Annotated in this window: 29 protein-coding genes, 1 tRNA gene and 2 pseudogenes (1 of these 32 running past the window's edge); 23 read left to right on the top strand and 9 right to left on the bottom strand. The window is 36.6% G+C overall.

The window, feature by feature from the left end; genetic code table 11:
- The 3 genes and pseudogenes from EJF25_RS20825 to EJF25_RS20835 all read left to right on the top strand — a co-directional run.
- Nucleotides 1-2,123 (top strand): annotated as a pseudogene (locus EJF25_RS20825) (GH92 family glycosyl hydrolase); the annotation flags it as partial.
- A gap of 17 nt (nt 2,124-2,140) precedes the next feature.
- Nucleotides 2,141-4,417 carry a GH92 family glycosyl hydrolase gene (locus tag EJF25_RS20830; protein ID WP_125042569.1) on the top strand — a complete coding sequence of 759 codons (2,277 nt, stop codon included), beginning with the start codon at nt 2,141-2,143 and terminating at the stop codon, nt 4,415-4,417.
- A gap of 168 nt (nt 4,418-4,585) precedes the next feature.
- A complete protein-coding gene (locus EJF25_RS20835) occupies nt 4,586-6,247 on the top strand; it encodes an IS1182 family transposase (protein ID WP_125040504.1) in 1,662 nt (553 codons plus the stop codon).
- A gap of 362 nt (nt 6,248-6,609) precedes the next feature.
- On the opposite strand, the gene EJF25_RS20840 is transcribed toward EJF25_RS20835, so the two are convergent.
- Nucleotides 6,610-9,882, bottom strand: a complete 3,273-nt coding sequence (locus EJF25_RS20840; RefSeq protein WP_200832962.1) for a glycosyl hydrolase — start codon at nt 9,880-9,882, stop codon at nt 6,610-6,612.
- 1,089 nt (nt 9,883-10,971) lie between these two features.
- On the opposite strand from EJF25_RS20840, the gene EJF25_RS20845 reads away from it, so the two are divergent.
- Together EJF25_RS20845 and EJF25_RS20850 are read left to right on the top strand one after the other, a co-directional pair.
- Nucleotides 10,972-14,391: a SusC/RagA family TonB-linked outer membrane protein gene (locus EJF25_RS20845; RefSeq protein ID WP_125042571.1), complete on the top strand. Its 3,420-nt coding sequence runs from the start codon at nt 10,972-10,974 to the stop codon at nt 14,389-14,391.
- 21 nt (nt 14,392-14,412) lie between these two features.
- Entirely contained in the window at nt 14,413-16,137 is a 1,725-nt protein-coding gene (locus EJF25_RS20850) for a SusD/RagB family nutrient-binding outer membrane lipoprotein (protein ID WP_125042572.1), read from the top strand.
- Nucleotides 16,138-16,261: 124 nt separating this feature from the next.
- Here the strand turns inward: EJF25_RS20850 and EJF25_RS20855 are convergent, their stop codons facing one another.
- Nucleotides 16,262-17,680: an ATP-dependent DNA helicase gene (locus tag EJF25_RS20855; protein WP_125042573.1), complete on the bottom strand. Its 1,419-nt coding sequence runs from the start codon at nt 17,678-17,680 to the stop codon at nt 16,262-16,264.
- A gap of 96 nt (nt 17,681-17,776) precedes the next feature.
- Here EJF25_RS20855 and EJF25_RS20860 point away from each other — a divergent pair, with 96 nt between their 5' ends.
- Genes EJF25_RS20860 through EJF25_RS20870 form a run of 3 tightly spaced genes read left to right on the top strand, consistent with a single transcriptional unit; the run spans nt 17,777 to nt 19,757 of the window.
- Nucleotides 17,777-18,463 carry a hypothetical protein gene (locus EJF25_RS20860; RefSeq protein WP_125042574.1) on the top strand — a complete coding sequence of 229 codons (687 nt, stop codon included), beginning with the start codon at nt 17,777-17,779 and terminating at the stop codon, nt 18,461-18,463.
- Nucleotides 18,463-19,233, top strand: a complete 771-nt coding sequence (locus EJF25_RS20865; protein WP_125042575.1) for a DUF3822 family protein — start codon at nt 18,463-18,465, stop codon at nt 19,231-19,233. The genes EJF25_RS20860 and EJF25_RS20865 overlap by 1 nt, the downstream gene beginning before the upstream one ends.
- Complete coding sequence (locus tag EJF25_RS20870; protein WP_125042576.1) at nt 19,224-19,757, top strand: RsmD family RNA methyltransferase; 534 nt, start codon at nt 19,224-19,226, stop codon at nt 19,755-19,757. The genes EJF25_RS20865 and EJF25_RS20870 overlap by 10 nt, the downstream gene beginning before the upstream one ends.
- 16 nt (nt 19,758-19,773) lie before the next feature.
- On the opposite strand, the gene cls is transcribed toward EJF25_RS20870, so the two are convergent.
- The 3 genes from cls to EJF25_RS20885 all read right to left on the bottom strand — a co-directional run bounded on the left by cls (nt 19,774) and on the right by EJF25_RS20885 (nt 24,666).
- Nucleotides 19,774-21,213, bottom strand: coding sequence for a cardiolipin synthase (cls, locus tag EJF25_RS20875; protein ID WP_125042577.1), 1,440 nt, complete (start codon nt 21,211-21,213; stop codon nt 19,774-19,776).
- A 133-nt stretch (nt 21,214-21,346) separates the two neighbouring features.
- A complete protein-coding gene (locus EJF25_RS20880) occupies nt 21,347-24,181 on the bottom strand; it encodes a TonB-dependent receptor (protein ID WP_125042578.1) in 2,835 nt (944 codons plus the stop codon).
- A gap of 80 nt (nt 24,182-24,261) precedes the next feature.
- Complete coding sequence (locus tag EJF25_RS20885; protein ID WP_125042579.1) at nt 24,262-24,666, bottom strand: hypothetical protein; 405 nt, start codon at nt 24,664-24,666, stop codon at nt 24,262-24,264.
- Nucleotides 24,667-24,746: 80 nt separating this feature from the next.
- Between EJF25_RS20885 and aroB the strand changes: the two genes are divergently transcribed.
- Complete coding sequence (gene aroB / locus EJF25_RS20890) at nt 24,747-25,808, top strand: 3-dehydroquinate synthase (RefSeq protein WP_125042580.1); 1,062 nt, start codon at nt 24,747-24,749, stop codon at nt 25,806-25,808.
- A 123-nt stretch (nt 25,809-25,931) separates the two neighbouring features.
- Here aroB and EJF25_RS20895 read toward each other — a convergent pair whose 3' ends face one another.
- Nucleotides 25,932-26,822 (bottom strand): helix-turn-helix domain-containing protein, encoded by an 891-nt coding sequence (locus EJF25_RS20895; protein WP_125042581.1) that lies wholly within the window; start codon nt 26,820-26,822, stop codon nt 25,932-25,934.
- A 453-nt stretch (nt 26,823-27,275) separates the two neighbouring features.
- Between EJF25_RS20895 and EJF25_RS20900 the strand changes: the two genes are divergently transcribed.
- From EJF25_RS20900 to EJF25_RS20925, 6 genes are all read left to right on the top strand, one after another.
- Nucleotides 27,276-29,924 carry a glycoside hydrolase family 78 protein gene (locus tag EJF25_RS20900; RefSeq protein WP_125042582.1) on the top strand — a complete coding sequence of 883 codons (2,649 nt, stop codon included), beginning with the start codon at nt 27,276-27,278 and terminating at the stop codon, nt 29,922-29,924.
- A 429-nt stretch (nt 29,925-30,353) separates the two neighbouring features.
- The gene (locus EJF25_RS20905; RefSeq protein ID WP_200832963.1) at nt 30,354-33,896 is read left to right on the top strand and encodes a glycosyl hydrolase; all 3,543 of its coding nucleotides are present in this window, start codon (nt 30,354-30,356) and stop codon (nt 33,894-33,896) included.
- Nucleotides 33,897-34,560: 664 nt separating this feature from the next.
- Complete coding sequence (locus tag EJF25_RS20910) at nt 34,561-37,479, top strand: two-component regulator propeller domain-containing protein (protein WP_125042583.1); 2,919 nt, start codon at nt 34,561-34,563, stop codon at nt 37,477-37,479.
- A gap of 110 nt (nt 37,480-37,589) precedes the next feature.
- Nucleotides 37,590-38,774 (top strand): hypothetical protein, encoded by a 1,185-nt coding sequence (locus EJF25_RS20915; RefSeq protein WP_125042584.1) that lies wholly within the window; start codon nt 37,590-37,592, stop codon nt 38,772-38,774.
- 63 nt (nt 38,775-38,837) lie between these two features.
- A complete protein-coding gene (locus EJF25_RS20920) occupies nt 38,838-39,497 on the top strand; it encodes a hypothetical protein (RefSeq protein WP_125042585.1) in 660 nt (219 codons plus the stop codon).
- Nucleotides 39,498-39,821: 324 nt separating this feature from the next.
- Nucleotides 39,822-41,474 (top strand): hypothetical protein, encoded by a 1,653-nt coding sequence (locus EJF25_RS20925; protein ID WP_125042586.1) that lies wholly within the window; start codon nt 39,822-39,824, stop codon nt 41,472-41,474.
- Nucleotides 41,475-42,154: 680 nt separating this feature from the next.
- Here the strand turns inward: EJF25_RS20925 and EJF25_RS20930 are convergent.
- Nucleotides 42,155-44,089 carry a hypothetical protein gene (locus EJF25_RS20930; protein WP_125042587.1) on the bottom strand — a complete coding sequence of 645 codons (1,935 nt, stop codon included), beginning with the start codon at nt 44,087-44,089 and terminating at the stop codon, nt 42,155-42,157.
- 1,468 nt (nt 44,090-45,557) lie between these two features.
- Between EJF25_RS20930 and EJF25_RS20935 the strand changes: the two genes are divergently transcribed.
- The 4 genes from EJF25_RS20935 to EJF25_RS20950 are packed head-to-tail and all read left to right on the top strand — an operon-like array spanning nt 45,558 to nt 53,034.
- Nucleotides 45,558-48,656, top strand: coding sequence for a SusC/RagA family TonB-linked outer membrane protein (locus EJF25_RS20935; RefSeq protein ID WP_125042588.1), 3,099 nt, complete (start codon nt 45,558-45,560; stop codon nt 48,654-48,656).
- Nucleotides 48,657-48,668: 12 nt separating this feature from the next.
- Complete coding sequence (locus tag EJF25_RS20940; RefSeq protein ID WP_125042589.1) at nt 48,669-50,627, top strand: RagB/SusD family nutrient uptake outer membrane protein; 1,959 nt, start codon at nt 48,669-48,671, stop codon at nt 50,625-50,627.
- 44 nt (nt 50,628-50,671) lie between these two features.
- A complete protein-coding gene (locus EJF25_RS20945; protein WP_160119435.1) occupies nt 50,672-51,892 on the top strand; it encodes a DUF5000 domain-containing lipoprotein in 1,221 nt (406 codons plus the stop codon).
- 8 nt (nt 51,893-51,900) lie between these two features.
- Entirely contained in the window at nt 51,901-53,034 is a 1,134-nt protein-coding gene (locus EJF25_RS20950; protein ID WP_125042591.1) for a DUF4998 domain-containing protein, read from the top strand.
- Between the two features lie 191 nt (nt 53,035-53,225).
- On the opposite strand, the gene EJF25_RS20955 is transcribed toward EJF25_RS20950, so the two are convergent.
- Nucleotides 53,226-54,137, bottom strand: a complete 912-nt coding sequence (locus EJF25_RS20955; RefSeq protein ID WP_125042592.1) for an AraC family transcriptional regulator — start codon at nt 54,135-54,137, stop codon at nt 53,226-53,228.
- 495 nt (nt 54,138-54,632) lie between these two features.
- On the opposite strand from EJF25_RS20955, the gene EJF25_RS20960 reads away from it, so the two are divergent.
- From EJF25_RS20960 to EJF25_RS20970, 3 genes are all read left to right on the top strand, one after another.
- A tRNA-Pro gene (locus EJF25_RS20960) sits at nt 54,633-54,707 on the top strand.
- 146 nt (nt 54,708-54,853) lie between these two features.
- Complete coding sequence (locus tag EJF25_RS20965) at nt 54,854-56,074, top strand: S-adenosylmethionine:tRNA ribosyltransferase-isomerase (protein WP_125042593.1); 1,221 nt, start codon at nt 54,854-54,856, stop codon at nt 56,072-56,074.
- Nucleotides 56,075-56,085: 11 nt separating this feature from the next.
- Nucleotides 56,086-56,604: an NUDIX hydrolase gene (locus EJF25_RS20970; RefSeq protein WP_125042594.1), complete on the top strand. Its 519-nt coding sequence runs from the start codon at nt 56,086-56,088 to the stop codon at nt 56,602-56,604.
- Here the strand turns inward: EJF25_RS20970 and EJF25_RS20975 are convergent.
- Complete coding sequence (locus tag EJF25_RS20975) at nt 56,582-57,124, bottom strand: glutathione peroxidase (RefSeq protein ID WP_125042595.1); 543 nt, start codon at nt 57,122-57,124, stop codon at nt 56,582-56,584. The genes EJF25_RS20970 and EJF25_RS20975 overlap by 23 nt on opposite strands.
- Nucleotides 57,125-57,637: 513 nt before the next feature.
- Between EJF25_RS20975 and EJF25_RS20980 the strand changes: the two are divergent.
- Nucleotides 57,638-57,671 (top strand): annotated as a pseudogene (locus EJF25_RS20980) (efflux RND transporter permease subunit) (its annotated part continues 1,516 nt past the right edge of the window); the annotation flags it as partial.

Here is a 57,671-nt window from a genome sequence, read left to right on the forward strand (position 1 = left end):
TTCCACACGGCATGATTCAACCCAGTCCAGATACTCGTATTGACGGTTGGGACGCTTTTCCGGATATTACTATGCCGATTCAACAATCAATGGTTTTTCACACACACATATCAGCGGCACAGGATGTTGCGATTATGGAGATGTACTGCTTATGCCTACTGTTGGCAAACAGCAATATATAACTACTGATCCGGAAAGCCAACGTCTGGCTTATGCTTCCTCTTTTTCTCATCAAAATGAGACAGCGGAACCTGGATATTATTCAGTCTTTCTGGATACTTATCAAGTAAAAGCAGAACTTACCTCTACCAAACGTGGAGCACTTCATCGTTATACTTTCCCGGAAAGCAAAGAAGCCGGATTCATTTTAGATCTCGATTACAGCCTACAACGACAGATTAATTCCGAAATGGAGATTGAAGTCATTAGTGACACAGAAATATGCGGGCACAAAAAACAATGTATTGGGCTTTTGACCAATATATTAATTTCTATGCCAAGTTCTCAAAGCCTTTCACCTACACTTTAATTACAGACTCTGTTACAATGGATAACGGAAAACGTCTGCCTACCTGCAAAGCGTTATTACACTTCGAAACAACTAACAATGAAGAGATATTGGTAAAAGTCGGAATTTCTGCAGTAGATATAGATGGTACGCGCAAGAATGTGGAAAGCGAAATAACAGACTGGGACTTTGATAAAGTACGCCAAAATGCGCGGAATGCCTGGAACAAATATTTGTCAAAAATAGACATTACAACTCAAGACAAGAATGACAAAACAATTTTTTATACTGCTTTATACCATAGTGCTATTAGTCCTAATCTATTTACAGACACTGACGGACGTTACTTAGGTATGGATCTGCAAGTTCATCAGGGAGATACAATCAATCCGATTTACACCGTCTTCTCTTTATGGGATACTTTTCGTGCATTGCATCCATTGATGACAATTATCGATCCTGATCTGAATAATCAGTTTATCAACTCATTAATTAAGAAACACCAAGAAGGTGGGATTTTTCCGATGTGGGATTTAGCTTCTAATTATACCGGCACCATGATTGGTTATCATGCCGCTCCTGTCATTGTAGATGCTTATATGAAAGGATACCGGAATTTTGATGTTAAAGAAGCCTATAATGCTTGTCTGCGTGCCGCCGAATATGATACGACCGGAATAAAATGTCCACCATTAGTACTCCCCCACCTGATGCCTAAAGCTAAGTTTTACAAAAACTCTATCGGTTATATACCATGTGACCGCGAGAATGAATCCGTTGCCAAAGCCTTAGAGTATGCTTATGATGATTGGTGTATTTCTGTATTTGCAGACGCTATGGGCGATTTTGAAAACAAAGCCAAATATGAACGTTTTGCAAAAGCATATGAATTCTATTTTGATAAATTAACCCGGTTTATGCGCGGACTCGATTCCGAAGGAGAATGGCGTACTCCGTTCAATCCACGTTCCTCCACTCATCGTAATGACGATTATTGTGAAGGTACGGCTTGGCAATGGACATGGTTCGTACCTCATGATGTTGAAGGGTTAGTTAATCTGATGGGAGGAGAAGAAGCTTTTGTTAGCAAATTGGATTCCTTGTTTACTGTCGATTCAACACTAGAAGGAGAAATGACTTCTTCTGATATCAGCGGACTGATTGACAATACGCGCATGGTAACGAACCAAGCCATCATGTTATCCATCTTTATAATTATGTAAACCGGCCTTGGAGAACTCAAGAATTAGTAGATAGCGTCTATCGCAGTCAATATGCAAACAGTATTGATGGATTGTCCGGAAACGAAGATTGTGGACAAATGTCTGCCTGGTATATTCTCAATTCAATGGGATTTTATCAACCATGTCCTGGCAAACCGATTTACTCAATTGGACGTCCTGCTTTCGATAAAGTGGAAATTCGCTTGCCAGAAAGAAAAACTTTCACTATAATTGCAAAAAATAATACGAAAACAAATAAATACATTAAAAATGTTACTCTAAATGGACAACCACTTACTACTCCGTTCTTTGAGCATACAGATATTGCAACCGGAGGAATAATGGAAATCACAATGAGTGACAAACCGACAAAATGGGGTAAAAACAACTAACTACCAATAAATATAACATGAAAAAATTTTTATTATCAGTCTATGTATTTAGCATAGCACTTTTTTCGCATGCCGATGACTGGACACAGTACGTCAATCCATTGATGGGTACACAATCTACTTTCGAATTATCAACAGGTAACACCTATCCAGCCATTGCCCGACCTTGGGGAATGAATTTTTGGACTCCCCAAACCGGAAAGATGGGTGACGGATGGCAATACGTCTATACAGCCAATAAAATCCGTGGATTCAAACAAACACACCAACCTAGTCCATGGATTAATGACTACGGTCAGTTCTCTATCATGCCTGTAGTAGGCAAGCCTGAGTTTAACGAAGAAAAACGTGCAAGCTGGTTCTCTCACAAAGGTGAAGAAGCGACTCCTTATTACTATAAGGTATATCTTGCAGAGCACGACGTTGTAACCGAAATGGCACCTACAGACCGTGCGGCTATCTTCCGTTTTACCTTCCCTGATAGCAAAGATTCATATGTTGTAATCGATGCTTTCAACAAAGGATCTTACATCAAGGTAATTCCCGAAGAAAATAAAATAATAGGTTACACTACCCGCAATAGTGGAGGGGTACCTGAAAATTTCAAGAATTACTTTATCATCGAGTTTGATAAGCCTTTCACTTACAAAGCTACTGTTAATAACGGAGCAGTGCAAGAGAATGTTGCAGAACAGACTACAGACCATGCAGGTGCTATCATCGGTTTCCAGACTCACAAAGGTGAGCAGGTGAATGCCCGCGTAGCTTCTTCTTTCATCAGTTTTGAGCAAGCTGCTCTTAACATGAAGGAACTTGGAAACGACCAATTGGAGCAAGTGGCAGAAAAAGGAAAAGAAGCTTGGAATCAAGTATTAGGTAAAATTGAAGTAGAGGGTGGAAATCTCGATCAATATCGTACATTCTATTCTTGTTTATATCGTTCTCTGCTCTTCCCACGTAAATTCTATGAATTTGATGCTGTCGGCAAACCGATTCATTACAGTCCATACAACGGTAAAGTTTTACCAGGATATATGTTCACTGATACAGGTTTCTGGGATACATTCCGTTGCTTATTCCCATTGTTAAACCTGATGTATCCTTCTATGAACAAAGAAATGCAGGAAGGACTGATCAACACTTACAAAGAAAGCGGCTTCTTCCCGGAATGGGCAAGCCCGGGACATCGTGGCTGTATGATCGGAAACAACTCCGCTTCTGTATTGGTAGATGCTTATATGAAAGGAGTCAAAGTGGATGATGCCCAGACACTATATGAAGGACTAGTTCACGGAGCAGAAAATGTTCATCCGCATGTATCATCTACAGGACGTTTGGGACATGAGTATTATAATAAATTGGGTTATGTTCCTTATGATGTGAAGATCAATGAGAATGCTGCACGTACATTGGAATATGCTTACGATGACTGGTGTATCTACAAAATGGCTAAAGAACTGAAACGCCCGAAGAAGGAAATCGAACTCTTTGCCAAACGTGCTATGAATTATAAGAATGTATATGATAAAGAATCCAAATTGATGCGTGGACGCAATGAGGACGGACAGTTCCAATCTCCATTCTCTCCATTAAAATGGGGTGATGCCTTTACTGAAGGTAATAGCTGGCACTATTCTTGGTCTGTATTCCATGATCCTCAAGGATTGATCGACTTAATGGGTGGAAAACAAGATTTCGTTCAGATGCTGGATTCTGTATTCTCTGTACCTCCTATTTTCGATGAGAGTTATTATGGTGGTGTTATTCATGAGATTCGTGAAATGACTGTAATGAATATGGGTAACTATGCACATGGCAACCAACCTATTCAGCATATGATCTATATGTACAATTATGCAGGTGAACCTTGGAAAGCTCAATATTGGTTGCGCCAGGTTATGAATCGGATGTACACTCCGGGACCGGACGGTTACTGTGGTGACGAAGATAATGGACAAACTTCTGCTTGGTATGTATTCTCTGCATTAGGTTTCTATCCAGTATGTCCGGGAAGTAATGAGTACGTTACAGGAGCTCCACTCTTTAAGAAAGCTACTCTTCACTTCGAAAACGGTAATAACCTAGTGATTGATGCACCTAACAATAATAAGAAGAATCTCTATATCGAATCTTTAGATTTCAACGGCAGTAACTATACAAAGAATTATTTCTGCCATGAAGATCTACTAAAAGGAGGATTAATGAAAGTTCAAATGGGTGATCAGCCAAACCATAACCGAGGAACAAAAGACGATGATGCTCCTTATTCATTTTCTAAAGAATTGAAGAAGTAAGTTTTTGTCTATCTATAATTAAAGAGCGCCAAAAGCCTCTATTCACAAGATGAGGTTGTGTCAAAATGCTGGCACAACCTTTTTTTATGCGCAAAGCCCAGACTTTCGCAAGCCCGGGCTTTGTTATTACCCAAAATTTTTGTAACTTTAGGCATAAAGTTTTTCGTTATGGCAAAGTTACATTTTCGTCCTTACATTCCCAACCAAACAGTTCTTTTTCCCGGAAGAATTGATGAGAACATAGCATCGAACGATCCGGTTCGCATCGTTAATACAGTTGTTGATAATCTCAATCTTGACAATTTCAAGAAGCTTTATAAAGCAACCGGTCGTTGTCCTTATCATCCTAAAATGATGCTCAAGGTAATTATCTACGCCTACATGAACAATATCTATTCGTGCCGCAAAATAGAGAAGCTTCTCCTACGTGACATCCATTATATCTGGCTTTCCGGTAATGAACATCCGGATTTTATTACCATCAACCGTTTTCGAAACCGTGTAAAAGAAGAAATAAATACCGTATTTACGCAGTTGGTTCTTGTCCTTGCCGACAAAGGTTTTATCAGCCTTGACGTAGAGTATATCGACGGTACCAAGATTGAGTCCATGGCCAACAAATATACTTTTGTCTGGCGCAAGACAGTCGAAAAGAACCGTACAAAGCTGATGGATAAGATCCGCATTCTCCTGGAGCAGGTAGATGAAGCCATAGCCCAAGAGAACTCCTCCAAAGACACATCCGTAGAGTTCACTCCTGCCATGCTCTCAGATATAGTGAATGAACTTAAAGAGGTGCTGGAACACCAGCCTGTAACAAAGGACAAGGAACAAAAGAAAGTCATCCGGGAAAAGAAGAAACAGGTCCGGGAACTTGAGGAGTACCGTGACAAGCTGATGGAATACGACAATCACCTTGAAGTCCTTGGAGAACGTAATTCCTATTCTAAGACCGATCCTGATGCTACATTCATGCGTATGAAAGAAGACGCCATGAAGAACGGGCAGACCAAGCCCGGGTATAATTTACAAACAGGTACTGAAAACCAGTTCATCATAGACTTCCGGCTGTTTCCCAACCCCACCGATACGCTGACCCTGATCCCTTTCTTCCACTCCTTCCAGCACCGCTATAACCGCTTACCGGGTATCGGTGTGGCAGACTCCGGTTACGGCTCGGAAGAAAATTACCGGTTCATGCAAGATAATGGGATAGAAGCCTTTGTCAAGTACAACTACTTCCATAAAGAACAGCGTCCCCGTTATACCCCCAACCCATTCCATGCGGAGAGTCTCCATTACAATGCGGGGGAGGATTACTACGTTTGTCCTATGGGGCAGCACATGAACCGTATAGGAACCAGACGTGACAAAACAGCGAGCGGATACATCTCCGAAAGTGCCCGGTATAAAGCACAAAGATGCGAAGGCTGTCCTTTGCGTGGCAGTTGCTTTAAAGCCCGGGGGAACCGTATTATAGAAGTCAACCACCGGTTAAACCAATACAAAAGGCAGGCACGGGAAAGGTTGCTCTCAGAAGAAGGAATCAGGCATAGGGGCAGGCGGTGTATAGAACCGGAAGCCGTTTTTGGACAAATGAAATACAACATGGCATACAGAAGGTTCCGGCATATGGGAGAAGACAAGGTGACAATGGACTTTGCCTTCTTTGCCATAGCTTTTAATATCAAAAAGATGTGTGCAAAACTGAGAAAGGCAGGAAAGGAGTTCATTACACTTGCTAAATCTATATTTATTGGGCTATTTATAACTCGATACAACGGGAATATAGTAACTTGTTACCAAATGAATGAGAAAAAAGCGGCATAGCCAAAAGAAAAGATAACAGGACTATAAATTTTAGAAAAAGGTTGTGCCAACGTTTTGACACAACCTCATTTCATTATCTATAGCTGTATAACAATTCCTTTTAATTGTAAACACATCACATCCACTGCTTTTATAGCTTACTAACCTAATGACCTAACAAGTATATAGTTAGGGTGATTTTACAATTCTTTCCCCCTTACTCCTCTCACTAAACAAGAACTACCCGACTGATGACAAAAAAGAGAAACTATTGTTCAGTAATAAGTTATACAATGAAGAAGAAAAGAAAAAGCCCACTCTTTTCACTGGAAACCATAGATAATATTCCAGTGAAAAGAGTGGATACTAAATTCAATATTTAACTATTGTTCAACAAGAACAGCAACCGGTCCCATCAATCCGCTTTCCTTTAATGCAGCATTTTTATCAGGCCATCTTAATACCCAAGTCTTTCTTTCATTTTCAGGTTGGGCAGCATCAAAAACAAGACGGTTAAACCATGTACTCGTCACTTTTACAGTTAGTTGATTTTTTCCTGATCGAAGAGCCTTTGTAATATCAACCTGATATGGGAATGTCCACAGAGTCCGTATCCGCTTATCATTGAGAAATACCTCGGCAATCATATCCACTTTTCCTAAATCAAGAATATAGTTTGTATCACGACTTTTATCTACCTCAAAAGTTGTACTATAATCTACAGTTCCCGAGAAAGCCTTAGCTTCAGCCGAAAGATCTAAATCTTTCCAAGCCTTCAAATCAGTCAATTGAAGTGCTTCCGGCGCTCCCCATCCAGCAGGGAATTCTACTTTCCAAGTATTAGTAAACGGAATGGTTGCTATCACTTTCTTTTCCTTTGCTACTATTTCTGTAACCGGTCTGTCTTTACGAAAAACAACAAAGCATGAACCTGCCTGAGGTAAATCCACTGTTACCATAGTCCGGTCTCCTTTTATCTCATAAACAGCCAGTGTCACATCACCAGTCAAAGGATCCCATATCTCAACATTACCTTTATTTCGAAAATCCAACTGTCCAGCAAATTCCTTACCTTGAGGAGCTGCCACATAATACCAATCAGCTTGATCAATATTCCTATGTGACCATAATACATCCTGACCTTTTACATCCGGTTCCATATTCAACTTCGTTAAAGCCTCATCCAAAGTCATTCCACTTATCATTCGACCTTTTCCGATTAGCCGAATTCCTTGCCGGGTATTATTACCCCAAATCTTCTTAACCATCTTATTAAAATGCTTCTGAGCTGCCTTTCCACCGGAAAGTGTAGCTAAACCAACCGGAGCTTCTCCAATAACAGTCGCTCCCGCTTGAATAAGCGCATATAACTTATCCAAAGTTTCCACACACATACGTGGAGCTTCCGGCAGCCAAAGCACACTATAACGAAGTCCTTCAGGAGTAATCAAATCACCATTATCAACAGCTAAACGATTCAACAAAACATCTTGATTACAATAATCATACTTAAATCCTATGGGGAAAGGTGCATTTTGATTAGGTTTGTGATTGATTTCATCACCTAAATACCAAAGAACATCTGATACCGGCTTTCCTCTCTCCATCAAATAACTACAACGAGCCAAATAGGTAGTAAACTCAGGCATATATTTCCACCATGTTTGCCCACGCAAGAAAGGAGTACCGATACCAGCACCCGAGAAAGAAGTTCCCGGTGCAAGAGAAGCAACATTCGGATTATGAGTATATGTATGGAAAACCAAATGAGTGACTCCTTCTATACAATTTATATTAGCTACCTCTTTCAGCATCTGCCAATGTTCATCCCAAGTATGAGAAAATGAAGTAAAAGCTTCTGCTGCAATACGTGGTTTGCCATAAATACGGGCAGCTGAAGTAGTCGGCTTAATCGGCTTAAAATTGAGTGAACCGACAAAATTATCCATTAAAGGTTGCCAGAACTCGCACATCGGTACATCAGCAAATTTATAATATTCCAGAATATCCGCCGGGAAAACATCACCGGCTGCCGTTTCATAAGTAATAGAAAGATTGTTTTGCTTTGCCAATTTTGCCATATTGCCATAGAAATTATGGACAAAGAGTTTATTCAGTACTCTACGCCAATCACACAAAAAGCGAAATGTACTCTCCTGATCATCTACCACATAACCGAAAAGTGCCGGTAACCATTTCTGCAATGAATATCCCATCATTTGCTCAAATTCTTTGTCCAATCCGGTTGTCCAAGTTTGGGTCCGACATTCCCAACTGTCCATCAGCATTCCTTTTAACAACCCGTTCGATAACGGACCATTCTCTCCGGACAAACGTCCGATATAACCCGCAAAATGAGTATTTGACCCTTCTGTCGAGAGTTTATTACACTCCCATCCTGTTCCTTCAGGAGGCGCAGGAGAATTACGTTGTCCAGTATTAACATGTCCGACACGCAATACCGTCCATTCACCCTTGGGAGCTTTCCACCTCAAATTTCCCTTTTCGTCCATTAAAGTCGTAATGTCAATGATCTCAGTTGAATTCACAAAGGTTTCTACCGCAGTTTGTTTACCATCTCCGCTCCTTTCAATGCTTCTCAAAGTCCAACCTGCTTCCGACTCCCAGCTATTTTTTCGGGAAGCTGAAAACAGACGTAGCGATCTCAGTGCTATATCATGTTGATTAATAATAGAAATCCGATATTTCTTCGCACCTTTTGTTTCAGAACAAGCTAGTGATATAGGATAATTATCTTGCCAGTTGCTTTGAGGTAAATCTGTATTCAATACTTCCTGAATAGTTCCGTCAGATAAATAAGCCTCCAGTTTTACATGAATACCCGGTACGAAACACCAAGGATGATTGGCTTCATTGATGGAAGGAAACTCCAAAGTTCGAACAACGGTTTCACTTGGAAACTCAACTTCTATCCAATAAGGATTATCAGCAGACGTGGAAGTTAGGCGCATCGCATCTTTTGCCTTACCCAAGAAATAATCATTCCACATTTCTTGCTTATTACTTTTAAAAGAAGAAGGATTCAGTGGTTCACCAGTATCATCTTTTGGAGTTGGGAATGCAATTACCATTAAATCATTATAGTTTCTCCACTCTTCATCACTTGGTTGAGGGATAGGAAGATTTCTTGTAATTTCCGCGCCATTTCCCAAAACATCCGTCCTGCTCCATGCCAAATGACGCATAGCATTAGAAGGCTTGATCCATGGTCCCCCGGACATTGCCCATCCAGGACAATTCTGCATGGTAAATCGCAAACCCAAACGTTGGCACTCTTCACCCGTATGCGTCACCATTCCATCCCATAAAGGACTAAGACACGTTATTTGTGGTTCCACTCCCGGCCATGGACCGCCAAATTGTCCATGAAACAAGTGCACACCTGAAAATCCGGCACCGGCAATCGCTTCCAAATCTTTTGTAATCCCTTCGATCGATACATTACCTCCTATATAGTGAAACCAAGTCTCCGGGTAGAAAACCTTATCCGGAGATTTGAATTTATTTATATCCGAATCACTAAAAGGCGAATAAAGTTCTTCCGCGGATGGAGTGACAGCAACTTGTGCCTCAATGGGGATAGATGTACCAACTAAGAACCCGATGATGGAAACCAATAAAAGTGTATTTCTCACAATAATATATTTTTAGAATGAAGTAACATTTGGATAATATAAGAGTCATGTAAAATCTCATATACAAAACATTTGCACAATATTCGTCAATTTAGTTCACATTTGCAAAATAATTACTGATAATTTAACCAACAGACAGACAATTTATCCAAATATAAAAATATTCAAATAGATATCTTTTCGCAATTAGTTTATATTATTAGAAATAATCCATGCAAAAAGGAGTATAACCGACAAAAAGAGTTAAACAGAGTATTATTTTGTCATTTAACTCATAACTACTTTGAAAATGACAAAAATACGATTGGAGAAAACTAATTTAATTCAGTATTTTCTCTCACGCTCTCACCTTTCGTTTGTATCTTCCTATTTATCGGCGTTTCAGGAGTGGGAGTAAGTATTAGAGATGAGTGAGAGCAACCATTTGCCCTCACTTTGGATTGTTCTGATTTTAGGTAAGTTTTACTTTAACTAAGGATACTTTTATTGATATCCTTTTATATTCTTTCTATTAAGGTCCTTTATCTGTAAATAGCTCACTACTGTGAGCTTATTAGCTTACAGCTGTAAATAAATAAGCTTACAAATTGTGAACAAATAAGTCCACAATTGTAGACAGTTGTATTTAATTGGTTGCTAACACTTTAAGCACGTATAACATTACTAATAGCAAGCAAGCTTTAGTATTATATATACTAATTATTTCCAAAATTTGCCTTGAGTGAGAGCAATTGTTTACTCTCACTCTGCTCTAACACTTGCTCCCACTGCTGAAAAGCCGATCAATAGGAAGATATAAGCATAAAGTGAGAGCGTGAGAGCAAAACTGCTGCAAAACTTTTATTGTGTAACACGTTTAAGTTGATAAAAAACAGCAGAACTGAATTAATATAAACTAATTTTAAAGACATACTTATCTTAAGTAATCAACTAAGCAATACTTTTTTAAAGATTTCTTCAAAAAAAAGAAGATTTAGGCTAAGTGTTTATTAAAATATCGTTGTTTTATTAAAAGGCGGGAAAAAGCGAATCCCGTCCTGCATTAACGCGATAAATAATTAACTAATGTATAACCATTAATTTAAGTTTATGAAAAGCAATCGTTCACGACGAGTGTCGAATCTATTTCGAACTTTATTGATTTTATTGTTTGTGATCATCCCATCTCAATGGGCTTTTGCACAATTGACATTATCAACGTCACGCACAAATTTGGGAACTGTTATCAAACAAATTCAATCCCAATCTAAGTACCAGTTTTTTTATAACGACAAATTATCTACGGTCAGTGTAGATGCGTTGAATGTAAAGGACGCTTCTTTGGAAAGCGTATTAAGTACTCTTTTGAAAGGAACAAATATTTCTTTCAAAGTAGAAGACAACATCGTTTACTTGTCTGAAAAGAATGCACCTCAGGCCAGCCAACAACAGGTAGGTCAGGAACGTACTATTAAAGGACAGGTTATTGATACTAAAGGAGAACCGTTAATCGGTGTAAGTATTTTGCTAAAAGGATCAAGTAATGGTACTATCACTGATATAGATGGTAACTATTCATTAAAAGTCAGCGGAGCTAATCCTATATTAGTATTCTCTTATATAGGATATAAAACGTTAGAAGTTCCTGCCAAAGAAAGTAATATCAATATTACTTTATCGGATGATACACAGGTGATTGACGAAGTAGTCGTTACCGCTTTGGGTATCAAACGCGAAAAGAAAATGTTGGGATATGCTGTACAGGAAATCAAAAGTGATCAGTTGAACAAAACGGGTGACCCATCTGTAACCAGCGCACTGCAAGGTAAAGTAGCAGGCCTGCAAATGAACACATCAGGAACAGGTTTAGGAGGTTCTACTAAAATCACAATTCGTGGTAACTCTTCATTATCAGACAACAACCAGCCGTTGTGGATTGTAGACGGTGTTCCTTTCAGCGACAACAACAATTCGGATGCATCTTACTACGGTGGTGTAGACCGCGGAGGTTCTGCTGTCGATATCAACCCGGAAGACATCGAATCTATTTCTGTACTGAAAGGTCCGAATGCTGCCGCCCTATACGGTTCACGTGCCGGTAATGGTGTAATCTTGGTTACTACAAAGAAAGGTAGCAAAAAGGATGGTTTCGGAGTACAATACAACGGTAACTTTACATGGAGTCAAGTAGCTGAAACTCTTGAAATGCAAGATAGATATGGTCAAGGTCATATCGTCACACAAGATGCTGACAAGAATCCACTTTCTCAGTTCTATGCAACTTATGATCCGAAAGATTCCTCCAGTTGGGGACCTGTATTGGATGGTAGTATGCAAAAAGCATGGAATGGAGATACTTATGCTTACTCAAAATATGGAAACAAACTGGAAGACTATTTCAATGTAGGTTTCGCACAGAATCATAATGTAGCTGTAAGCAATGTGACTGAAAAATCGCACTTCCGTGCTTCTTTCGGTAGCTCTAGCAACAAGGGAGTATTTCCTAATGAGAAGCTGAACAGAATCAACCTCGACTTGAATGCCGGAATGGAAATGAACAAATACTTCTCGATGGATGGAAAGATTTCTCTTTCACGTACCAAAGCAGAAGATCGTCCATACTTCGGAACTTATGGAGCTATTGCTCAGTTGATGGGTATTCCTAATAATATTCGTCTAGATGACCTGAAACAATATTCTAATGCAAGTAATGCACATGTAAACTGGACAGGGCCTACGGCCGGCATACGTAATCCTTACTATGTACTGAACCAACGTCACAACTCAGACGAACGTTGGAGAGCTTTCGGTTACTACGGTGCTAAAATCAACTTTACAGATTGGTTACACTTCTCTGCAAAATATGCATTCGACTATTATCGTACACGTATCCAAGATACAAATGCAGGAGATGGTATCAACGGTGAAAGTAGTGTAAAAGATATTACAGACGACTCATACGACCGTTCTGAAGATAACTTCTTCGAATCAAATGCGGAATTTGTATTGCTCGGAGACAAACAGCTGACTGAAAACTTCCGTTTAGGATTCTCTGTAGGTGCTAACTTTATGTATCAAAAGAATGAATCTTTAAACGCTGGGGTACGTAATATGCTTGATAAAGGACAATGGATATTCAATGCAGCTAATATGTTGAATACAGCAGGTGAATTAGGATTTGAAAGAGCTACTAACTCTGTATTCGGTTCTGTACAGTTGGCATGGAAAGAATATTTGTCATTGGATTTGACTGCCCGTAATGACTGGTCGTCTACTCTTCCACAACAAAATAACTCCTTCTTCTACCCATCTGCCAACCTCAGCTTTGTGATTTCAGACTTTGTCCGTTCATTGGATAAGCCATTACCTAGCTGGATAACATTTGCTAAGGTTCGTCTTTCAGCAGCACAAGTTGGTAAAGACACATCTCCTTATCAATTGTATAACACTTATGCATTCAAATTTGAAAAAGGTGAATTGATACCAAGTAAATCAAATGTGAAAATGAACGACCAGTTGAAACCAGAAATCGCTACTTCTTATGAAGCAGGTTTGGACATGAAGTTCCTTAACAACCGTCTGGGATTTGACTTTACCTATTACACTAGCCGCACTAAGAACCAGATTATGAAAGTTCCCGCAGCAGCTCCTTGGAGTGGTGGTAAATGGGTTAATGCTGGTTTGATTACCAACAAAGGATTTGAAATGATGATTTATTCAACTCCGATTCAGACAAAAGATTTCTCATTTGATTTGAATGTCAATCTTGCCAAGAATGTTTCTAACGTAAAAGAACTGGCTGAGGGAGTTGATTATCTCTACTTCAACGGTGACTCTAACTTCCCTGTAAATGTAGGTACTCGTCCTGGTCATAAACTAGGAGAAATCTATGCTAAGACTCTGTACAAACGTGATGATAAAGGCAATATCCTTATCAACAAGGAAAATGGTCTGCCAATGACAACAACTGATGCAAACGAACGTTTGGCTAATCCGATCGGAAATATACAACCGAACTTGTTAATGTCTGTAGCTCCGGCATTTACTTATAAAGGATTCACCCTTTCTGCTATGTTCGACATGAAGTTTGGTGGTGATATCATTTCCATCTCAGAAATGAATGCTACCGGAAATGGTCTTGCAAAACGTACAATGAATCGTGGTGAAAACGACAACTACATGATGATATTCCCGGGTGTATATGAAGATGGCACTCCGAATACAACGAAAATCTCTGCATCTAACTATTACGGAGCCTTGATAGCAGAAGATTTCATCTATGATGCATCTTTCATCAAATTGAAAGAGTTGTCACTCAGTTATTCATTCCCTAAGAGTATGTTGAAGAAGACTCCTATTCAGTCATTGAATCTTTCATTCGTTGCCCGTAACCTGGCATACTTGATGAAGCATACTCCGGGTACAAGTCCTGAAGGTGGATATGATACAACAATGTTCTCTCAAGCTATTGACTTCATGGCTGTACCTTATACCCGTACTTTCGGATTCTCAGTAAACTTTAGTTTCTAACCATCAAATAATGATAGATATATGAAATTCAAATTATATAAACCGCTTGCGTTGTGTGCCCTGTTAATGGGATTGACAGCATGCCATGATTTTGAAGAATTAAATACCAATCCTTATGCACCGGTATATAATCCGGAAGTGATAGGAGCCACTCCCGATGGCATTGATATTGACTACGAACTGTCCGAAAGTGCACTACAGAGCCTTCAAGGTACTGAGAATGCTATTGGTTCTGTATTTGCAAACTTTACTTATGAAGGTGTGTACAATGACTATCAAGTAACAACTAATCTTACTCACGATTTTTATGCCGCTTACTTCGCAAATAATGTTAGTGGTTTCGTTACAGATTCTCCGACATATCGTTACAGAGATGACTGGTCTAAAAAACGTTGGGAACACTTCTATGATAACCGTACAGTAGAAGAATACAGTCAGTTGATCAAGACTTTCTGGTTCTGCGGTAAAGATCGTTATCACAACGCATTCTATATTACCCGTATCTACTACGCATTCCTTCTTTCTATGCTAACAGATACTTATGGTGCAGTGCCTGTAGAATATTATGTGAAAGGTGCAATGCCAACAGACGAGAAAGTGAAGTATATGGATCAGAAGGATGTATACGATACTATTTTCAAATTACTTGATCAGGCTATCACAAAGTTGCACAATACTCCGGCAACTTCACAATATAGCTTAGGCGAAAATGATAAATGTTATGCAGGTGATAAAGAGAAATGGTTGCGTTTTGCTAATACGTTACGTTTGCGTCTGGCTCTCCGTATCTCTAATGTAGCTCCGGAAGTTGCTCAAGAACAAGGTAAGAAAGCACTAGAGGACCCTTCCGGTCTTATGCAAAGTGACGATGATAATATGAAACAAACACCTAAATATTCATATATAACAGGTGGTAATGAAAACATCTACACATTATTATATAACTGGAGTGCAAATGTTGTATTGTCTAAGGAAATGGAAATTGCCTACAAGGAACAATCAAGTATCTTGGACCCCCGTTGCGAAATCTTATGGTGGAGACCTACAGCACTAGAAGACTTAAATCAAAACGAACCAAAAGAATCGGATAAAGACTTTAATGGTTGTGAAAATGGAGAAACAGCGTTAGGTGGAAGTTATACTACTATTTACTCACCAAGCCGCGTGTTTATCAAACAAGACCAACGGAAATTAGATCGTAAGCATTGGTGGTGTTACGGACGCGAAATCACATGGTTAGGATACTCGGAAAGTTTGTTTCTGCGTGCTGAAGCGGCTCTACGTAAATGGAGTGCAGAAGATCCTAAAGATTTGTATAAAAAGGGAATAGAAGCTTCATTCAGTTATTACCAGATCGGAACAGACAAAGAAGGACAAGGCAAAATTGAAGAATATATGAACAATCTGAAAGGTCTGGAAGCTTTCAACGGTACTGATAGAGAAGCACAACTTGAGCAAATTATTACCCAGAAATGGATCGCTGTTTACCCGAATGGAAATGAGGGTTGGGCTGAATTCCGTCGTACAGATTATCCAAGATTTATGAAAACTCCTAAGAATGGAAACAATTCAGGCGGAGAAGTGCCTAACGGCAAATTCATCAAACGCTTGAGATATCCGGACAGCGAATCTTCTAATCCCAACCGTCCAAAAGAGGCAGATACACAGGGGACACGTCTGTGGTGGGATATTGCAGACACTAATAATGGCTCAGGAATATACCAGACGCCAAACAACTTCCAATAAAATTAAATAATAAAAAAGCGGCTTAATTCTCTTAAGTCGCTTTTTTATTATTCAATCTTTATCAGTGATCTTTCTACCAAAACTTCATTAATATAGTGTGCTTGAAGACGTCAATAGAATTATTTTACTCTATCTGTTCCTTGGGATAGTTCACTAAATATAAAGTCTTCGTAGCTCTTGTAAACGCTGTATACAACCAACGAAAATAATCAGGAGTCAGATACTCATCCGTCATATACCCCTGATCTAAAAATACATTCTGCCATTGTCCACCCTGAGCTTTATGGCAAGTTACCGCATAGGCATATTTCACTTGCAAAGCATTATAATGCGGATCCGCCTTCATCTTTTTCATCCGTTCTTGTTTTAAAGAAATATCTGCATAATCTTCAAGTATCGTATAAAATAAACGGTCATTTTCTGTCTTAGGTAAGGCAGGTGTATCCGAATGCAACGTATCCAATAACAGGTTAGCATCTAACTCAAAATCATTCTGATCCGGAAATCTCAGAGTAACTTCGGCAAAGCGGAAGCCATATAACTCACGCGTTCGACGAACACGCCGTACAACCGCAAGTTCACCATTTGCTATAAAATCCATCTCTTTATACTGCTCTGTCCAATAATAATTATTCTTTGCCACCATCAGCAAATCCCCTGTATTCAATTCATCTTCCCTCCAAAGAATTTGAGTACGAATGCCATTATTATATAGGTTCGCACGTTTATTAGAACGACAAATTACAATCGTTTCATCCATACCGTCACGTTCGTAACAATTCGTCAATTCATCAATTAACTCGGTCCCGGGTAATACCTTTATATCAGGAAAACCATTCACCTTTATTTTAGGCAAAGAGTAGCATTTATCTTCCATAATCAATTGACGCAATTGAGTTGCGTTCCAAAGAATTCCTGACTCTTGCACCTGACGAACCACTTGCGTCAGATTTACCTCACGCACTTCCAAACCATATCCTTTCAAGGCATCTGCAAAAAGTGCAGGGCTCAACTCCTCACCTACCGGTGGTAGCTGCGCAGTATCTCCCATCAATAACAATCGACAACCTTCACCCGAATACACAAACTGTATCAAATCATCTAATAATCTGCCTGTACCGAACATGCTTCCCGACAAACCTTCATTGGAAATCATGGAAGCTTCATCTACAATAAAAAGAGTATTTGTAGCAAGATTATCATTTATTGAAAAATTAGTCATCTCATTCGAAAAAGAACGTTGACGATATATTTTCTTATGAATTGTAAATGCTGAATGACCTGCGTATACTGAAAAAACTTTTGCAGCACGTCCTGTTGGAGCGAGCAATACAGACTTCTGTTGTAGCTTGTCCAGTGTTTTGACCAATGCCCCTACTAAAGATGTTTTACCTGTTCCTGCATACCCACGAAGAATGAAAACCTCCTCATTTATTGTGGAAAGCAAAAACTCTGAAAGAGATTTTACAGCTATTTCCTGTTCAAAAGTTGGTTGATAAGAAAAATTTTCCTTAATTTGCCTTTCTAAATAGTTATTTATCATTTTTGTACGAGAAAAAAGTTCCCGGAACTATCGTATTTAAATTTATTTATTCTATTTTTGCGATGCGAATATAACAACTAAAAAACATAATTTATCATGAAAACTGTATTTAATATTGTATTAGGGCTCTGCGTGATTGCATTGATCTATATCTGCTACAACAGCATTATGGGTCCTATCAATTTTGAAAATGCCCAAAAAACAAGAGAAGACGCAGTCATTGATCGCTTAGTGGCTATCCGCAAGGCACAACAAGAGTACAAAACTGTACACCGTGGACGCTATGCCGATAAATTCGACGTATTGATTGACTTCGTTAAAACACAGAAATTACCATTCGTTAGAAAAGAAGGGGAATTGACAGACAAACAACTGGAAGACGGAATGACTGAAAAGAGAGCTATGGAGATCATCACCAGAGCTGCCAAAACAGGTCGTTACGACGAAGTAAAAAAATGGGGATTGGAAAATTTCAAACGTGATACTATGTGGGTAGCTATGATAGACACTATCTATCCTAAAGGTTTTAACGCTGATTCTATGAGATTTGTACCTTATGGCAATGGAGCCGAATTTGAACTTATCGTAAGAAACGATACTACTAAATCTGGTGCTGCTATTTGTTTGTACGAAGTAAAAACTCCCTATGAAGTTTATCTTAACGGACTTGACAAACAGGAAATTATCAATCTGAAAGACTTGGATAACCAAACTGGTAGATATTCAGGTTTGATGATTGGATCTATAGACATGCCAAACAATGGTGCTGGAAACTGGGAATAATGATTGATTTGACTAAATCAAAACAATACACTTTATCCATCCGTCTTAGTACGGATGGATTTTCTTTTTCTATCTACAATCCGATAAATGAAGATTCACTATCACTAATTGAAAAAGAGGTAGATACATCTATATCTCTCACAGCCAATCTGAAAAACTTTTTTCACGAATCGGACTTTTTAAGTTGCTCATATAAAAGGGTAAATATAATAATGGCAAGCAAACGTTTCACAATAGTGCCATTAGATCTCTTTGATGAAGAGCAAAGCGAACTTTTATTTTATCATAATCATTCCAAAAGGGAGAATGAAACCATTATTTACAATATTCTGAAAAAAAATAATGTAGTTATCATTTTCGGAATTGACAAAAGCACATATGCTTTTTTAAACGAACAATATCCAGAAGCACGTTTCTATTCCCAAGCTACCCCGCTCATAGAATATTTATCCATTAAAAGCAGACTAGGAAACAGTAAAAAGATGTATGCTTCTTTCCGCAAAGATACTATTGATATTTATTGCTTTGAAAGAGGACATTTATTGTTAGCAAATTCCTTTAGCTGCAAACATACGGAAGACAGTATCTATTATTTATTATATGTCTGGAAACAAATGGAGTTCAATCAGGAACGGGATGAATTACATCTAACAGGGATATTATCCGATAAAGAAATCCTAATGAACGAATTAAAAAAATTCATTCTACAGGTATTTATTATGAACCCAGCTTCTAATATTGACATTCAAGCCTTATTATCATGCGAGTGATCAGCGGAATTTATAAACGAAGAAGATTTGATGTGCCACGAACTTTTAAGGCACGTCCTACTACAGATTTTGCTAAAGAGAATCTGTTTAATGTACTCAATAATTATATTGATTTCGAAGATGGGGTAACAGCCCTTGATTTGTTTGCCGGCACTGGTAGTATCAGTATAGAGTTGGTATCCAGAGGTTGTGATCGTGTCATCAGTATAGAAAAAGACCCGGCGCACTATTCATTCATTTGCAAAATCATGAATGAAGTACAAACAGATAAATGCTTGCCTATTCGTGGAGATGTATTCAAATTTGTCAATAACAGTCGTGAGAAGTTTGATTTCATTTTTGCAGATCCTCCTTATGCTTTAAAAGATTTAGCCTCCATACCCGAACTAATATTCCAAAATGAATTACTCAAAGAAGACGGACTGTTCGTACTGGAACATGGAAAAGAAAACAACTTTGAAGATAACCCACATTTCATAGAAAGAAGAATCTACGGAAGCGTAAATTTCTCTTTATTCCGATAAAGCATATTTTATCCCACTAAAGCAGCGGAGCCAATAAACGGACAACAGACTCTGCTGCCTTTCGTCTCCATGAACGTTTTACCCAATTCTTCAAAAAGATTTGCGTGCTTTCCCGCTGATCCTGGAGAAATATTTCCTTCATTTCAAGTGCTGTATTCATATCATACATAAAAGCATTTACCTCAAAATTATGTTCGAAGCTACGAAAATCAATATTCGTAGAACCTACCGTAGATAGCATATCATCCGAAACCATCAATTTGGAATGTAAGAAACCCTTTCGATAAAAATAAACTTTAACTCCTGCCTGCAATACATCTGCTAAATATGAATGTGATCCCAGATGAGTAATCCGGTTATCTGCACATTCCGGTAACATCAAACGAATATCCACCCCTGCCAATGCCGCTGTTTGCATTGCAGCTAAGATCTGTTCTGTTGGCAAGAAATAAGGAGTCTGCATATAGAAATACTTTTTAGCTCCGGAAATAGCCATAGTTAGTCCTTGCATTATTTCTTTCCACGGTCCGATAGGTTCACTTGTAACAGTTTGTACCAAGGTATTTCCGCAAGCTTCTATTTTGGGGAAATAACGGGAAGCAGTAATCAACGTACGGTCTACAAAATACCAATCGAGTAAAAATGCGGTCTGCAATCCATGTACGGCCTTCCCTTCTAATAGAATATGAGTATCACGCCAGATTCCCCAAGAGAAGCCACGCATATAACGTTCCGCCAGATTCATTCCTCCTACAAATCCCACACGCCCGTCAATAACAACAATTTTTCTATGGTTCCGATAATTAACTCTGCTGGTAAATAAGGGAAAACGCACTTTCAAGAAACTTCTGACTTCAATCCCTGCATTGCGCATTTCGTCAAAAAAGCGATTAGGTACATGCCAACAACCAACATCGTCATAAATTACACGTATCTCAACCCCCTGGGCTGCTTTCTCTATAAGCACATCCCTGACTAAACGCCCTATAGCATCATCTTCAAAGATGTAATATTCCATATGGATATGCTGCTTTGCCTTATGGAGTTCACGCAACAATGACTGTAGCTTGGTATATCCCTCAGTATAAACAGCTACCCTATTTCCTTCAAACGGGAAAGCCTGATTGGTATGTTGGAAAAGCTGAATAAGCCGGATATATTCATTAGGTATATCAGAACAATCCTGAGCTAGGTATTCTGCCATCGGTTTCTTTAAAAGTCGATTATAACTCTTTTGACCAATAATACGTTCCCGACGCTGGCTTCTGCCAAAAAAGATGTAGAAAACAAGTCCTACAACAGGAAGAAAAAGTAGTATAAGTATCCATGCCATAGTCTTCACCGGATTCCGGTTGTCAAGAATGATAATGACAATCGTACCGATAATGGCTCCGAAATAGACAATATCGAAAGCCACTGTTGCTACCTGGCTTACTATATAGTTCCAATCAATCATAAAAATCTCCTTTCTATACGGATACTAAACAACAAATATAGAGGAATTTATCGGATAAACAAAAAAAGTCCCGATGACAACTCATTTCATCATCGGGACTTACTGACTATTTAATCCATAAAATCACATTCTCCTAATAACGCATTGGTCGCATTCCTCCACCATAGCCATGTCCACCACCTCTATTACCATCAAAGCTACGTCTTTCACCTCTCTCTCCTCTATTATGTGCCACCTTTCCTCCTAATGTATTAAAGCGATAGACAAAATGTACCATAAAATAACTACCCAAAGTATTGTATTCAGTATCACTCATCATTGTTTCACTAATAGAACGTGTTAAACTACTTTGTTGTTTCAAAATATCATATATTTTAAAACGGAGAGTTGCAGCATTATTCTTTAAAAAGCTCTTTGAAATTTGTGCATTCCACATTACCTCATTATTATTTAATCCACCCGTATATCCATTCTTAAATCGACAATTAACATCTGTAGAAATAGCAATCTGCCATGGCAAATTGACATTTGTACTTCCTCCGACATAATAGTCAAATGTTTCGCGATTACTATTTTCCTGTTTACTGTTTCTAACCAAATTATAATTCACAGAACCATTTATTGACACATCAAATACCTCACTTCGATAACTACCAACAAGCCGTTCTCTTAAGTCCAAGCTATGTGTCGTGCTCAATTCCTGGTCAGAATTTCTGGAATTACCGACACTTGTATAACTTACTGCATCACTATACCTTACATTTGAAGTAGATAAAATCGTAAACTTCTGATTCCTCAAAGGAGTATTAAAATTAAAATATCCTTGAGTCTGCCAATTACCATTTACATTCTCTTTCTTATAGATACGGGCACCAGTCTGAGGGTCATACGTCATTTTATTTGCAACCGAATTCAACGTATTTGAATAACTCACATCTACAGTGTAACTACGCATAGATTCCGGAATAAACCGCCGATAATTCAAATTAAAGTTACTATTGAAAGAAGGTTTCAAATTCGGATTACCATACCTCAAATTCATAGGGTCGGTGATATCAATCACATCTTGCAGATCTTCAATATTCGGTGTACTACTTCTTCCTCGATAACGAAACATCAATACATGTTGTTTAGTAAACATATACCTGAACATTACCGAAGGCGACCAATTCAACACATTTTGTTCCGGAAGGTTCTTTTTATAGTTGGGGCCAATCGTAGTTTTACTCAAAGAAGACTGGGGTGTAACTCCCACGCCGATATCATACATCATTTTTGTATAAAGTCCACGCATAGAAAGATATGCCGAATGAGTATCATAAAAGTTTTCTACTCGTGTACTCAAATCATTATCGTATCCACGCTCCATATATTCCGGATAAGGATAATAGTTAATACTATCATACACTAATGATTGCGACAACTGCTTACGATGAGCGAATTCATAACGTAATTGAAGGAAATGATTCTTAAATACCGGTTCAGTATAGGATGCAGATACACTCCAGTTACGACTATCACTATTTCGATCTGTATATCGAGAAATATCCGAGATACTATCTAACTCAAAAAACTCGGTCTTTGAATCGGAGTAAGCATCTGATTCGCTATCACTGTATCCAAAACGTGCACCAACAGACAAATTTCTTCCTTTATTATTCAAACGACGGAAGGCCATCAAACTTCCATTAAAAGACCAGTTATGACCTTTAGATGAAGAAGCTGCTCCCCTTTCATTGACAGGATCGTGAGAATTATTATCAGTTCTTGACCAAGAACTACTGCTCGTTTCAGTTTGCGAATAACTACCATTGGGGCGGAAAATAATAGTAGTCAATGTATCCGGACGCCATTCCATACGAAAATCAACACGAAGATCATGTCTGTCACGATTTGACAAGTTTTCACTCTGCCCAAAAGAAGAGGTTTCTCCTAAAAAGGTTTCCGAAGAACTTTTACGACGAGCATCATTATTAGAATGCCCGTATTGTACATTTCCTCCTACTTGTATTTTATTTGTTTCTTTTGCATAATTAACCCCTAGTGATTGTGAAGTCGTAATACCAGAACCTGCATTACCTCCTGCGAGACCTTGACCGGCATCTCCAAACTCCGAGAATCCCTGATTATTCGTATTATTGGCAGAGGCAATAACTGTAAAACTCGAGTCATCTTTAAAACGACTGACCATCGCTCCACCTTCATAACGATCTTTACTACCATACCCACCAATAAAGTTGCCAATCACACCATTTTTCATTCCCTTCTTGACTGTCAGGTCCAAAACGGATTCTTCATTTCCATCATCAATACCTGTAATACGTGCCATATCACTTTTCTTATCATATGATTTGACTTTATCAACGATATTTGCAGGTAGGTTCTTCATTGAGACTTTCGGGTCGTCAGAGAAAAACTCTTTTCCATCCACCATAATTTTTTTGACTTCTTTACCATTGATAGTGATTTTTCCTTCATCACTCACTTCGGCCCCTGGAATTCTCTTCACCAGTTCTTCCAGCATCGCTCCTTCCGGAACAGGATAAGCCGCAGCAGAATACTCCGTTGTATCCCCCTTTACTATAACAGGCGGAACTTCTGCTGTAACCACTGCTTCCTTTAACATCACAGCATCCGGTTCCAAAGAAATATTTCCTACTTGTTTATCAGACACATTATCAGTCAATTGTAAAGGAAGGAATTTAGTACGAAAACCTATAAAGGAGACTTTTAATAAATATTTTCCAGCTTTCACTTTAGGAAGAGTAAACCATCCTTTATCGCTACTTGCTGCACCGGCAGCATAAGTACTATCCGGCAGGCTCAACAACTGAACCGTAGCTTGTGCTGCCGGCTCTTCCGAATCAGATTCCATGACACGTCCCGAAACAGAGATCAACTTATTTTGGGCAAAAATAGAAATGGTGCAAAGTAACATCAGCACCATAAAAGCTGAAACTTTCTTCATTTACCTTATTTACGATTTAGTAGTAATACACAATGTCTTTTTGACAAATTGAATCGTAAAAGGTTTAATTTAAATAAAAACTATCTCTTGAATAATCGATCAACTACCGCTTTTTTAAGACCAAACTCCAAACAAAGCACATTAAATATCAAAAAAGTCAGAAAAGAGGAAGTATCTACATTGATAACATCTTTTTGGAAGACACGCCATAACATACTTCCAAAAACAAAAAGAAATGTTAGAAAGATAGCATTACGAACTGCTGTATTACGAATCTGTTCAGTTTCACGACTCTCATTTTTATTCAATGCAAATATTATCATTAAGCATCCTGCCATCATCAGCAACTTTGTACATTCTTTATAAAACAAGAGATTCTGATCATTGACCATTCCATTCATATATAATACAGGAAGTATAAATAAAGAGATTATAAGAACAAGATATCCTAAAGGACGACTGAATATTGGTAGTAATGCTTTCATAAATTCTATGTTTTAATGAGACAAAAGTAAGTAAAAAAAATATTTTATATACATTTGCAGCAAGAAAAAGCTAAAGAATCATGAGTAAACAAGAAGTTATTCTCTGCGAAAGCCTGGAAGCAAGTCTCGATCGTGCCATAAAAAAATGTCCGCACGACAAGTTATTCATTCTCACAGACGAGCATACACAGCGTTTATGTCTCCCTGCTTTAAAAGAAGTATCTTATCTTAAAGATGCGATTGAAATCTGTATCGGTCCCGAGGATGTACATAAAACATTAGACACATTAGCTTCCGTATGGATGACGCTAAGTAAAAAAGGAGCTACCCGCCATTCATTACTTATCAATTTAGGAGGAGGAATGGTTACTGACTTAGGAGGCTTTGCTGCTGCTACATTCAAACGTGGAATTTCTTATATTAATATTCCTACTACATTGTTAGCCATGGTAGATGCTTCCGTAGGAGGTAAAACAGGTATTAACTTCAATGGACTGAAAAATGAAATCGGTGCATTTGCTCCGGCAGACTGTGTTTTGATTGAAACAGAATTCTTAAGAAGTCTCGATGCACACAATTTCTTCTCCGGATATGCTGAAATGCTGAAACATGGATTGATCAGCAATACAGCTCATTGGGCTGAATTATTAAATTTTGAGACTTCTACTATTGACTATTCTTATCTAAAACGATTAGTCGGTCAATCTGTACAAGTAAAAGAAGACATCGTGGAACAAGACCCTCTTGAACATGGCATACGTAAAGCTTTGAATCTGGGACATACCGTAGGACATGCTTTTGAGAGTTTAGCTCTAGCAGAAAACCGCCCGCTCTTGCATGGTTATGCTGTAGCATGGGGAATTGTCTGTGAATTATATCTATCGCATCTTAAAGTCGGGTTCCCTAAAGACAAGATGAGACAGACAATCGAATTCATCAAAGAAAACTATGGAGCGTTCACATTCGACTGCAAACAATATGAACAGCTGTATGCACTTATGACACATGATAAAAAGAATACTTCAGACACTATCAATTTCACTTTGCTGAAAGACATCGGAGATATTTGTATAAACCAAACAACAGATAAAGATACGATTTTCGAAATGTTGGATTTCTATCGTGAATGCATGGGAATCTGAATAAATATATCCTAACCAATAAAGACCAAAGGAGCAGATTTTGCATTATGCCTTACTGCTCCTTTGATTTATATCTACTTTTATGTACTCTTAAACGAGCTTATAATATAAGAGTTTCTTTCATTATTTAAGCACCTCTCCCGTTCCATCCAAACTTGCTATCCGATACTGTGACAATGACATTCCTGTATGTTTTCTAAAGAAACGTCCCAAAGACGATTGATTAGCAAAATTTGTTTTAAGAGCTATTTCCTGAACATTCAGATTAGTGTTCTTTAGCAAAGCTTTTATCTCTAATATAATATATTCTATAATCCAGTCTTTAGCAGATTTCCCACTAGTCTCTTTTATAACCATCGACAGATATTTAGAGGTAATGCACAATTTATCAGCATAAAAAGCTACATCTTTATTTTCCCTGAAATGTTCCATGATAAGTGCAAAAAACTTATTAGTTAATTCCTCTTTACGAGTTTCTTGTCTATTTCCCAAAAATAAAGTTTCCTGTTTCTGAAAATAGTTATATAATTCCAAATACAAATACCTTATTAAATGAGTAATCAATTCACGTCTATATAAATCACTTGAGGTTATCTTCTCTTTCACCAATCCAAAAAAATTAAATAGACGCTGAATATCTGTTTCTGATTGACGATAAACAAAATGACTTCTCATGTAAAAAAAGAAATGAGGAGAAAATAAAGGCACACCAGATAGGGCATCACTATGCAAAGAAAGTGAGATAACCAATGTAATAGTTTGAAAATCGGCACTTACTTCATTAAATGACACATATTGTCCCGGAAATAAAATCATTAACTCTTTGGGCATTATCCAATGCATGCTGTCATGCACCTGAATCTGCGCTTTTCCCCTAAAACAATATACAATCATAGCAGATTGTATACTTGATGGATAAGGAGTTAAAGGAAGATATTTCAAATTTTCGTAATATCTTAGATCATCACCCAAGATATAGGTTTCTAATGTTTCACTCTTTTTACTATTCAGCATTTATCGAATTCAATAAAACTTTGCACAAAAATATAATATACCGATTTAGCTTACATCATATATGGAAATATGGTATTGCATTAAAGAAGTTAAGCCCCCATTATTTACATTATTTTATAAACAGAAGCTTCTCGAGTTAGTTTAATAAAAAGCCTATTATTTAGATTTATTACAAATAACACAGCAGCATATCTTAGTTAAAATAAAATAGAAGCAAAGTCTATAGATATCTGTTTCTCATACAAAAAGCCCCATTTATTTTCTTTTTAGGGTATTTTCCTGGCCTTCGTGTCAAAAATGTAATCAAAAAAATCATTATTCTTACATACAAAGACCTAAACATCCGCTATTTTTGCAAACAGCATATTAAAAGTTGATATGCTGAAACCTAAATTATGATACGAACAATAATTATTAAATGATTATTAAAGCAAACACATAATAATAATTGAAATGAAAAAATTCTTTTTATGCACTGCGTTAGCACTTTCCGTACTACAACTTGCATCTGCTCAAAAGCAAGATACATGTAAGCCAATAAATCTTATTTGTGACCATCTGGTAAAACCTTTGGGAATAGACAATCCCAATCCCAGATTATCGTGGATGCTGGACGATTCACGAAAAGGAGCACGACAAACTGCTTATCAAATAGTGGTAGGATGTGATTCTCTGGAAGTAGTTAATGGAAAGGGGAAAGTATGGGATACGGGAAAGAAAAACTCGGATGATATCCTGATTAATTATTCGGGGCAAGCACTTCAACCTTTTACTAAGTATTATTGGAAAGTGAATGTTTGGGACAAAGACGGTGTAAATTCCTCATCGGACGTTAGTTGTTTCGAAACAGGAATGATGGGAATGAAAAACTGGCAAGGTGCATGGATTGGGGATAATAGGGACATTAACTACAAACCGGCTCCTTATTTCCGTAAAACATTTGAAGCAAAGAAAAAGATCAAATCAGCTAGAGCATATATTGCTGTGGCAGGTTTATACGAATTATATCTGAATGGAAACAAGATAGGCAATCATCGCTTAGATCCTTTATATACCCGTTTCGATAGAAGAAACTTCTATGTAACATATGATGTAACCGATCAATTGCAACAAGGCAAAAATGCAATAGGAGTTTTGCTGGGTAATGGTTGGTACAATCATCAATCAATGGCAGTATGGGATTTCCATCGTGCCCCATGGCGTAACCGCCCTACCTTTTGCATGGACTTACGAATTACTTATGAAGATGGTACTGTAGAAGTTATTCCTACAGAAAGAGACTGGAAAACATCATCGGGTGCTTTGATCTTCAATAGTATTTATACAGCTGAGCATTACGATGCTCGTTTGGAACAAAAAGATTGGAGTACAGCAAATTTCGATGATTCAAAATGGCATGGTGTAGGCTATAGAGGAGTACCTTCTCAAAATGTAGTCTCTCAACAAGTACAACCCATTCGTGCTGTGGAAACAATCCCGGTAAAAACTCTCAAGAAGTTTAATGATTCTACGTATGTATTCGACTTTGCCAGAAATATGGCAGGAGTTACTCGTATAAAAGTATCCGGAGAAGAAGGCACAATTGTGAGAATTAAACATGGAGAACGTATATATGATAACGGACGAGTGAATACATCAAACATTGATGTGTACCATCGTCCGGTAGATGATTCGGATCCATTCCAAACAGATATTCTCATCTTGAGTGGAAAAGGGGAAGATGAGTTTATGCCTAGATTCAATTATAAAGGTTTCAGATATGTCGAAGTGACAAGTAACAAACCGATCACATTAAATGAAAATAGCCTGACTGCGTATTTTACCCATAGCGATGTCCCTCAAAAAGGAGAAATCAATACTTCAAACACGCTTATCAACCGTTTATGGTGGACAACTAATAATGCTTATTTATCCAATCTGATGGGATATCCTACCGACTGTCCTCAACGAGAGAAAAATGGATGGACCGGTGACGGACATTTCGCGATTGAAACAGCATTGTATAATTATGATGGTATTACCGTTTACGAGAAATGGCTGGCAGATCACCGGGACGAACAGCAGCCTAATGGTGTATTGCCCGATATTATACCAACCGGAGGCTGGGGATATGGAACAGACAACGGACTGGATTGGACCAGTACGATTGCAATCATTCCATGGAATATCTACATGTTTTATGGTGACAGTAAATTATTAGCAGACTGTTATGAGAACATCAAACGGTATGTGAACTATGTTGATCGTACAAGTCCGAATGGATTAACTTCATGGGGTAGAGGTGACTGGGTACCCGTAAAATCAGGTTCCTCAAAAGAATTGACGTCATCTGTCTACTTTTATGTTGATACTAAAATTCTTGCCAATGCTGCAAAACTATTTAATAAGCAAGAAGACTATACATATTATACTGCACTAGCTGAAAAAATTAAAAATGCAATCAATGCAAAATTTCTGAATCAAGAAACAGGTATATATGCCAGCGGTGTTCAAACGGAATTAAGTGTACCTCTGATGTGGGGAATTGTTCCTGAAGATGTAAAGAAGAAAGTAGTTAAGAATCTAGCGAAGAAAGTAGAAGAAGCAGGTTTCCATCTGGATGTAGGTGTATTGGGAGCAAAAGCTATTCTGAATGCATTAAGTGAAAATGGAGAAGCGGAAACTGCTTATAAAGTGGCCGCACAAGATACTTACCCATCATGGGGATGTTGGATAGCTAACGGGGCTACGACATTGCTTGAAAACTGGGATTTGAAAGCTACACGAGACATTTCGGATAATCACATGATGTTTGGTGAAATCGGTGGATGGTTTTATAAAGGCTTAGGAGGTATTTTCCCTGATCCACAGCAGCCCGGATTTAAACATATTCTTCTTCGTCCTAATTTCCCGACCGGATTAAATCAGTTTGAAGCAAAACACCAGTCACCTTACGGCGAGATTTGTTCGAAATGGGAACGTAAGAAAAATATCATCCTTTATGCAATAAAGGTGCCGGCTAACAGTAGTGCAACTCTTTATTTACCTGATAATATAAAAGGGGAAGAACGTACAATAGAATTGGAAGCTGGAGAATATAATTTTAAGTTCAAATTAAAATAGAATGATTAGAGTCTCATAATTGCATACCAAGACTTATTTTATAATTAGTTAATTACAACATGGAGGGCACTTAAAACATTATTTAAGTTGCCCTCTTTATAAACACACCACGCTTTATCCAGACTTGGTATCTTTTGAAGTGCAAATCACTATTTCCACAAGAAGAGATATCAATTAAAAATCTGAATATTAATTATTTATTTAAAACTTATCGAGTATATTCTTAGAGTCATAAAGTCTAATTCCTGAGTATTAATAATTGAGAAATAGAGTATTAATACCTGAGATGTAGACTATTATAGTCTACAAATGGGTAAATTAATATCTATCCGAATATGTCGAGAGTACATGCAGAAGCCGAATCATTCAATGGCATCACAAATACATTTTTTCAAAATAATATTAAAATCAAATCTTATAATTCTGAGTATGAGAAAAAAAATATTTTTAATCTATATAGCCTGCTTCTTTGTAACTATGGTTGGAGGTACGCCTTTAAATACAGGTTTTCAACATCTACATACAGGTTTTCAATATCCCCCTACATCTGCCAAAGCACGTACCTGGTGGCATTGGATCAATGGAAATGTAACCAAAGCAGGAATTACTGCGGATTTGGAAGCTATGAAACGTGTAGGCATTCAAGAAGCACAAATCTTTAATGTCGATCAAGGGTATCCTGAAGGGCCTGCTTCCTTTTTATCTCCTGAATGGTTAGAACTTTTTCATTTTGCTGTTTCAGAGGCGAAACGACTGGGACTTGAAATCGGATTCCATAATGGTGCCGGCTGGTCATCAAGCGGAGGTCCCTGGATAACCCCTGAATTTGCAATGCAAACAATAGTATATAGCGAAAAACAGTGTAATGGAGGTGAACAGATTCTAATTAAATTGCCACAACCAACCACAAAATTAAACTATTACAAAGATATTGCTATATTAGCATTCCCTACTCCACAGAACGAAACTCGATTGGATAATCTTGAATTAAAAACCTTGTCAGGTCATTCTTTTCCCAATCATTTGCTACCGGATGAAAAAGTTATTCCACAAACAGCTTTGGTACGGAAATCGGAAATAATCAATCTGACATCCAACATGTCTTCTGATGGCAACTTAAAATGGAAAGCACCTGCCGGCAAATGGACTATTCTTCGTATTGGACATACTCCTACCGGAACAAAGAATCGGCCAGCAAACGGTACGGGACAAGGATTGGAATGCGATAAACTTAGCAAAGCCGCTGTAGACGCTTATTGGAAAGGTGGAATTCATCCAATATTAGAAAAATTAGGCCCGCTTGTGGGCACTAATTTGACTAATTGTTTAATAGATAGTTATGAAGTAGGCTGTGGAAATTGGACTACAGGCTTTGATAAAGAGTTTGCCAAACGTTGTAAGTATGATTGTATCTCCTACCTCCCTACCCTAGCCGGATACTATGTTGAAAGTGGTGAGATCTCCGAACGCTTTCTTTGGGATTTCCGGAAAACAATTGGTGAATTGATGGCGGATAATTATTTTGGTTATTTTCAAGAGCTATGTCATAAATACGGTATGAAGTTTTCCGTAGAACCATACGGTGGTCCTTTCAATTGTATGCAATCCGGTGCTGTTGGTGATATACCCATGAGTGAATTCTGGGTAGGTGGCAAGGTCTTTACAGAAATGTCAAAGTTAGCAGCCTCTGTAGCACATCTGAATGGTACAGCAGAAGTAGGTGCCGAAGCCTTTACTGCCGACAATAATCATAGCAAATGGTTGAATCAACCAGCTACACTGAAACCTTTAGGTGACTGGGCATGGTCAGAAGGAGTCAATCGTTTCATTTTCCATACTTATGCACATCAACCATGGAACATAGCTCCAGGCATGACATTCCATATGTATGGTACGGAGATAAGCCGTTTGAACACTTGGTGGGAACAGGGAAAAGCATACATGGACTATTTAGCGCGTTCACAATTTCTGCTTCAACAAGGGCGATGTGCTGCTGATGTATTAGTCTTTACAGGGGAGTCTTCACCTAACGATGGGATATATCGACAAGATATTAAAGCATTGGGATACGATTATGATGAAATAGGAATCAATAAGATCGCTTCTCTAACGGTAAATAATACTCTGATTCAGACACCTACAGGAGGTCAATATCGAATTCTAGTACTACCTGAAAATGAGAAGATGACGCCTGAATTATTACTGAAATTAAAAGAACTCGCTAAAAAGGGAGCAACGATTATTGGACCCAAACCGTTGAAATCTCCAAGTCTCCAAGGATTCCCGCAATGTGATGATAAATTAAAAAAACTAGCAGATGAACTGTGGGGAACAAATGCTGCAAATAGTAAGAATGCACTTATTTGTAATATATCAGTAAAGGATGCATTAAAACGTGCAAAATTGAAACCGGATTTTTCTGCTGGATTAAGTGGTTCTGATCTTCTTTTTATTCATCGGATAACAGATAATGAGGATATTTACTTTATATCTAATCAACAGAAACAGTATCGGAAAGAAATATGTACGTTTCGTGTTTCAGGAAAACAACCACCTGAACTTTGGAATGCAGAAACTGGAAAGATGGAGACTATTGCCGAATGGCAATGCGAGGGAGGAGTCACAACTATTCCTCTCAGCTTTACACCGGAAGAATCATTCTTTATCATATTCAAAAGTGGAAATGAGCATTTTACAATCAATAATCCCATCGCAGCAGTGAAACAAGATTTGTCTAGTATTGAAACAAAAGCTCTTCCCGATTTGAAAATTATCAAAGCCGAATATGGAACTTTCCTCCCGGAAGGTATGGTAGATGTAACGGATATATTATCAAATAATATCAAAGGGAACCAATTACAGATAACAGCAGACAATAACATTGTAAATGACCCTGCTCCCGGAGTTCAAAAAGAAATGAGGTTAGAATATAGTGTAGGAGGAAAACTCTATAAAAAATGTGTTCCCGAATCACAGACCCTCACTATACCGTCAGAAGGAGAAAGCGGAGAACTAAAATTAATAAAAGCTCTTTACGGACGATTTGCACCGGATTTTGACGGAAACTTGCCAGCACCCCCTATCGATATAACACAACAGATAAATAAAAGAATCAGTTCTCTAAATTTGATATTCCCTGTTGATGACAGCCTTATAGGTAAATCAGTGACAGGTAGAAATAAAGAAAGTAAAAAGTTACGTTTGGTTTATTCCGCAGCAGGAGAAGTCTTTGAATGGGAAATACCGGAAGGGAAAACTGTAAATTTGACGCAACACAACCCTGAGCCTAAGTTAGCCATTGAAAATGGGAAATTGACCTGGATAACTCCACAAACGGGTACTATTGAATGTACTATGGTATCAGGAGACATCAAAAAAGGATGTGTAAAATCCATTCCACAACCTCTAAAAATCGAAGGAGCATGGGATGTTAGTTTCCCACCAAACTTAGGAGCACCTTCACAAGCTAAATTTAAAGAGTTATATTCGTGGTCGGAATCTTCAGACGAAGGCATTCGTTACTTCTCAGGTACGGCAACTTATCGGAAACAAATTTATGTTCCAAAAGAATATGTACAACCGGAAATATCTTTAGAAATGGATCTAGGGAGGGTTTGTGTAATAGCAGAAGTGATTGTGAATGGCAAGGAACTAGGTATATTATGGAGAACCCCGTTCCATATTGATCTGGGAGATGCGGTTCGGGCAGGAGAAAATGACATACAGATACGTGTTACCAATTTATGGCCAAACCGTCTGATCGGTGATGCCCATTACCCTGAAGATTGTGAATGGGGGGATTGGCTCCCGAAGAGCTGGCCGAACTGGTTAGAAAAACCGGAAAAGCGCTCGTCTAAACGTATAACATTCACGACCTGGAAACATTGGAGGGCTGACGATAAGCTACAACCTTCTGGTTTAATGGGACCAATACTCATACGCCCATATATGCATGTTGATTTATCCCAGTAAATGATTCCTTTTTCAATGTGTTAGAATGAAGTTAAACACCATTCCTTCATCCTTCATATTTTGATATATCCTACTATGGATCAATCCATTGCATTGCGTCATCTTTTTTTTCTGAACTTCTCTATTTTTTTAGTTCTCAAATGTAGATGACGCAATGTCTTTATTTAATAAATAAGAAACTTATGCTCCCATATGACAAACAAGAATGTTTTTTCAAATACTATTCCTCGTATAAAACAAAGTATTTGCTTTGAGAAAAAGATCACAATGTTTGTTTCCGTTCTTCCTTATCTTTGAAAAAAAGACCGCAATGATTGAAAACAAACTTCCCATAGTTTGTACACCCAAAACGTATAGTTGATTGCATCAGATTAACCGCTTGTCTCACTCAACGTTTGCGGTTGATTTGAGTAAGTTTACCACATACTTTTTCCAAATCATGCGGTTGATTCAAGTGAATCAAGTACTTGTTTGAAACAATTTAAATACTTAATCTCAAATCCAAGTCAATATATAAAAGAATGCATTTTATAATGTCCGAAAAACATAACCGCTTGCTTATAAAGAATAGTCAGAATTAATTAAACAATGAATTTGCTAATTAAGCTTGAAAAATTAACTTTGTAACTTCAAACCGAATAGTATTCTAATCCTAATAACAAAAATGCGCTTACTACTTATACTATCGACTCTCCTTTATTCATTTACGTGTTTGGCGGAGAACGAACGGAATTCTTATTCCTTCAAAAAGATAGATCATTCACAAGGTCTATCTAATAGTGCTGTAATAAGCATATTTCAAGATAATACCGGAATCATGTGGATTGGCACTTATGACGGCATTAACTGTTATGACGGAAAAGAGATAGAAACTTTCCGTTCCGATTTCTCTGCCAAGACAACGTTAAGCAACAATATCATACATGCTATTCAACAAGCAGACAGTAACTGCATTTGGATCTCCGGAAATCAAATAGTCAATCGTTTCTCACTATCTTCAAAAGAAATCGTCTCTAATTACGAATTTCCGGGATTTCATTCTCCTCATTCCAACAAAAACGGAAATACTTGGTTGATAGGTACCAATAGCATACGATATTATAACACCTACCACCATCGTTTTATCAAGATAAAAAAGCCGGATATAGAAATGGGTGATCCAAACAGCCACGCTTTTGTCACCGACGATGGCGATTTATGGCTTTTTCCCAATCGTTCTACCGAATTATATAAGTTTTCTCTCAATTCATTTGGGGCAGATACTTTAAATACCCAACTCACCGTCACCCCTTACCATTTTCATTCCAAACCTTTGGAATTCATTTCTTATCAAAACGGAATACTATGTTTTGTAGATATTGAGAAAGACTTATATATTTATGACATAGCCGGTAAATCTAAAATTTATACTCGTAACATATCCTCATTACTTGAAAAATATGGTTCGGTACAAGGAATTATACCCTTTTACGAAGATATAATCATCGGCTTCAAAACCAATGGACTCATATTACTCAGAGCGTCAAAGAAATATGAGGAAAGTATCCTAAACCGTAATATTTGCATTTTCAGTATTTACAAAGATCCCCATCAAGGAATATTCTGGATAGGATCGGACGGGCAAGGGGCTATTATGTATGCACAAGATCACTCAATAGCTACCAACATAAAATTAAACAGTCTCTCATCCAACTTAACCCGGCAAGTACGTTCGTTGATGACTGATAAAGATGGCGGACTATGGTGCGGGACCAAAGGTGATGGCTTAATATATATCCCTGATTTTCAGAGAGGGATTGATGTAACAAAAGCAAAAATATATTCACCTTACGATATACAAAATGCTACCTCCTATTCAAAATGGGATAAAGAATTCGAAGTATTTACATTGCAGCAAAGCCGCTATTTAAATGGTTTTTGGTTGGGAACAGGAGATACCGGACTATATTATTACTCTTATGACGATAAGAAACTTCACTCTATACTCCCTCCGTCAGGCAATCTGCTTGTACATATACACAAGATATACGAGGAAAACGACTCTACACTATGGTTATCCTCCTCTGAAGACGGTATTCATAAGGCCTGGTTCAAAAAGGTACAGGCTCTTCCCAGCATTCAGAAAGAAAAGAAATTTCATTTCTTCCGCGAACAGCATGAGATCAATTCGCTTTTTTCAATGATACCCGAAGGAGATTCAATCTTATGGTTTGCCAGTCGCAACAATGGCTTGATTAAGATGAATAAACAAACTGAAAAATATCAGGTTATATCTCTTAAAGAAATATTACATAAATCAGTCGATGATATTCTATCCACTTATGTAGACAAGAATGGGAAAATATATTTAGGCACAACTGCAGGACTAGTCAGCTTCACTAAAGAAAATGGTAAATTAAAACCTCATTATGTAGGATTGGCAGAAGGATTGCTTAATGATATGATTCATGGCATTTTGGAAGATGGCAATGGTTTTCTTTGGCTTTCTACAAATAAAGGTATTATCAAATATAATCCTAAAAATGACTCTTCACATGGTTACTACTACAGTAGTGGTGTGCAAATTGGAGAATTCAGCGACGACGCATACTATCAATGTCCTTATACCCAAAAACTCTTATTCGGAGGAACAGACGGTTTGTTGTATATGGATAAAGATGTGATTACTCCTTCCGGTTATTATCCGGACATCATCCTGCGAAAACTTAAAATAAAAAGTAAAGAAGTCAATCTCTCTCACTATTATACCCCTGATGGTAAGACCTTGCATATCCCTGGTCCGAAAACATCTTTTGCTCTTACGTTTGCAGTACCGGATTATTTGACGGGAAGTGAGATAGAATATTCATATAAACTTGAAGGGAAAGACACGGATTGGACTAACTTTTCGCCCAATAATGAAGCTATTTATTCAGATATTACAGCTGGAAAGTACACCCTCAATATCCGTTATAAAAAAGATGTTATTGACAGCTACAAAACAATGACTATACCTATCTCAATCGTATCCCCGTGGTATCAATCAATGTTGGCTTATATAATATATATTCTATTGATAATCGGAATTGGAGGTACTGTTTTCTATTTATTGCGTAGATGTTCTCAACTTAAACAAAAGGTAAAACAACTTTCAATAAATAGTGACGAAAAGATCACATGCGAATCATCCTGCCAGTATATCAAACAAATACGTGAAACAGTTACATTGAAACTCGGCATTTCACCCGACCAAATGAAATGTACTACGACGGATCAGATAAACTTTATTTGGAAAGTTACGCATATCATAGAACAAAATCTGAATAAAGAAAACTTAAGTACCACATTCATTGCCGACCAAATGGCAATGAGTCCCCGACAATTTTATCGCAGATATAAGGAGATTGCTGAAATCTCACCTAGCGATCTAATCAAAAATTACCGAATAGAGAAAGCAGCTGGATTATTATTGACCACCGATAGATCAATACAAGATATCATTGCAGATGTAGGCATCTCCAGCCGTGCCTATTTCTACAAAGAGTTCACACGAAAGTTTGATATGACTCCTAAGGATTATCGTGAAGCCAACAAAAGAAAGTAAAATCCAGTTGTACTCTATCATTCCTACAAATACAGATTATCTCCTAAAAATCAAGCAATTGAGAGATACTCTACAGCGACATTGCTGTACTCTGAAAAGACATTTTTAATTTGACAGAAATTCGGCATAAAAGAGTACAATTAAGTTATACCAATGCACTTATTTTGCAAACAAACCATGATCTTAAATATAATTCAATTATGTTCAAAATCAGCACTTTATTATTGCTGAAATTATCAATAAATAAAAATATGAAAACACCGATTATTACATTTCTTTCGCTTATCTTAATTTGGTATATATACAGTTGCAGTAATGATACTTATAAAGATTCTTCTTTTTTACAAAAGAAGAATTTAGTACTTGATGTAAGACAGTTCTATTTATCCGATGGCTTTTATAGCAAAAAAGAGATAGAGGAATGGAATGAAAAAATAAAAGAATTAGGATGGGAAAAGCAGCTGGAACTAATAATGAAGAATCAAGATATCGGTTTAGGTGAACTAGGATTAGTTTTGAAAGGATATAGTTATAAAGGGCTTATTGATAAACAGGAAATAGAAGAATATATACTAAATAAAAATAGCCTCTTTCCTGTATATGATCCTATTAATTCTTTTAGACTTTTACCAATTGAATCAATAGAAACAAGTTCAGCAAAATGGATTGAAAAACAACGTAATTTTCTAGATTCTATTTACAACACAGGAATAGAAGCCGTTATTTTGAATTGGGAATATAAGACTAATAAGTTTTCAACAATGGCATTGGTTTCAGATGAAAGTGGTGGCATAAAATATGATAATATATTGTCCAATATCACAATAAAACAAACGATTGAATTAGAAGATTCAGTTACTTTCGGGAAAATACCTAGCATTAAATCAAGAACAGAAAACGAAAACAGTATAAACAAGAACATCATCAAAGGAGAACGAATTCTTGGATCTTTCTTCATGCCAGATGCTTCGGTTATTACAACTGGAACTGTAACAGGAACAATAGAAAATGGGCAGAAATCGATAAGCAATTTCTCAGAACATACAGAAATTTACACGAGACCAGGTTCTTCTTATACAGCCAACTCTAGAATGGAAGCAAAAGAAATAAAGAGAGGTATAAATGGATATGTTGATATTATTTATGCATATTATATTGCTTACGAAGCCAAATGTACTATTACTGGTGGCATAAATTTGGGAGCATTTAATGTCTCTATTACTGAAAACAGTTCAGGTGGCTATGTAAAAAGAGATAGTGGAACGGAATACGTTACTGCAAGTGCATTAAATTAAATTCGCTCTTAGCACATAATGAACTACAATAAAGGAACTCTCTTTTCATAACATAATAGAATAATGAAAAAACTGCAATTGATGATTGTCTCATTTTTATTACCATTTACTTTACAGGCTCAGAGAAGCACTGTTTTGGTACAACAGACAGATACATCTATAATTAATATCTATGAATATGGACAGCCTATATCTTCTTGTGAATGTAACTTTGAAAATCTTTTTCGTAATTGGACCACTCAATTTGTAACGAATGCTAAAGATATAGAGTTGATTTCATACGAATTTATTGAAAGATTAAGCGATAATAATATTGATTCTTATATAAATTTACTCACTTGCCCGAATGTGTTAGCTTCAGCATTTCATGCTTCTAATTGGACAAATACGACTTTCTCGGAAGATTCTATCATCCAAAAGACAGAAAAGAGAGTACGATATGTTTTACCCCAATTCTATACAATTGAACCGGGGACAGTTCCTTCTATTCCGGTGATTGAACATGAAAAAGTATTGGATGAACTCAAAAAAAAGGCAACTTTAAAAAAAGAACTAATTCGTAAAATAGTTAGTACTAATGATAAGGTATATTTGATACTATTTAAATATGGAGGACAAACCTTAAAAAATTATGTTATATGTAGTTCCAAAACAAATAGGGTTATTTGCGACAATGTATTCAAGGTAGTAACATCATTCAAATCCAATATGTTATTATATTAGATAACAAGTGAAAAACTTATTGGCATGAACAATTTGTGTAAGTATAAAAATGAAATTTATGAAGGAAGTTTGGTAGAAGACCTAAATATTATCGTAAAGCTAATAAAAAAGAGAATTCAGTTGTACTTTACCATTCTAACAAGTATTTATTATCACCTAATAATCAATTAGTTAGAATGTACTCTACAATACCATCACTGTATGTTACAAAGACTTTTTTTAATTTGACAGAAATTTGGCATAGTAGAGTATCGTTTGTTACTTTCTATTTACTAGCTTTGCGTCATCAATATGACCAGCTAATTTAAATTAAATATAGACAGAATGAAAAAACTTAAAAATGTACTACTATTATTACTACTATTAGCTTCAACAAATACCATAGCTAAAAGTAGTTCTTCTCAAGACAACCCAAGAATTGTTAATATCATTAACTTTATTCGTCAAGTAGAACCTAGAGATAAAAATATAACAGAACAGGTTTTATATGAGACTGTTAACGAACAAGTAAAGCTACTCACAAAGTACAATCTACAAGGAACCTTTCTGTTGCAGTATGACGCCCTCATCAACCCGCGTTATCAAACTCTACTTAAGAAAGAAATAAAACGTGGTTCCGAAATCGGTGGATGGTGGGAAATCACACAACCGCATGTAGAAGCTGCCGGATTAACATGGAGAGGACGTTATGCCTGGGATTGGCATGCGGATGTTGGATTTGCTACCGGATATACTCCAGAAGAAAGAGAAAAACTAGTAGACGTCTACATGGAAAAATTCAAATCTATATTTGGTAAATACCCAGCCTCCATAGGTTCTTGGTTTATCGACGCACATTCATTAGGCTACATGTATGATAAGTATGGTATCAAAGCTTCATGTAACTGCAAAGACCAATATGGAACTGATGGCTATACACTTTGGGGAGGATATTGGAATCAGGCCTATTATCCGAGTCGCCTCAACGGATATATGCCTGCACAAACAGCTAAAGGACAGATTCCAGTACCCGTATTCCGTATGTTAGGAAGTGATCCTATTTACCAATATGACACAGGTGTAGGACATTCAATACAAGGAGTAATCACTCTGGAACCTGTATACGGAAATGCTGGTGAAAGTGAACAGTGGGTAAGACGTTTCTTTAAATCGATCTTTGAAGATCCATGCCTCGGATTCAATTATACACAAGCAGGACAAGAAAATTCTTTCACTTGGAAAGCTATGGAGAAAGGACTCAAAATGCAAATACCAATCCTTGCATCACTACAACAACAAGGTAAAATTAGAATAGAAACATTGGAAACTTCAGGCGAATGGTTTAAAAAGAAGTATCCACTGAATCCGCCAACATCCGTCACAGCACTTACAGACACATATGACAATGGACAAAAAACAGTATGGTTCAACAGTCGTTTTTATCGGACAAATCTTCTATGGGAAAATAACACAATTCGTTTCAGAGACATTCAACTATTTGATGAAAACCTAGAATCTGATTATCTGAAACAACCTTGTACTTCTAATCAATGTGTTTATATGACTTGCCCTATCATTGACGGTTTCCTATGGAGTGCTCCCAAGGACTTAGCCGGTATTCGGATATATACAATAGATGCCAATAATCACCCTAATGAAGTGATCATGGAGAAGATGTTAGTTAAAGTATTAGGAAAAAAAGCAACAGAAATAATTTGTAAATCCGCTTCTGGTAAAGAGTATATTTTTACTATGAATGAAAAACATATTGAAATCAAAAGTAATGATGAGAATCAATGGGTAATGAAGTTGAATGTAGCTAAAGATAAAACATTTCCGCTAAATCTTACTAATAAGCGGATACTGAAGGGTCAAATGAAAAATATTAATTACGGAATCATTTGTAAAAAAGGCATCATGGAAAAAGAGAAAAATGGGGTTTTATTCATTCCCGAGAAGAACAAAATTACAATAGATTGCTCAAATCGAGAGATTTGAATTTAAAATAACAACACAAATGCAAAAATGGCATTCTATAACAAAAAAATGCCAATTATGAAGTGGCTTTGATAACTGAAAATTTGAAGTTTTTAAAAGCCACTTCTTTGCTATAAAAATAATCAATAAATTAGTAATACTTAGTTCCGTTGTTAAATCAGTTTTGAATAAAATATGCCCATCCTTTTGATAACAGAATTAATCAAAAGCATATTAAGAATCAAAAAAGCTCGATAAATAATTAAACAAAATAGATTCTATTAAACTTCAATATATATCAAAATTCATACAACATATTCTAGTACTTCTTGCATTTAACCTCATCTTTTATCTATAAATAAAAAACACACAATTATAAGAAAAAACATAAATATACCGATTATTACAATCTATTCACTTTGCTTTATTTTGCAAATGTATAGTTGTAGTAACAAACTCTATAAAGATCATCCTTTTATAGAAGTAAACAATTCAATAATTGATGGAAAAATAGCATAAATGAATGACCGTTTATTAAAGATAAATGAAATAAAGAAATAGAAGAATTAGGATGGGAAAAACAATTAAAAAAGAATAAACTGCTATTTTTGTACTTGATTTTTATATATTCCGATAATTCCCATTCATTTTTAACTCATTACTTCTGCTACAGAAGCAAAAAGATTATTTATAATCAAAATTCACCGAAAAACTTGTTCACCATCTTGATATATAAAAACACTTTCTTCCTTCCCTCGACTAATATTTCTTAGCCAAAAAAGAGCATTGGTAGGAGCATTAGCATATTCCAATACAATATCTTCTGCAACCTTTTTGCCACCTAGACGTTTCCAGCCATTAATACTCCACCAATACAATTCATAGGTATCACCCAATTGAATCATATTACCGTCAGTTCGTGGTATATATATAATTTTCTCAAACTTAACCTTTTCTCCGAAATCCATTCCTACCCAAGCCCCATCTCTAACAGGAGTATCCAGAGAAGTAAGAGGATCACCGTCAAAAACCACTTCTTTAAGTTTGGACGGATCGTCATCAAAACTACCTCCAGTACCTATAATTCTCCCTTTTGTGGGCTTTATAGAATCCTTCTTGAAAAATGCCAATTCGGAGATATTACCATAAGAATTTCCCGGAGAAAGATAACGCCAATAACGCCATGCTGAATCCGGAATATTGGTAAACTTACCACTACTACATAAATCTGATATTTGATACAGGGTTAAAGAGTCCTTGAAATCGGCATGGTTAGCAACTTGTATCTTACCACCGATCAATCTCTCAGCACCAAATAAGATTCTTTCTGTTGTAGGATACTTCCTATTTAGACGAATCTTCTGCTTAGTCAATGTATCTGCTTTTAGATCATGCACTTTTCCCATTTGATCTAATAAGAATGGATACGACATTGTTTGAATTCCCTTTGAGGTACAATAGATTGGCATATATATAATATCTCTACCCATATCTTTAAATAAAGCTTTGCCATTTTTTATTTTTGCCCAGTTTATCGGAGCCCATTGTTGATTATCGAAAATAGCTAAATAAACATACTGATTGTCTTGTTTCAACTCGGACGGAATCTCAATTTCAACATCACATGTTTGCGTATACTCAGAAGTTACATCTTTAATAAAACAGTCTTGAAATACGAAAGGAACATATCGTTCTTTTTTGTTCAACTCCTGTAAATCACAATTATGTGCATAAGTGTACCTGAAAACTTTAGCCATCTTTTTATCTGCGATATGAGGATGTCCAGGATCAGATTCTACTCCCGCAAATATTACATTTTGTCCATTATCGGTTAATACTACACACCAAAAATGTCCTTGCGACTGATAAGGCCATTGAGGGGTAAAATCCAAAGCAACAGGAATTCCTTTAGAACGCATCACATTGATTGCTGTTAAACAATGCTCAAAACAAGTACCGGCTGGTAGTTTTACTAAAAGTGATGGATGCAAGAGAGGTACCGCCAAATTCAATACAGTAAAACCAAAATGTTGGTTTCGCAAGTTTTGGTTTATATGAGTGCACGCCCAATATGATGAATTCCCATTTGTGGCACAAAATTTCATCACATCATTCATTGACTCTTCAAACTTTCCATAAAACAATTCCCTCCAATTCTCAATTGGCTGATATTCTACTACTTTATATGGCAAGATATATTCACAGAAATCTGCAAAATCAATATGCTTTGCCCATGGTTTGTCTTGCCACACATGGAAAGCACTATCAATATTAGCAATCAAATATTTAGCGTTTACTGTCTGTATATCTTTTACTGGCACTAATAAAGAACTATATTTAAAAGATACATCTTCCAAGTGTTTTTGCCAATTTGCATCGAAATCGTTACTAAGAATAGAGTCTGTCTCCTTATAATATTTATCAATATAAGATCCACCCAAAGATTGATGTCCAGGCATATTCTCAATTAGAAATATGGCAGCTTTTAATTTTAAAGAATCTTTTTCGTCTTGTTTATAGTGATATAATACTTTCTCCAATTGAGAGCGATTTTCACCTGCTGCACTCAATGCTTTCTCTAATGGAGAATGACATGAAACCAGTGTCAATATGAGACATAATAAGAATAAACGCATATATACTTGTAGTTACCAAATTAAAAATCCAAATTATCAATCTCCAACCAGACATAATTCACAAACTTCAAATAAGATCATTACTCTATTCAACGAAATAATGAATGAGTAATATTATCAATCCGATTAATAAAAGCAGTAATATTACAGAAAAATTTTCAAACAACAAAGAAAGCAAATAGAATATAAGACATCTGTTTATAATCTTTTAGAAAAGTAACTTTCAAATATCAATATATTAAGCCTTTAAGAGAATATTCTATTTGATTTGATCCCGAAACAACACTTCAATTAGCTTCAAGAAAGCTTTAATCAAATAAATTTAATTAACACAAATAGATCATCTAAATTAATTATCAGTTTATATTCCAAGCATATATCAAAAAACAAAAGAACTCTCAAATAAAACAAATTCTCCAGAAAATGGCTTATACAAATAAAAACATTGGGTTTATAAATCCCTATTATAAATAATATATTTAAACTTATATAATTCTAATTTAATAGAATAATACACAACATAATCAAAGATCAACAAGCAACTATGGAATTATTACTATTTGAAACATTACTAATTAGACAAAAAAAACACAAATCTATTATCTCCATGCAATAATCAATAATTTATAATTACTAAAATAAGCACATACACACTATAAATCGTTTTAATACAAAACCAATAACTCCTATTTAAAAACATATATAAGATATTATCATAACATATATCCTTTTACACACCACATATATAAATCACAACTAAAATTCAATTTTGAACTTATTAATTAAAATATTTAAATGGATTTTTTTGAGTTATAATTGAATTATATAAAAAAATAAAGTAAGTATCATAATTGAAAGAACAAATATCATTATTTTAAACTATAAATAACAAATACAGCGTATATTTGCATTCATAAATCACAACATAATTTACAGGAAACACAAATTAGTATTATTAATGAGAAATGTATAACCCGTTAAACTTAAAAAGCCTATGACATAACAACATCTTCTAAGTACAAAAATACGGCATATCTTTGATATGCAGAAAAGCACCTAAATTAGTCCATAAATCAGTACAATACAAAATAAAAATAACAGTTATTTTATAATTATCAGGACTATAAGCACTGTTCAAAGACAGAAATTAAAAAGCAAAGAGAAAACTGAATTCTCTCTTTATTCTGTTTACTTCAAACTCATATTCCCAGTAATAGACTCAAAAAGTGATTATCTGGAATTTATACAAAAGTCGTTAACTTATAAATTAATACAATTAACTTTAAACGCTTATTTCATGCAACATTTTAAAGAAACTCTAAAAAAGAGTTCTCATCTATATTGGAATGAGAATTTGAAAAAAAGCAGTAAAAGAAGAAAATCTCTTCCCTACTATTTTCGACATTCAATATTACCATTCATTAGTATATTTATCATATTATCGGCCACTCCAAGCTATGCAAATAATATGCTTGGAATTAATTCAGTGGACAATGTAATGCAAGATGGTAAAATCATAGGTGTTATTACTGACTTAGACGGCAATTTCTTACCTGGAGTAAGTATTGTCATCGAAGGAACGAACATCGGAGTAGTCTCTGATATAGACGGTAATTTTACAATTGCTGCCAGAGTTGGAGATGTATTGAAATTCTCTTTTATTGGAATGAAAACCCAAGTAAAGAAGATAACAGATGATAAACGGCTTAAAATTATCATGGAAGAAGAAAACAAAGCATTAGATGAAGTGGTAGTTGTAGGCTTCGGTACACAGAAAAAAGAAAGTGTTGTCAGTTCAATCACGACAGTTAAGGTTAAAGACATCAAAGGCCCAACAAGTAACTTGACAACCATGTTATCCGGACGTATAGCAGGTATTATCTCTTATCAAACCAGTGGAGAACCAGGACAGGATAATGCCAAATTCTTCGTTCGTGGCGTAGGCTCTTTTGGAGCCGGTAAAGTAGATCCATTAATATTAATTGATGGAATAGAATCAAGTAACAATGATTTGGCACGTTTACAGCCCGATGATATAGAATCTTTTTCTGTTTTAAAGGATGCCACAGCATCTGCTGTATATGGTTCTCGTGGTGCGAATGGCGTTATCCTGGTAAATACAAAATCGGGTAAAGAGTCAAAAACTAAATTTAATTTTCGTGTCGAGAACTCTATTTCCACGAATACCAGAAATTTTAAATTTACCGACAACATCACCTATATGGAATTAGCAAATGAGGCTGCACTAACCAGAGACCCATTGGCAACTTTACCATATACACAAAATAAAATTGATCATACACGAAATGGAGATAATCCATTACTCTATCCCAATAACAATTGGATCGATCAATTAATTAAAGACAATACGATGAACCAACGATACAATATGAATGTATCGGGAGGTGGAAAAGTTGCTCAATACTATATTGCAGGTACACTGAATATAGATAATGGTATTTTGAAAAGCGGTGCTTCCAAACAATTTGACAACAATTCAAAATTAAGAAACTACTCTATTCGATCAAATACCAATCTTCATGTAACCTCTACTACAGAAGCTATTATTCGTGTTTACGGACAATTTGACGATCAAAACGGTCCTATTGGTGGTGGAAGTTCTGTTTTTAATTCTGCTATCTGGTCAAATCCAGTAATGTTCCCGGCAACCTATCCCAAATCAATGTCACCGTATGCCAATCATGAATTATTTGGAAATGCTCTAATCCCAAATAGCACTACATTATACGAAAATCCGTATGCTAAAATGGTTTCCGGATATTCAGCGAAGAAAACTTCCAGAATTAATGCGCAATTTGAACTAAGGCAAGACTTGAAATTCATTACTGACGGACTCAAAATACGTGCTATGGGTTATGTCGAGAGATACTCTGAATTTGAAGTTTCCCGTAATTTCAATCCATTTTTTTATAAAGCTAACACAGATGAATATGGAAATATCTCACTACTGCCATATAACGACGGCGGTTCTAATTCAATTGGAAATGTTGGTACTGAATATCTAAGTTATAATGAGGGAAAAAAAGTTGTAAATAGCAAAATGTATGCTGAAGTAGTAGCAACCTATGATCGTGTATTTAGAGAAACACACAGTGTAAATGCATTGCTAATCGGACGCATATCTGATTACTCAACAGGTAATGCCGGAAACTTACAAGCATCTCTCCCTTCCCGTAATGTGGGTTTGTCCGGACGTGCAGCTTATAATTATGATTCCCGTTATTTTGCAGAATTCAATTTCGGTCTGAATGCAAGCGAACGTTTCCATAAAAATAATCGTTGGGGATTCTTTCCATCGATAGGTCTTGCGTGGAATATAGCTAATGAAAAATTCTGGGAACCTCTAAAAGACAAAATTGAAAGTTTTAAAATCAGAGGCTCGTACGGTTTGGTAGGAAATGATCAAATCGGAAATGAAAATGACCGCTTCTTTTATCTATCTAATGTGAACTTATCAGATGAAGGTTACGGTTATACATTTGGAGAATTATACAGTTATCATCGTCCGGGAGTTTCTATCAGTCGTTACGCTAACGAAAAGATCGGATGGGAAACCTCTAAGCAGACAAATATAGCAGTAGATATATCTGGTATGGGGTTTAATCTTACAGCCGAATATTTCACTCAATATCGTTCAAATATTCTAATGGATCGTTCGTATATTCCTAACACAATGGGATTAACAGCTTCAGTAAAAGCTAACGTAGGAGAAGTATCCAATCATGGAATGGATTTATCATTAGAATATAATAAAGCATTTACAAATTCAATGTGGATACAGTCTCGCTTCAATTTCACCTATGCACATAATGAGTTAAAAGTATCCGATGAACCTTCATATCCATCTAATGAATACTATCGTACCCGAGTTGGACTACCTTATAATACAACATACGGCCTTATTGCTGAACGATTATTTGTAGATGACGCAGATGTCGCAAATTCACCGAATCAGACATTTGGTAAATACGGAGCCGGTGATATCAAATATCGGGACATGAACGGTGATGGACAGATAACAGAAGCAGACGCGGTTCCCATCGGATTACCAACAGAACCGGAAATTAACTACGGCTTCGGTGCATCTCTAGGATGGAAAGACTTTGATTTTAGCTTTTTCTTCCAAGGATTAGGCCATCGTTCTTTCCAAATCAACCCGTCAAATCTGTCTCCATTTGTAATTAGTGGAGGAAATCAAAACGGATTATTAGAAGTTATTGCAGATGATCATTGGTCTGAAGATAACAGAAACATTTACGCTTTCTGGCCACGTTTAAGCCCGGTACAAGTAGAAAACAATAATCAGATCTCCACTTGGTGGTTACGAGACGGAGCATTTTTACGTTTGAAGAATATTGAACTTGGTTACAATATACCGACTAAAATTCTTTCTAAATGGAATATGAGTAATCTGCGTCTTTACTTTAATGCATCCAATCTGTTTGTTTGGAGTAAATTCAAGATGTGGGATCCTGAAATGGGAGGTAACGGCATAGGATATCCTGTTCAGAGAGTTTTCAACATAGGTTTAACAATTGGAATTTAAACAATAATAGAAATGAAAATAATATATTCTAGTCATATAGGGAAATTTCTCGATATATTGAAAGTTTCCAGTGTGTGCATTTGGACTCTTATCGCATTTTCTTGTGATTTCTTGGATGTTGTTCCTGATAATGTACAAACAATAGAACATGCATTCTCTAACAGTACAGAAGCTGAAAAATATTTGTTCAGTTGTTATTCCAGACTTCCGTCGAATGCTAGTGAGAATGGGAATGTAGGCTTTTTTGGAGCTGACGAAGCCTGGTTGCCAGAAGATTTGGATGAACGTGTGGTCAATAAAGATGCTTGGTCGATAGCCAAAGGATATCAGAATATAAACCGCCCTTACCACAGTGCATGGAACTCAGACAGAAGTGCAAATGGCTATTTCATAGGATTAAGACTTTGTAACACATTTCTTGAAAACATTCAAAATGAATCAATTGTCAGGGATCTTGAACTAGATAGAAGAAGCCGTTGGATTGGTGAAGCTCTTTTCTTGAAAGCGTATTATCACTATCTATTATTAAGGATGTATGGCCCTATTCCTCTTATAGATAAAAACATTCCGGTCTATGCGTCACCAGAGGGTGTACGTGTAAAGCGTGTACCCGTTGATGAATGTGTTGATTACATTGCTAAATTACTGGATCAAGCATACGAAAAGTTACCTGCAAGTATTTCTCGTCCTACAACAGAACTGGGACGTGTCACTAAAACGATTGCTCTAGCGGCAAAAGCAAAGTTATATTTATTGGCAGCCAGTCCGTTATTCAACGGAAACTCAGATTATTCTAATTTCAGAAATAAAGATGGGGAACTTTTGGTTAATACAGAATATGATGCAACAAAATGGGAGCGTGCAGTCATAGCAATAAGAGCAGCAATAGATGCAGCCGAAGAAGATGGAGCTAAATTGTTTTACTTCGAAAATACATCTCAGATTAGTATGACAGACGAATCCATTACTAAAATGAGTATTCGTAATGCTATTTGTGACCCATGGAACAAAGAAATCGTATGGGGGAACTCTAACTCACGTGCTGACCGTATACAACAAATTTGTATGGCAGCTCTAAGGGATGATTACTCATACGACGCATATTTCGCACAGATGGCTGCTCCTTTGAAAATGGTAGAAAAGTTCTATACGAAAAATGGGGTTCCTATCACAGAAGACAAATATTTAGCACAGAATTATATTCAATACGAAACTTTAAGGACTGCCACCCAAGATGAAAGCATCAATATACAACCGAATGAACAAACTGCCCGTTTGCATTTTGACCGCGAACCTCGTTTCTATGCAGATCTCGCATTTGATAGATCCGCATGGTTAATGTACGATATTCCTTCTAAATCGGATAAAGAACCCTATTGGGTAAAATGCCGACTGGGAGAGCTAGGAGCCGGGGTTATCCAAGGACGTTATTCAGCAACGGGATATTTCGTAAAAAAGCTAGTTAATTGGGAATCAACTTTCACGCAATCCAGCCAACGTAAAGTATATCCATGGCCTGAAATTCGTTTGGCAGATCTATATTTAATGTATGCAGAAGCGCTCAACGAATGGAAAAACGTGCCGGATGATGATGTTTATTATTATATAGACGAAGTAAGAAAACGTGCCGGTCTGAAGGGAGTCGTCGAATCATGGACAGATTATTCCACGAATCCTAGTAAACCCACCACTAAAGATGGCATGCGTGAAATCATACAGCGCGAAAGATGTATTGAACTTGCATTTGAAGGACACCGCTTTTGGGATCTCCGCCGTTGGAAAACAGCAAACAGCGAGTTAAACCAGCCAATTGAGGGTTGGGACATCAGTCAGAAGGAGCCAAGAGCTTATTATCAGAAACGTACTCTCTATATGCAAGAATTTATAGCTCCCCGAGATTATTTATGGCCTATTCCAGAAAAAGATTTAAGAGTCAATACCGATTTGGTTCAAAATCCAGGATGGCAATAATTATCAATAAAGCATTGAAAATAAACAAAAAAAGATCAATTATTATGAGACATATAAAAAATATCAGATTTATCTCATTATTGTTGTCTTGCTATATGGGACTTACAGGATGTAGTGAAGATAACAACATGAAACCTTTCAGTGACAATCAGACTCCTCCGGGACAAGTCACAAATATACAAATGAAACCCGGAGCAGGAAGTGTTGATATCAGCTATACATTGCCCGATGATAAAGATTTACTGTATGTAAAGGCAGTATATACACTACAATCAGGTAAGCAACGTGAAGTCCGCGCTTCATACTACACCAATTCAATGACATTGGATGGTTTCTTTGACACAGAAGAACATGAAGTGAAAATATACTCATACAACAAAAGTGAAGTCGCTTCTGACCCCGTCACGATACAAGTACAGCCCAAAGAAAGTCCAATCTGGGCAGTACGACGTTCTATGGAATTAAGAGCAGACTTTATGGGAGTGAAAATAATTGCAGAGAATGAAGAAAAAGCCGATCTTGCCATCCAGGTTTTCTATAAAGACTCATTAGACAAATGGGCCAATATGGAAGGTATTTATACTAAAACTGTAGATATAAATCAAACTCTACGTGGTCTGGATACACTAACCTATGAGGTGGGAGCCGTTATTCGTGATAAATTCCAGAACTATACCGATACTATATTTGCACAGATCAGTCCATATTTTGAGACAGATCTGGAAAAGAGTAAATATAGAGACGGACGTTTACCAGGAGACACTCCCGAGCGCGGTGGATCTGAAGGAATTGCAAAATTATGGGATGGTAATACAACAGCAGCACAACGCTATATGACAGCGCAACCGGAAGATGGTAGTCCGTCATCTTGTACCATTGACATTGGACAAACAGCTCAATTAAGCCGTCTTAAATTCTGGACATATCCGGAATGGATGGCAAGCGGTCCATGGCCATATTATTTCCGGGGAACACCACGTATCATTGAAGTTTGGGGTTCACAAAACCCAAATCCGGATGGAAGTTGGGATAGTAGTTGGTATTTACTGAGCAGATATGAAGTTATTAAACCTTCCGGTTTACCTTACGGACAAATGAGCGATGAAGACAAACGTTATGCGGAAGCCGGATTTAATGTAGAACTCGATCCATTAGCACCTCGTACCAAATACATTAGACTGAAACAGATTTTAAACTGGGAAGGAACCACTTGGTTAGACCTGACAGAGATTCAAGTTTATGGTGATAACAGAAAACAAAATTGAGAATAACTATGAAACAAAGATTATATAAAAATCTGGTAATTGCCAGTTTCTTATTCGGAGGAATACTTGCTTGTACCCCTATGGATGATTACAAAAAATTCATCGGAGATGGAGAAATCTCGTACACCGGAAGAGTAGACTCAGTGAAAATATACTCTGGTGAAGAGAGAGTAATGGTTGAAGGATTACTCATTTCCGACCCTAAAGTATGCGGTTGTTTAATCTTCTGGAATAATAAAAGGGACTCATTAGATGTACCTGTTGAAAGAACTGAAAAAGTAGATACATTAAGACAGATTATTAATCTTCCAGAAAATCTTTACAATTTCGAGCTATATACATACGATCAGTTTAATAATCGTTCTGTCCCTGTTTACAAAACCGGTCATTCGTATGGTAAGAATTTTATATCCAGATTAACGAACCGCCCTTTGGACGGAACCCCTATCTCATCAGAAGAAGGATTATCTGTAAAATTTCTACCTGTAGATAAAACGTTAGGGCCGATCTATACTGTGATTAGTTATACCAATAATCAAGATAAAGTAGATACTGTTCACATCGCTATTGACCAAGAGAGTTCTTCAATCAAAGACTATAAGTTGGGAAGTAAATTTTCACATTACACTTTGTATATTCCTGATACACTATGTATTGACACATTCAAAAGTGTAATGCAGAAAGATGTAGTACCAATGACAAAGATCAGTAAAAAGAATTGGGAAATAACAGATTTCGATACACAGGAAGAAACTGGAGAACAAGGTGGTAAATATGGATGGGCAAAGCAGATTATTGATGATGATATTACAACTTATTGGCATGCTTGTCATACTTGCAATCCACGTCCTCCATTTCCTCATTGGATCAGTTTTGATATGAAAGAGACAAATGAGGTAACAAGTTTTGAATTAACTCCCCGACAAGATGGCGGAGATCCATTCAAAGATTTCCAGATATTGGGAAGTATGGATGGAACGTATTGGACCAGTTGCGGAGAATTCACTCTCAAAAACAACCGATCAACTCAAAGATTCAGTTTTACAAAGCCATGCACAATGAGATATGTACAAATCTATATGAAGAACGACTATTCAGGACAACCTTATACTTATTTAGCTGAAATCACTCTTTTCAAATAGAAAAAATAAAAGATAGCAGGAAATAGCTGCTATCTTTTATTTTTATTTCAAAAAGGAAATATACAGATCTTACCACAGATGACACATAGTTATTAAATATTTATATAAATATATTCAATAGGGGTTTCAATATTTGATTTATAATTCAGTGAAATCTGTGGTATTTCTGTTTACTTCCCGTTATAAACTCATTATTCCTTTTCTATATTTTCCGGTAGCCTCAACATCTCTCTAAATTTAGTCGGTGACACGCCTTCTCTCTTCCGAAAAAAAGTAGAAAACTGTCCTACTGTCTCAAATCCAAGCCGATAAGCTATTGAAGCAATTGTTGAAGAGGGATCATTTAAATATTCTTTTGCTTGGATCATTTTCTGTTGAAGTTGATATTGCACAGGAGAAACACCTGTATATTCTTTAAAGACTCTACGAAACCACGAATATCCTAATCCAAGCTGAGTAGCTAAATCTTCAGGATTTAATGATTCTTCCAAAGTCTGCTTTATAATAATGCGGGCTTGATTGATTTTATCAATAACATCTACATTACTAAATGAGTTATTTTTCTCCTTATAATAAACCGCTCCTAAAATATGCATTACAATACCGGAAATTATTTGCTGGTATCCGGACTTTTCTTGAACAGCTAATTTTAATATATCTTCATAAAGCCCTACAACAGTAGCACTTAATCTAATCTGGTGCAAAGGTTCTTTCTTCGAGAAAAAGCCTCTCTCTACTTGTTGATCCATATAAGAACCACGAAAACCAACCCAATACTCATCCCAACCAGTATCTTTATCAGGATAATAATTATGCCATTCACCTGGAAACAATAATATCATTGTTCCTCCATAAATCTTCCTCTTTTTGCAAGACTGAGAAGAGAAATAACCACTACCTTGAGTAATATAAACTAGTTGATATTCATTCAATACACGACCGGTTTGTGGTTTAAGGTTATATTGTTCCGGGTGATGCGAAGAAGGGTATTCTCCCTGAGGGAGAATAAACTGGCAGCCAATAGTCGTAACTACCATTCCCCAGTTCTCATCTGTCGCATTTATTGCAAGATATCGTGATTGATCATTCTTCCATTTATCCATATCAAATTACTAATATAAAATAACTAACAGAAAACCACTATCAGATTGTTAGATCCAAGTAAAGCTGTATTTCATAATTTATCCAACAACATACAGAAGATCTACATTTATAATAAAATAAATTCGACCTATTCAAAACAAAATAATTATTAACATATTAACACCGTTAGATTTCATTCTTGTATTAATATCAGTTTCTCAGCAAATATAACAAATTATATCCAAATTCTTAAGTATATAGATGAAGAAATTCATGCTATTCTTATAAAAAATGCAATATACTTTTCCGCATTTAACATACCACAAAATTCAAGGCTTTCTTTCAGTCATATTACATCCCTAAAAAGAATTCTTCACTATTACAATAATGAATTTATACCTTGTATTACTATTTATAAATAGACGATAAAGCTATTAAATTATCCAGACTATACACAAAAACCAAAAGAATTATTTGCTAATTAAAAATTAATCTGTACTTTTGCATCCGCAATTCGGGGTGTAGCTCAGCCCGGTTAGAGTACGCGTCTGGGGGGCGTGTGGTCGGAAGTTCGAATCTTCTCACCCCGACAGCTGAGAGTTAATGAGTTAGACCTTTGGTCTAACTCATTTTTTGCTATATAAGTGTACATCCCTCATTCTTATTAAGCAGTTACTTTTACAAAAGGAAAGGAAACTCTTTTAAGATATCCAACCTTTTTTAGCAACAAAAAAAGATGAAAGAAAATCCGAAACACATTCGTATCAGTGAATACAATTATCCTTTGCCGGATGAACGCATTGCAAAATTTCCATTACCCGTTCGTGATCAATCCAAATTATTGGTATATCGCCATGGAGAAGTAAGTGAAAGCACTTTTACTTATTTGCCGGATTTTTTACCACAAGGTAGTCTGATGATCTTTAATAACACCAAAGTTATACAGGCACGACTCCACTTCCGAAAAGAGACCGGAGCACTAATTGAGGTCTTTTGCCTAGAGCCCATTGAGCCGAATGACTATGTATTAAACTTTCAGCAAACAGAGCATGCAGCCTGGCTTTGTATGATCGGCAATTTAAAGAAATGGAAAGACGGAGCACTGAAACGTGAAATGACTGTGAAAGGTTTCCCCATCACCTTAATTGCAACAAGAGGAGAATGTAAAGGAACTAGTCATTGGATAGATTTCTCATGGGACAATTCGGAGGTAACTTTTGCAGACATTCTCGAAGTATTCGGCGAACTACCTATCCCCCCTTATTTGAACCGGGATACACAAGAAAGTGATAAAGAAACCTATCAAACTGTTTATTCTAAAATAAAAGGTTCAGTAGCCGCACCAACAGCGGGATTACATTTTACTCCCCATGTATTGAATGCACTTAAGGAAAAAGGAATAGAACTTGAAGAATTGACACTTCACGTAGGTGCGGGAACATTCAAACCAGTAAAGAGTGAAGAAATAGAAGGGCATGAAATGCATACGGAATATATTTCCGTCAATCGTGATACTATCAAGAAACTAATAGAACATAACGCTTGTGCTGTTGCTGTCGGAACGACTTCTGTGCGTACTCTGGAAAGTTTATACCATATCGGAGTTACACTTGCAGACAATCCGGATGCAACGGAAGAAGAGTTGCACGTCAAACAATGGCAACCCTATGAAAAATATAACGAAATCCCTGCGGTAGTTGCTTTACAAAAGATATTAGGCTATCTCGACCGTCACGGAATGGAAGCGCTGCACTCCAGTACACAGATTATCATCGCACCGGGATACAATTATAAAATAGTAAAAGCAATAGTTACCAACTTTCATCAGCCACAAAGCACATTATTGCTACTTGTTTCCGCATTTGTAAAAGGAGACTGGCGGACAATTTATGATTATGCCCTAAACCATGACTTCCGTTTCCTGAGTTATGGTGATTCATCTCTATTAATCCCTTAGAAAGAAATAGTATGCCAAACGATAATAACCAAGAAATGTTTCCTATCGTTGATGAACAGGGAAATATCACCGGAGCTGCTACGCGTGGAGAATGTCATAACGGAAGCAAGATATTGCATCCGGTAGTCCATCTTCATGTGTTCAACTCTCAAGGAGATTTATACCTTCAAAAAAGACCCGAATGGAAAGATATTCAACCCGGAAAATGGGACACAGCGGTAGGCGGACATATAGATTTAGGTGAGAGCGTGGAAATTGCTCTTAAACGCGAAGTCCGTGAAGAGTTGGGCATCACAGACTTTATTCCTGAATCACTTACTAGTTATGTTTTCGAATCCGACCGTGAAAAAGAACTGGTCTTTGTTCATAAGACGGTTTATGATGGAGAAATACATCCCAGCGACGAATTGGACGGAGGACGTTTCTGGAATATTGAAGAAATAAAAGAAAACCTTGGAAAGGGTATTTTCACTCCCAACTTTGAAGGAGAACTGAAAAGAGTCCCACTTATTCCTTCTCTATCCAAGTAACAACCTTTTCCGAGAACGGACTTTCTTTGGGAGCAACAAAACCTACCCAGTTTCCGTTCTCATCAATCATAAACTTTTGAAAGTTCCATTGAACAGGAGCATCTTCTTTACCATTGAATTCTTTTTTCGTCAGCCATTGGTAAAGTGGAGCCATATCTTTGCCTTTTACCGAGATCTTAGCCATCATCGGAAAAGTAACGTTATAGTTCAGAGAACAGAACTTAGCAATCTCTTCATTGCTTCCGGGTTCCTGCCATAAAAAATTGTTTGCCGGAAAACCAATGATTACAAAATCCTGATCTTTATACTTCTCATACAACTCCTGCAATTCAGAGTATTGCGGAGTCAATCCACATTTGGAAGCAACATTTACCACCAAGACTTTTTTTCCTTTCAGTGAAGAAAGAGGAAATTCTTTCCCATCAATCGTTGTCACTGTAAAATCGTAGAACGATTTATTTTGAGCTTCTAAAGAAATACTAGAAATCATAGTTATTATCATTAAAATGAACGTTCTCATGTCAAATGCAATTTAGTTTCTCTTTATTATAAAAACGAAGGAGGAGAAAGATTTGTTTTATAAAAAGTCAATATTACATTCCTGAGACTTAGTTTATAAACCAGAAACAATGAAGATTATTATATATTTTCTTCTCATCTATTAATAGAAAAGTTATTCTCTATTAAGAGTAAACTTGTTCTTACCTAATAGAAAAATCTTTTCCGTCCTGAAACAAACTTAAAACAAAAGTTGCAATTATACAAATGGAAGTTCTGATTATACAAATGGAAGTTGCATTTGTATAAATGAAAGTTGCAATTATAGTTATCTATCAGCTAAAAACAAGTTATCTATTAGATGAAAGCAACTTTACTATTAATAAAACACAACTCTTCTATTAATACTCATTTAATTTTCAACCTATCATTTAGTTACTTCACCCCGCAATACTTCCACTTCACTTGTTTTTGATACGTGCGAGTGCAGTTAGTCTGTAGTTTTGTACCATGAAACAATAACACATAGAGAATCATGTTTAAAGCTATTGTACGTTTTTCTACTAAAA

The organism is Bacteroides faecalis, assembly GCF_003865075.1.
In the GTDB taxonomy this organism is placed as follows: Bacteria; Bacteroidota; Bacteroidia; order Bacteroidales; family Bacteroidaceae; genus Bacteroides; species Bacteroides faecalis.

Excerpts from the sequence above, each read along its gene's own strand:
- EJF25_RS20925 (WP_125042586.1), top strand. The coding sequence starts at position 39,822 with ATGAAAAAACTTAAAAATGTACTACTATTATTACTACTATTAGCTTCA.
- EJF25_RS20935 (WP_125042588.1), top strand. The coding sequence starts at position 45,558 with ATGCTTGGAATTAATTCAGTGGACAATGTAATGCAAGATGGTAAAATC.
- EJF25_RS20845 (WP_125042571.1), top strand. The coding sequence starts at position 10,972 with ATGAAAAGCAATCGTTCACGACGAGTGTCGAATCTATTTCGAACTTTA.
- EJF25_RS20965 (WP_125042593.1), top strand. The coding sequence starts at position 54,854 with ATGAAAGAAAATCCGAAACACATTCGTATCAGTGAATACAATTATCCT.
- EJF25_RS20905 (WP_200832963.1), top strand. The coding sequence starts at position 30,354 with ATGAGAAAAAAAATATTTTTAATCTATATAGCCTGCTTCTTTGTAACT.
- EJF25_RS20920 (WP_125042585.1), top strand. The coding sequence starts at position 38,838 with ATGAAAAAACTGCAATTGATGATTGTCTCATTTTTATTACCATTTACT.
- EJF25_RS20885 (WP_125042579.1), bottom strand. The coding sequence starts at position 24,666 with ATGAAAGCATTACTACCAATATTCAGTCGTCCTTTAGGATATCTTGTT.
- EJF25_RS20860 (WP_125042574.1), top strand. The coding sequence starts at position 17,777 with ATGAAAACTGTATTTAATATTGTATTAGGGCTCTGCGTGATTGCATTG.
- aroB (WP_125042580.1), top strand. The coding sequence starts at position 24,747 with ATGAGTAAACAAGAAGTTATTCTCTGCGAAAGCCTGGAAGCAAGTCTC.
- EJF25_RS20865 (WP_125042575.1), top strand. The coding sequence starts at position 18,463 with ATGATTGATTTGACTAAATCAAAACAATACACTTTATCCATCCGTCTT.
- EJF25_RS20830 (WP_125042569.1), top strand. The coding sequence starts at position 2,141 with ATGAAAAAATTTTTATTATCAGTCTATGTATTTAGCATAGCACTTTTT.
- EJF25_RS20900 (WP_125042582.1), top strand. The coding sequence starts at position 27,276 with ATGAAAAAATTCTTTTTATGCACTGCGTTAGCACTTTCCGTACTACAA.
- EJF25_RS20910 (WP_125042583.1), top strand. The coding sequence starts at position 34,561 with ATGCGCTTACTACTTATACTATCGACTCTCCTTTATTCATTTACGTGT.
- cls (WP_125042577.1), bottom strand. The coding sequence starts at position 21,213 with ATGATTGATTGGAACTATATAGTAAGCCAGGTAGCAACAGTGGCTTTC.
- EJF25_RS20880 (WP_125042578.1), bottom strand. The coding sequence starts at position 24,181 with ATGAAGAAAGTTTCAGCTTTTATGGTGCTGATGTTACTTTGCACCATT.
- EJF25_RS20970 (WP_125042594.1), top strand. The coding sequence starts at position 56,086 with ATGCCAAACGATAATAACCAAGAAATGTTTCCTATCGTTGATGAACAG.
- EJF25_RS20930 (WP_125042587.1), bottom strand. The coding sequence starts at position 44,089 with ATGCGTTTATTCTTATTATGTCTCATATTGACACTGGTTTCATGTCAT.
- EJF25_RS20975 (WP_125042595.1), bottom strand. The coding sequence starts at position 57,124 with ATGAGAACGTTCATTTTAATGATAATAACTATGATTTCTAGTATTTCT.
- EJF25_RS20855 (WP_125042573.1), bottom strand. The coding sequence starts at position 17,680 with ATGATAAATAACTATTTAGAAAGGCAAATTAAGGAAAATTTTTCTTAT.
- EJF25_RS20950 (WP_125042591.1), top strand. The coding sequence starts at position 51,901 with ATGAAACAAAGATTATATAAAAATCTGGTAATTGCCAGTTTCTTATTC.
- EJF25_RS20955 (WP_125042592.1), bottom strand. The coding sequence starts at position 54,137 with ATGGATAAATGGAAGAATGATCAATCACGATATCTTGCAATAAATGCG.
- EJF25_RS20850 (WP_125042572.1), top strand. The coding sequence starts at position 14,413 with ATGAAATTCAAATTATATAAACCGCTTGCGTTGTGTGCCCTGTTAATG.
- EJF25_RS20870 (WP_125042576.1), top strand. The coding sequence starts at position 19,224 with ATGCGAGTGATCAGCGGAATTTATAAACGAAGAAGATTTGATGTGCCA.
- EJF25_RS20895 (WP_125042581.1), bottom strand. The coding sequence starts at position 26,822 with ATGCTGAATAGTAAAAAGAGTGAAACATTAGAAACCTATATCTTGGGT.
- EJF25_RS20835 (WP_125040504.1), top strand. The coding sequence starts at position 4,586 with ATGGCAAAGTTACATTTTCGTCCTTACATTCCCAACCAAACAGTTCTT.
- EJF25_RS20940 (WP_125042589.1), top strand. The coding sequence starts at position 48,669 with ATGAAAATAATATATTCTAGTCATATAGGGAAATTTCTCGATATATTG.
- EJF25_RS20945 (WP_160119435.1), top strand. The coding sequence starts at position 50,672 with ATGAGACATATAAAAAATATCAGATTTATCTCATTATTGTTGTCTTGC.